The organism is Psychromonas sp. MB-3u-54 (assembly GCF_002836415.1).
Lineage (GTDB): Bacteria > Pseudomonadota > Gammaproteobacteria > Enterobacterales > Psychromonadaceae > Psychromonas.
Genome location: NZ_PJBP01000116.1, coordinates 1 through 57,671 on the forward strand (window position 1 = coordinate 1; position 57,671 = coordinate 57,671).

A 57,671-nucleotide genomic window follows, 5' to 3' on the forward strand; every position below is an offset into this window, starting at 1 on the left:
CCAATCCACATAAGTAAATGGTCTAAAATTGCGCAGGAAAAAATAATGATAGCAAGACGTTTGATTGAGCAATAGCTGGCTATTGGGATTGAAAACAACGAAGCTAGCGTTAATTTTAACAAGTAAGATAGGTCAGATATTTATGCGGATTGGTATCAGTTAGGCTTCGAAGGTTTTCTGCAGGAATGGAATGATTTTTTACTATGTGGTTTAGAGATAAATCGACAGATATAAAAAAAGGAAGCCGCAGCTTCCTTTTTTTGAGTCAATGACCGCAGCCATTACTTTATATTTTGTGAATCAGAGTATTATTCAGCGGCTGTTTTTTCAGCAGCTTCTTTGATGCTTAAGCGCACACGGCCCTGGCGATCAACTTCTAATACTTTAACTTTCACTTCTTGACCTTCTTTAAGGTGATCAGAAACTTTCTGTACACGCTCTTCACAAATTTGCGAGATATGTACTAGACCATCTTTGCCAGGAAGGATATTAACAAACGCACCGAAATCGGCTAAACGTACAACTTTGCCTGTGTAGATAGTACCTACTTCAACTTCAGCTGTGAGTGCTTTAATGCGGTTAATTGCATCATCAGCTTGTTCGCCAGAGGTCGCTGCAATTTTAACAGTACCGTCATCTTCGATTTCAATTGTAGTACCGGTTTCTTCACATAGAGAGCGGATAACCGCGCCGCCTTTACCAATAACATCACGGATTTTATCAGTGTTGATTTTGATAGTATGAATACGTGGTGCGAATTGAGAAATATCAGCGCGACCTTGTGGCAGTGCTTGGTCCATTACAGTCAAAATGTGCAAACGTGCAGCTTTTGCCTGGTTTAAAGCAATCTGCATGATTTCACGCGTGATTCCTTCAATTTTGATGTCCATCTGTAGTGCAGTAATACCTGCTGTAGTACCAGCAACTTTAAAGTCCATATCACCAAGATGATCTTCATCACCTAGAATATCAGAAAGAACAACAAACTCTTCGCCTTCTTTTACAAGACCCATCGCGATTCCCGCAACAGAAGCTTTAAGAGGAACACCCGCATCCATCAATGCCAGAGATGCACCACAAACAGAAGCCATAGAAGATGAACCATTTGATTCAGTGATTTCTGATACAACACGTACTGTATACGGAAATTCTTCAAGTGAAGGCATAACAGCCAAAACACCACGTTTAGCAAGACGACCATGGCCAATCTCACGACGTTTAGGAGAGCCAACAAAGCCAGTTTCGCCTACACAGTATGGAGGGAAGTTGTAATGTAATAAGAAGTTATCTTTCTTCTCACCCATTATGCTGTCGATGATTTGCGCATCACGCTGTGTACCAAGCGTCGCTGTTACTAATGCTTGAGTTTCACCACGAGTAAACAATGCACTGCCGTGAGTACGGGGTAATACACCGGTACGGACATCTAATGCACGAATGCTTTCAGGATCTCGACCATCGATACGAGGCTCACCTTTAATGATGCGCGTACGTACAACTGTTTTTTCTAAATCGTGTAAGTATTCACCGACTTGCTTAGCTGCTAATGTTTCGTCAGACGCTAATAATTTTTCTTTAACTTCAGAGGTGATAGCTTTAATGGCATCGTAACGTTCGCCTTTATCACCGATCTGGTAAGCTTGTTCAAAACGCGCTTGTGCTTCAGTTGCAATCGCTGCATCTAATGCTTCATTACGTGCAGGAGCAGCCCAATCCCATGCTGGACGAGCAACATCGCTGGCGAATTCTTTAATTGATTCAACAACCACTTGTTGCTGATCGTGACCAAATACAACCGCACCAAGCATAACGTCTTCGCTTAGGATAGCAGCTTCAGATTCAACCATTAAGACTGCGTTATCTGTACCAGATACAACAAGGTTAAGATCACTTGTTTCTAGTTCAGTTTTAGTTGGGTTAAGCAGGTATTGACCTTCTTTATAACCAACACGCGCACAACCGATAGGACCCTTGAAAGGCATACCTGAGATAGAAAGCGCCGCAGATGTAGCAATCATTGCCACGATATCTGGGTTAACTTCAGGATTGATCGATACAACAGTTGCAATCACTTGTACTTCGTTTTTGAAACCTGCTGGAAATAGAGGACGAACTGGACGGTCAATAAGACGTGCAATCAGTGTTTCGTCTTCGCTTGGACGGCCTTCACGTTTGAAGAAACCACCGGGGATTTTACCCGCAGCATAGGTTTTTTCCTGGTAGTTTACCGTAAGAGGGAAGAAATCACGCACTTGATCATCGGCGTTTTTACCAACAACAGAAACGAATACACAGGTATCGTCCATACTACACATTACAGCAGCAGTTGCCTGACGAGCCATTACGCCCGTTTCTAGAGTGACAGTATGTTCGCCATACTGAAAACTTTTAACAATAGGAGTCATTTTTTTTCCTTTAATAAATTTATATTCTTGTGCTTTTTATCGCGCCGACAGTATACGTCAACGATTGCATATTAAACATTTTTTAATCTGTAGAAACAAAAAAAGAGCCGTTAGGCTCTTTTTTTAAATTATGTTTAAGCCGAAATTAACGACGTAGACCTAATTCAGTGATTAATGCTGTGTAAGCAGCAACATCTTTACGCTTTAAGTAGTCAAGTAATTTACGACGTTGACTTACCATGCGCAGTAGACCACGACGGCTGTGGTGATCATGGATGTGCTCTTTAAAGTGACCTTGAAGGTGGTCAATTTGTGATGTGTATAAAGCAACTTGTACTTCTGAAGAACCAGTATCGCCTTCTGAACGACCAAATTTAGCTACAATCTCAGCTTTCTGTTCTGCACTTAGTGACATAACATACTCCGATATTTTATGGTTATGTGTATAACCGATTTAAATTATTACCGCCGATCACTAATTCAGCGACAAAGTGAACGGCGAATTTTACGGAGGATTGGAGCATTAAGCAATACTTATTCGCCGTAAATTTTATTTAAAATGATTATCCGCCTAATAATAATTTATCGTCGTCTAACTCGGCACCATCGGTGCGTGCTTGAGCAAATAGATTAAGCAGATCTTTAACTTGGTAATTAGCACGCTCTTTGCTGGCCAAATCAAAAATAATCTTACCTTCATGAAGCATAATAGTACGCGATCCATGATCTAAAGCCTGACGCATAGAATGGGTCACCATCATCACCGTTAATTGTTTTTCTTTAATAATTTGTGATGAGATATCCAAAATTAAGGCGGCCGTTTTTGGATCCAGCGCGGCGGTATGTTCATCCAGCAGCAAGATGCTGCTTGGCTGTAATGCCGACATCAGTAAGCTGACGGATTGCCGTTGTCCGCCCGACAAAAGTCCCATTTCGCTGTCCAGACGATCTTCCAGACCGAGATTTAATCGACTTAACTGCTCCTTAAACACCTTGCGTAATTTATTGTTTAGAGCAGATGCGAGTGTCCCGCGCTTTCCCCGCCCATAGGCAAGTGACATATTCTCTTCAACGGTTAAGTTACCACAGGTTCCCGCTAAGGGATCTTGAAAAACACGAGCAATATCCTTAGTACGGCGAGTTGCAGGCAACTTAGTTACATCACGATCATCAAAATAAATTTTACCTTGAGTTGATTTTATATCACCGGCAATGGTATTGAGTAAGGTAGATTTTCCTGCACCGTTAGAGCCTATCACAGTCACAAACTCACCCGACGGGATAGTAAGATCAATCCCCTGTAATGCGAGTTTTTCTGTTGGTAGTCCACGATTAAAGGTGACGTGTAAGTTTTCACAACGGATCATATTTGCTCCTTGATGGCGCGTTTCGCTTTCCATTCATTACGTAATTTAGGAAACACTAATGCAAGAGCCACCAATACAGCGGTAATCAAGTTTAAATCTGAGGCTTGAAAACCTAAAAAATCCGCATTCAAAGCCATTGATACGGCAAAACGATATAAAACAGAACCGACGATACAGCTCATTACAATGACCAGCATCGAACGACTCGCCAATAGAGATTCACCGATAATAACAGCCGCTAAACCTACCACTATAGTGCCTATACCCATAGTTGAATCGGCAAAACCATTAGTTTGGGCAAACAGCGCGCCGGCAAGTCCGACCAAACCATTAGACAGCGCTAAACCGACATAGACTTTCTCAGTCACGACTATACCGTTAGCTTGCGCCATGCGTTTATTAGAGCCGACCGAGCGCATCGCCAAACCATATTGGGTGCGTAAAAACCAGGCGACCAACAATCCGCCAACAATAGCGCAGACAGCTACAAAGATAACCTTCATATACATGTCCGGCAAACCTAAGCCCTCAAAAGGCGAAAGGACAGTTGGCTCCATAATTAGAGCAACATTAGGTTTCCCCATCACCCGCAAATTGATGGTATACAGAGCAGTCATGGTCAGTATGCTGGCCAGTAAATGCAAAATATTAAAACGCAGATTTAACCATGCGGTAACTAAACCGGCGCAAGATGCCGCAAGCGTTCCTAACAAGGTTGCTAAATACGGGTTTTGACCTGTAACAATTAAAGTCGCGGCAACAGCAGCGCCAAGCGTGAAGCTGCCGTCAACCGTAAGGTCTGGGAAATCTAAAATCCGAAAAGTAAGATAGACCCCGATAGCAACTAAGCCATAGATAAGGCCGATTTCTAATGTGCCTAAAAAAGCATAAAGTGACATATTAATAACTACTTATTATTTAATGATTTGGGTTGCTCGTCGAAGCACATCAGCAGGCACTTTTACGCCCATTTTAGCGGCCATACTAGTGTTAACAAAAAGATTAGTTCCCTCGGCCATTTTCACGTCAATATCCCCGGGGTTTTCACCTTTTAGAATACGTACCACGATATCACCGGTTTGACGGCCTAGATCGCCATAATCATAACCAACGGCAGCCACAGCACCACGTTCAACCGAACCTGTATCAGCAGCAAAAACCGGGACTTGAGCATCTATTCCAACTTTTACAACCGCTTCAAAAGCACTAATAATAGTATTATCTGTCGGGCAGTAAATAGCATCGACTTTACCTATCAGTTGCTTACTGGCAATCATTACATCGGATGATTTAGGCGCAGGAGATTCAACAATCGTAATACCCATCTCGTTAGCGGCTTCTTTTAAGGCATCCACTATTGCGACCGAGTTAGCTTCACCCGGATTATACGGCACACCGACTGTTTTTAGATTAGGAAGAAATTCTTTAATCAAAGCAAGGTGTTGTTTCACGTTGACCATATCTGATAAGCCAGTGACATTGCCACCAGGTTGAATTAAGCTCGGCACAAGCTTGGCACCGATAGGATCGGTTACAGCGGAAAATACCACGGGAACACCTCGACTCGCGCTTACTGCCGCTTGTGCTGAAGGTGTCGCAATAGCCACAATAACATCGGGTGCATCACCGACCATTTTACGTGCAATTTGAGCCGCGATAGCGGGTTGCCCTTGCGCACTCTCATAGGTAAATTTCAGTTGATCACCTGTGTAACCATTTTCATTAAGCACTTCTTTAATACCATCGCGAACAGCATCAAGTGCAGGGTGCTCGACAATCGCAGTAGTCGCAACATAAACGGGTTTAGCGTACAAACTAGTACACAAAACAACGGTTGATAATGCGATTGCTTTTAATACCGAATTTAGATTCATATTATGATCCTTTGTAATAAATTTACTATTATTTTATTTTCATAGTAAAACGATTGAGGGGCACTAAGAAAGTCTATCTCTTAGATAACAGCTAACTTTATCAGCAAAACTCAATAAAGTAAAAACACTATTTCTAAAATGTATTAGCGATAACTTTGTTCCTCGCCAGACAACTTTTCACGTGGTGGTATCGACATTTTACAGGGGAAGTGAATGCTTATAATAACCATTAACAATCGTGATTTTTTAGATCAGCACCTTACACTAAGGTTTGCAGAGTAGACTGTAGTGCCGGATAATTTAGATTAGATGGATTGATGAAGACTAGGGCAGCGACAATCGGTGCAGCGAATAAGCGACAGCTTAGTATCTGAGCAGACACCCTACGAGCTATGCGTTTATTGTCATAGTTCGTGCTAGTTGGCGTACCAATAAAACAGCCATTAAATTAATGAACAATTTTAAATAGTAAATCGGATCACTTTATTAATGCGTTTGGTATTATCGACATTTTGCAGGGGAAGTGCCGGCTAATTTAGATTAGATTGATTAGGACCAGAATAAACACTTAAGTGCTCACATTAAAAACAGCCGTAAACACTAAATCGATGGTTTTAAATCAGTATTTTCATTTTTTTATGCAGTTAACTATTTCATTTCTGTTGTTATCAGTTATCACGCAGGCTGCTGTACAATTTCAGTTGTATAGCAGGTAGTTATTGCCTATCTTCAGATTGTTATTACAGCTCTAATTCCAGGGCTATATTTGTACAACCTTTCTCGCAACTAAGGCCACTTTTTCCTAACAGCGAAACACTTAATTTAAAAGGTTGTTGGCAGGTTGGACAAAGAACAGTATCACCTCTGCCTATTTTTTTTATAATATTACGCTGCTCATTAAATGAGTCAGCTGCATTTTTGTTGATCTGAGAAAAGTCTAATTTGGTCATGATTGTTATCTCGCTCTGACAGCTACGAAGTTCGCCACTCGCGACTCGCAGCTTTCTTTTACTTACAAGTTAGCTAAACGGGTTGGGGCAATTAAACCTGCTTCGTTCATTTTACCAACACCAATAAAAGTATGCGCCTCACCAACGGTGATCCTAAGGATGGTATTATCGGGTGCACCAAAAACTTGTACCGGTTGACCATGCAGGACATATTCGCCCATCTCATTCGAAATATTAACTTCCGGGTAGTTTTTTACTGCAGTATCCATATCAAGTAACAGCGGATCTAATAAATCATAGGGGCTGATATCAGACTCTTTTGCCTGCTCAATCAATGCTTCTAGTTGTTCGATAGTGACCATTTTATCGTATGGATAATCGGCAACCTGCGTACGGCGTAACACCGAAACATGGGCACCACAGCCTAACAACTCACCAAGATCATCAACGATAGTACGAATATAAGTCCCTTTACTAACGTGAATATCTAACTCTACTTCATTACCTTCAAAGCGTAATTGGTTGATTTCATAAACAGTAATAGGTCGTGCTTCGCGATCAATAGTAATACCTTCACGCGCATATTTATAAAGGGGCTGGCCTTTATGTTTTAATGCAGAAAACATCGACGGTACCTGCATAATATCACCGCGGAAAGTGTCCAGTGCCTGATCGAGCTGCGCTTGAGTAACAACAACCGGACGCTCGCTAACGACATCACCCTGAGAATCACTGGTGGTCGTCCGTACACCTAAGGTTGCAGTGACGATATAACGTTTATCTGAATCGAGCAAAAACTGAGAAAATTTGGTCGCTTCACCTAAACAAACGGGCAGCATTCCCGTAGCAAGTGGATCTAACGCACCCGTATGCCCCGCTTTATTAGCAAAGAAAATACGCTTAACACGTTGTAATGCATGGTTTGAGCTGATGTCTGTGGGTTTATCCAATAAAATAATACCGTTTATTGAACGCCCCTTTCCCCGTCTTGCCATTAGTCCTCGTCCTCTTCCGTTCTACCTGACGCAGCTAATTTAGTCTGATCAACTTTTACCGCTCCGCTCACTAGTTCTGAAATACGCAAACCTTCGGTTAGTGTACTGTCAAATGTAAAGCGAACCTCAGGCACAATACGTAAACGCATCGCCTTGCCTAATAAGCGGCGAATATATCCCGCTGCCGCGTTCAATCCCTCAAGAGACTCATCATTAGTTTGGTCACCAACGGTTAAAAAGGTAACAAATACTTTTGCGTAAGCAAGATCTCGAGTGACATCTACGCCGGAGATGGTAACCATTCCAATGCGCGGATCCTTAACTTCCTGCTGTAATATACGCGCAAGTTCTTTTTGAATCTGCTGAGATACTCGGGAAGTTCGGCTGTATTCTTTTGCCATTTATTACTCCTTCATCAGCACGCTGATGATTATTCGTTAGAAATAAGAATGGAGGCCTTAGGCCTCCATTCTTTACGTTAAGGCCGCTTTGAGATTATAACGTTCTTTTAATCTCAATGGTTTCAAATACTTCTATTTGATCGCCGACACGTACATCATTATAGTTCTTAACACCGATACCACATTCCATGCCATTACGCACTTCGCTTAGGTCGTCTCTAAAACGGCGTAAAGACTCAAGTACACCTTCGTAAATCACTATATTTTCACGTAAAACACGGATAGGATTATTACGTTTGATAGTACCTTCGGTCACCATACAACCAGCAATTGCGCCAATTTTAGGAGATTTAAAGACTTCGCGAACGTCTGCAATACCCGTGATTTCCTGTCTATATTCAGGTGCTAATAAACCACTCATTGCTGCACGTACTTCATCAATTAGACCATAAATGATGCTGTAGTAGTGAAGATCAACGCCCTCGTTCTCGATAAGTTTACGAGCAGATGCATCCGCACGTACGTTAAAGCCGATAACAATTGCACCAGAAGCAGAGGCTAAAGAAGCATCTGTTTCAGTAATACCACCAACACCACGACCGATGATATTAACTTTAACTTCATCCGTTGATAGTTTGTGTAATGATTCGCAGATAGCTTCTAGTGAACCTTGAACATCCGCTTTAAGCACGATATTCAATTCTGAAACTTCACCCGCTTCCATATTGGCAAACATGTTATCAAGTTTCGCTTTTTGTTGACGAGCGAGTTTGATATCACGGAATTTACCCTGACGATATAAAGCAACTTCACGCGCTTTTTTCTCATCTTTAACAACAGTTGCTTCATCACCTGCCATTGGCACACCCGATAGACCTAATACTTCTACAGGGATAGATGGGCCAGCTACTTCAATAGGTTGACCATTCTCATCACGCATGGCACGAACACGACCGTATTCAAGACCACATAGAAGAATATCGCCAAGCTTCAATTCACCGTGCTGCACAAGGATAGAAGCAACCGGACCGCGACCTTTATCAAGACGAGATTCGATGACGACACCTGCTGCAGGACCTTTTGCAACTGCTGACAAATCTAACATTTCAGATTGTAGAAGAATGCTTTCTAGTAGTCCATCAACACCGGTACCCTCTTTCGCCGAAACGTAAGTGAAAATGTTCTCGCCACCCCATTCTTCAGAAATGATATTGTGCTGAGAAAGTTCGCTTTTAACTCGGTCGAAATCAGCGCCTTCTTTATCGATTTTGTTGACAGCAACAATCAGCGGAACTTTAGCAGCTTTAGCATGTTGAATTGCTTCAATCGTTTGCGGCATAACACCATCATCGGCAGCGACAACTAATACAACGATATCCGTCGCCTTAGCACCACGAGAACGCATTGACGTAAAGGCCGCGTGTCCTGGCGTGTCTAAAAAGGAGATCATTCCTTTATCAGTTTCTACATGGTAAGCACCGATATGCTGGGTGATACCACCCGCTTCTCCGTCAGCCACTTTGGCACGACGAATGTAATCAAGTAATGACGTTTTACCGTGATCAACGTGACCCATGATAGTCACAACAGGTGCGCGAGAAGTTCGGTCGCCGCCTTGTTGTTGCGCCTCAGCCATTACTGCTTCTTCTAACTCATTTTCTTTGGTTAGAATAACTTTGTGGCCCATCTCTTCAGCAACAATTGTTGCTGTTTCCTGGTCAATGACCTGGTTAATGGTGGCCATAGCCCCCATTTTCATCATCGCTTTAATCACTTCAGTCGCTTTAACTGCCATTTTATTAGCAAGTTCAGCAACCGTAATAGTTTCACCGATTCTCACATTTCGCTCTACAGGCGCAGCTGGTTTTTCAAATGCCTGTTGTAAAGCTGAAGGTGTGGATGGACGTTGTTTTTTACCGCGACGTGAACGACGACCTTGAAATTTTTCTTCTACAGGTGCTTTTTTCTTCTTCTTGCGACGAGAAGGTCCTTCGGCTTTAGAGTCTAGGACATCTTCCGCTGCTTGCGCTTCTTTTGATGAGGTTATATGGTAATCCCCACCTTCCGCTGCTTTTTTACGTGTCACTTCTTCTTCAGCCCAGCGTGCAGAGTTTTCTTCAACGAGTTTTTTCGCCTCTGCTGCTTGCTGCGCAGTTTCTTTCTCAGCTTTAACCGATGCTTCCTGATCCGCTTTTTTCAATAATGCAGCAGCTTCTTTTTCTGACGCTATTTGCTCTGCTGTTTTTTCAGATTTAACGGCCGTCTGTTTTTCTTTATTAGCAGCAGCTGCTTTTTTAGCTTTTTCGTCAGCTTCTTTTTTAGCAACTAGCTTTTCTGCTTGTGCTTTTTCAACGAGTAATTTTTTAGCTTCAATTTCTGCTTCTAATTTAGCATTTTCAGCTTGTTGATCTGCTAACTCAGCTGCTTGAGTTTCTTGATTTTCGCTGTCGCTGCGTTTCACGTAAGTGCGTTTCTTACGCACTTCAACTTGTACGGCTTTAGCCTGTCCCGTAGAACCTTTTACATTTAGCGTGCTTTTGGTCTTACGTTGCAAAGTCATTTTGGTTTTCGATTCACCACCATGTTGCTTTTGCAAAAAGGAAGTTAACGTTTGTTTTTCTGTTAGGCTGACCTTATCTGATGCTGTTTTTTTGATACCGGCATCCGCGAACTGTTTAACTAAAACTTCTTCTGATTTATTTAAATCTTTGGCTAGATCTTTAAGTGACATATCTGACATTATTATTTCTCCTATCTGATGCTTATTCAGCGTCTTCACTGAACCAACAGATGTTACGAGCAGCCATGATCAGCTCCCCTGCTTTTGCTTCGTTTAGTTCTTCAATTTCAAGTAAATCATCAACAGCCTGCTCGGCAAGATTTTCAAGGGTAATAATACCTTTACTTGCTAGCACATAGGCTAAATGACCCTCTAAACCCTCAAGCGCTAGAAGATCATCTGCTGGTTTTGTATCTTCTAGGCTCTCTTCATCTACCAGTGCTTTAGTGGCTAAAAAGTCTTTCGCACGAGCACGTAACTCTTCAATAAGCGCTTCATCTAAGCCCTCAATTTCTAACAATTCATTCAGAGGTACATAAGCGATTTCTTCTAATGAACTGAAGCCCTCTTCCACTAAAACAGCAGCGAACTCTTCGTCAATCTCAAGTGCTTCAGTAAAGACACTGATCACGCTCGCAGCCTCAGCCTGATGTTTTTCACGCAATTGCACGACGGTCATGACATTAAGTTCCCAGCCCGTAAGCTGAGATGCCAGACGTACATTTTGACCATTGCGCCCGATAGCTTGTGCTAAATTATCTTCTTCAACAGCAATATCCATACTGTTAGAGTCTTCATCAACCACAACGGAGACAACATCAGCAGGTGACATGGCGTTAATGGCATATTGCGCAGGATTTTCATCCCACAAAATAATATCAACACGCTCGCCACCTAATTCGCTTGAAACAGCTTGTACACGTGCACCACGCATACCAACACAAGCACCAACGGGGTCGATACGTTTATCATTTGATTTCACAGCAATTTTTGCACGCGAACCAGGATCTCGGGCAGCACCCATAAGATCAATCATCTCTTCTGCAATTTCAGGCACTTCCAATCGGAAAAGCTCAATCAGCATTTCAGGTTGGGTACGGGTCACGAAAAGTTGTGCGCCTCGCGCCTCAGGTCGTACTGCAAATAAAAGGCCACGCAGACGATCGCCCGGACGGAAATTTTCACGGGGTAACATTTCATCACGGAAGATAACGGCTTCAGCGTTACCGCCTAAGTCCAATAAAATATTATCGCGGTTCATACGCTTAACAATACCGGTGATTAGCTCGCCTTCTTGTTCGGCGTACTGCGCTACAACTTGAGCACGTTCTGCTTCGCGTACTTTTTGTACGATCACTTGTTTAGCAGTTTGTGTGGTGATTCGATCAAATGTTACCGACTCAATTTCATCTTCTATATAGTCGCCAACTTTAATCTCCGGCGTTTCATATTCAGCCGCCTCAAAAGTCATTTCTTTACACGGGTTTTCCATCTTAGCATCGGGCTCAAGCACTAACCAGCGACGAAAAGTATCAAATTGACCCGTTTCACGGTCTATCTCAACACGCACTTCTATATCGTTTTCGTATTTCTTTTTAGTTGCGATCGCTAGTGCGCTTTCTAAAGCTTGAAAAATAGCTTCGCGCGGAAGTCCTTTTTCATTAGAGACCGCCTCTACTACAAGTAAAATTTCTTTATTCATCTGTAATCGCCTTAATTATCAAATTTTGGAACAATATTCGCCTTTTGAATATTGCTCAATGAAAACCGCTCTTCTCTGCCTTCTACTTTGAGACAAATAATTTCATCTTCGGCAGAAACAATGACACCTTTCCACCTACGACGGTTTTGAATCGGCATTCTTAATTGTATTTTCACCTCTTCTCCGGCAAAAATTTGATAATGCTCCGCTTTAAATAGCGGACGATTCATACCTGGAGATGAAACTTCAAGCGTATATTCATTGGTAATGGGATCTTCTACATCCATAATTGCGCTAACCTGCCGACTTACCGCGGCACAGTCATCCACCAAAATACCTTCATCTTGATCAATATAAACACGCAGGGTTGAATGTTTACCTGCTCTAATATACTCAACACCCACTAATTCATAACCAAGATCTTCAACACTTGGTGCTAACATCTCAGTTAGACGTTCTTCTAAACTTGCCAAACTTATCCCCTTTCAGAAACAAAAAAAGGGCATACAGCCCTAATTAATTAACAACTTATGTTTATTAAAAACAAACATAAATTGTCACTTCACGATACAAGAAATTAAATTTCCACTTCGTAAATAACAAAAAAGCCCCAATAAATTGGAGCTTCATTCATTTTGTTCAATAAATTGAACAAGATATTGTCATTGGAAATACAATATCGAATGTAATTTTAGGGTTTACCTAAAATATTGCCTATCTTCAACGAAGCAGAATAATATTTGTTAATAATTAAATCTTATTCTGCCCGTATTAAGGTGGTTTATTATAACCAAACCGTTATTTATAAGCAATCACTTTACACTGTTCACAAACCACTTAAATAGTTTGAGTAACTAATTGGTGCGGATAGAGAGACTTGAACTCTCACGACCTAAGTCATAGCCCCCTCAAGGCTACGTGTCTACCAATTCCACCATATCCGCTTATTTTTTATTCTGGGATATCACCCGATGTATCTTTTTCAACAGGGACATCAATAACATTTTCAATTTCAAGATTTGAGAATTCTTGGTCTGCAGTCACTTTATTTGTTGAAAGGTTACCTAACACTAGGCTTAAACCAAAAAACACGACAGCCAGTATAGCCGTTGTACGAGTCATAAAATTACTCGCACCACTTGCGCCAAATACTGTATTTGAAGAGCCAGAGCCAAATGAAGCACCCATTCCCGCGCCCTTACCTTGTTGAATCAATACAAATCCAATTAAGATTATTGCAACAATTAAATAAACAACTAACAGCATCTCATACATAAAAACATACCTAATTTCACTATAAAAACATCATTGAGCTCGTTCGCAGAAGCGGTCGAATATTACCGAAAAGAGTGACTAATCACAAGAGAATAAAGAGACTATTTTCTAATTTTAAACGGGTCAACGTTTGACCGCTTAAAATTCAGACAAAGTCACTCAATTTCAGTAGTTGATTTTTGACTATTTTACTTTACTCAATCTTAACTTTATCGGCAATTGATTTCGCATAACTGCGCACTACTTTTTCACTTTCATCCGCTTCAACCATAATACGAAATACCGGTTCAGTACCGGATTTACGCAGTAAAACGCGTCCTTTATCACCGAGTAAAGTTTCAATACGTTTTGCTTCAGCAAGGACATCATTATCCTGTAATGGATCGATTTTATTATCAAAACGTAAATTGAGTAAAATCTGCGGGTATTTTTTTATGCCCTGACGTAATTCATATAATCTCATACGACTACTTTGCATCGCTCTGATGACCTGTAATCCAGACACAATACCATCACCCGTTGACAGATAATCAGAACATATTATATGGCCTGAGTTTTCAGCGCCGATGCACCAGTTATTCTTAATCATCAGTTCCATTACATGGCGGTCTCCCACATCAGAACGTTCAAAGGGAATACCTAATGTTTTCAGTGCCTGCTCCAGCCCTAAGTTAGACATTTTAGTCCCGACAGCGCCGCCCTTTAAAGTACCAGAGCGTAATTTATCACGGGCAATGATATACAGCAGCTCATCACCATCCAAAACGTATCCCGTATGGTCAACCATCATCACCCGGTCACCATCACCATCAAAGGCAATACCAAAGTCCGCGTTTTCTTTAACCACCCGCTCAGAAATGGCCTGCATGCTGGTTGCACCACAGTTTAAATTAATATTCAGGCCATCGGGTTCAACCCCCATCGCTATCACATCAGCACCCAGTTCACTAATGACCAGAGGCGCAATATGATAAGTGGCGCCATTGGCACAATCGACAACCACTTTTAACCCTTTTAGGTCATATTTTGAAGGAAATGTACTTTTACAAAACTCAATGTAGCGTCCCGCGGCATCTTCAATTCGGTATGCTTTACCTAACTCACTTGACTCAACACATTTTAATTCTTTATCAATTTCAGCTTCGATTTCCAGTTCAATCTCTTCTGACAACTTAGTACCTTGAGCGGAAAAGAATTTAATACCATTATCATAATATGGATTGTGCGAGGCACTGATAACGATGCCTGCGGTGGCACGAAAGGTCTGAGTTAAATAGGCAATGGCGGGTGTTGGCATAGGCCCCACCAATACCGGGCGTAAACCTGCTGCGGCAAGCCCGGCCTCTAAAGCGGCTTCTAACATATATCCGGAAATACGCGGATCTTTACCGATCAGCACTTTTTTTGAACCCGATTTAGCAAGAACGCGCCCTGCAGCCCAACCGAGTTTTAAAGTAAATTCAGGTGTAATTAAAGAAGCACCCACTTTGCCGCGAATACCATCGGTACCAAAATATTTTTTTTTCATCGTTATCTCATTTTATTAATAAGTTTATTTTTTAAAGGAATTTAATGTTTGTAATACTTGAATAACATCAACGGTTTCTTCAACATCATGCACACGAATAATTTGCGAACCCTGCTGCAGAGCAATTAAAGCCCCGGCAAGACTGCCCGCGAGACGGTGATTTATATCACGATTGAGCAGCTGCCCAAACATCGATTTTCGGGAAAGGCCGGTTAAAATAGGATAATTCAACTTCACAAATTGATCGGTTGCAGCAAGCAACTCATAATTATCCTGAAGTTGCTTACCAAAACCAAAGCCTAAATCTAAAATAATGTTTTCTTTTTTGATGCCGGCATTAATACAAATTTCAGCGCGTTGTAACAAAAAAGTTTTTACCTCTTCAATCACATTTTCATATTCAGGGGCGCTTTGCATGCTTCTTGGCTGACCCTGCATATGCATCAGACACACGGGCACATTAGCTTTAACCGCAACGTCCAGTGCATTATCTTCGCGCAGTGCGCGAACATCATTAATCAGATCGGCACCGGCGTTAACCGCTGCCTGCATCACCTTAGCTTTGCTTGTATCAATCGAAATCCAGCAATCAAAATGCTGATTTATTTTTTCAATCACCGGAATAACACGATCTAACTCTTGTTGTTCGCTAACCTCGAGTGCCCCCGGGCGCGTCGACTCACCACCGATGTCCAAAATACTGGCACCCTGCTCAAGCATTTTTTGAGCTTGCTTAAGGGCATTATCGATATTTGAAAAACGGCCTCCATCGGAGAAAGAATCCGGCGTTACATTTAAAATCCCCATTACCTTGGGCTCTTTTAAATCAAGAATTTTACTGCCGCTTATTAACTGCATAGTACTCCATTATACCCAAAAAAAAACCTAAGCAAGCTTAGGTTTTTTACTGATGATTTATAAGTAAATCAGCTTAGATTACTCTTTATCTTTTTCGTCCTCGGACGTTTTTTCTTCTTTAGTAAGGTCGACTTCAGACGCTGTATCTTCTTTACTGAGATCGATATCAGACGCTTTATCTTTTTTACTAAGATCAATATCAGACGGTTTATCGTTAACATCTGCTTTAACAGAATCTTCCTCTGTCCAATCCGACGGTGGACGAACTTCAACGCGCGCCATCAAATCATCAACCTGAGTCGTATCAATTGTTTCATATTTCATTAATGCATCTTTCATTGCATGTAATATGTCGATATTGTCGGTTAATATTTTTTCTGCCCGATCGTAATTTTTTTCAATAAAGAATTTCACTTCGTCATCGATTATTCTTCCTGTTTCAGGAGAAAGAAGATTAGATCGTAACGTATTGGAATCCACCGCTAATAAAATAGGGCCCAATTTCTCTGAGAAACCCCATTCTGTGACCATCGCACGAGCAATCGCAGAAGCTTGTTTTATATCCTGTGATGCGCCGGTTGACACTTTATCAAGACCATAAATAAGCTCTTCAGCGATACGTCCACCGTAAGCCACTGAAATACTGCTTTCGAGTTCAGTACGATTTTGACTGATCTGATCACCCTCGGGTAAAAACTGCGTAACCCCTAATGATCGGCCGCGGGGGATAATAGTCACTTTATGAATCGGATGATGCTGTGGCACTAATTTAGCGACAATGGCATGACCGGCTTCATGATAAGCGGTTGATTCTTTATCTCTTTCCGTCATCACTAAACTGCGACGTTCAGCGCCCATTAGAATCTTGTCACGGGCCTGTTCAAAATCTTCTGCATTGACGGTACGCTTATTGCTGCGTGCCGCAAACAGTGCCGCTTCATTCACTAAATTGGCCAGATCCGCACCGGAAAACCCTGGTGTACCACGCGCTAAAACACTGGCTTTAACATTATCAGCCAGAGGGATTTTACGCATATGAACATTTAAAATCTGTTCTCTGCCACGCACATCGGGTAAAGATACAACAACTTGACGATCGAAACGGCCAGGTCGTAATAACGCGGGATCAAGTACATCGGGTCTGTTAGTTGCCGCAACAACAATAATACCTTCATTACCTTCAAAACCATCCAGCTCAACTAACATTTGGTTTAAGGTCTGCTCACGCTCATCATTACCACCGCCCATACCTGCGCCACGTTGGCGACCTACGGCATCAATCTCATCAATAAAGATGATACAAGGCGCTGATTTCTTAGCTTGCTCAAACATGTCACGTACACGGGATGCACCAACACCAACAAACATTTCAACAAAATCGGAACCAGAAATGGAGAAGAAAGGCACTTTAGCTTCACCGGCAATGGCTTTTGCAAGCAGTGTTTTACCTGTTCCCGGAGGTCCGACAAGTAATACACCCGTTGGAATACGGCCACCTAACTTTTGAAATTTGGTTGAATCTTTTAAGTAATCAACTAATTCTTTAACATCTTCTTTGGCTTCATCACAACCGGCCACATCGGCGAAAGTTGTTTTGATTTGGTCTTCGCCCATCAACTTGGCTTTACTTTTACCAAATGACATTGCGCCGCCTTTACCGCCGCCCTGCATATTACGCATGAAGAAAACCCAGACGCCGATTAATAACAACATCGGGAACCAGGAAACAAAAATAGACGTTAAAAAGCTTGTTTCTTCCGGAGGTGTACCTTCAACCAGTACATTGTTTTTAATTAAATCATTCAACAGATCAAGATCCGGTGATGGAATATAAGTAACAAAAGGAGATTGATTATTTCTAATCCCTTTGACTACTTCCCCGTCAATTTGAACTTGCTGGATTTGTCCCCCGCTAATTTCCTTTACGAATGTGGTGTAGTCTATTTGCGACCGTTTTGCATCGTCTTTTCCAAAACCTTGGAATAAAGACATCAATACTACTGCGATGACTAACCACAATATCAGGTTTTTTGCCATATCATTCAAGATGTAAACCTCTTGTTAATAAATATAAATATAATAATAGATTACTACAGTTTAAAAAGTGTCGCTAGTAATATACTTAGCGCATTCTGTTACTGAGTCTAACCACGCAAAATAATTGTTACTAAATACTGACATGGTCTTACAAACCAAGCCGTAATCATTGTTACTCTTTATAACCCGTTGCAACAACATACACTTCTCGTGATCTTGAACGAGATGAGTCAGGTTTGCGGGTTTTCACCGATTTAAAGCATTTACGCGCTTCACTCATAAATAGATCAAATTCACTCCCCATAAACACTTTAACGACAAAACTGCCATCTTTAACTAACACTTCCCGGCACATATCCAAGGCAAGCTCAACAAGGTACATTGATTTAGGCTGATCAATACCGACTGTGCCGGTCATATTAGGCGACATATCCGAGAGAACCACATCCACTTTATGACCTGCAATTCGGCCCAGCAAAGCATTTACAACCGTTTCTTCTCGAAAATCTCCCTGCAAAAAATCAACACCTGCAATCGAATCCATTGGTAGAATATCACAGGCAATCACTTTGCCCTTTAAACCAACAGTATCTGCAGCCCACTGTGACCAGCTTCCTGGTGCAGCGCCTAAATCAACAACCGTCATGCCGGAACGAATCAATTTGTCCTTTTTATTGATCTCTTCCAGTTTGAACACAGCACGGGAGCGTAATCCCTTTTTAGTCGCCTCTTTCACATAAAAATCATTTACATGTTCATGCATCCAACGCTTGGAGCTCGCCGACGCACTTTTTTTAGGTCCGTTCGGATGGTCTTTTTGTGCCATCAATTTATTCCTTAACGTTAAGTATCTCCTGTATTTTAAAACAATAAACCGGGATAAATAACAATCAAATAGTAAAGGTTAATATTTAAGGGTAGAATGCTTTGTTTTCAACCCTTAATCAAAGAAATATGCATGAAATTATCAAATAAACAAAAGCAATACTTAAAAGGCCTTGCCCATAGCTTAAAACCAGTTGTTCTATTAGGGCAAAATGGCTTAACGGAAGGCGTATTAGCTGAAATAGAAAATGCACTTGGTCACCACGAACTCATCAAAATTAAAGTTTCAAGCGATGATCGCGAAACGAAACAACTTATTATTGATGCGATTGTGCGTGAAACTGAAGCGCTTACCATCACTAAAATCGGCCATATTGTGGTTTTATTCCGACCAAGTGAAGATAAAAAAATAGAGCTTCCACGTAAATAATTATCAAAAGCATTATTAAAAAGCCCATTTCAAATGGGCTTTTTTGTGTTTGATTATAAAATTATGCAATATACTGCACATTGATAATTTCATAATCAATAGTACCACCAGGTGTTACGATCGAAATTTCATCATTTAGCGCTTTGCCAATCAAACCACGTGCAAGCGGAGAACTAACTGAAATCAAATTTATTTTTATATTAGCTTCGTCATCACCAACAATTTTATAAGTCACTTCTGCATCGGTGTCGACATTCACAATAGTGACCGTAGCGCCAAAAATAACCTTGCCATTATTGGTTATATTAGTGATATCAATAATGCGTGCATTGGATAATTTAGCTTCAATATCCTGAATACGTCCTTCACAAAAACCTTGTTGTTCACGCGCAGCGTGATATTCCGCATTTTCTTTTAAATCGCCGTGCTCACGAGCCTCCGCAATTGCCTTGACAATCTCAGGACGAGTGACTGTTTTTAACAGTGTTAATTCGCTGCGTAATTTAGCAGCACCATTAGCTGTCATTGGATATTGAACCATTAAAAATTACCTTTTTTGACACAATGTTTGTGTTTGTACTCTCTGGATTAACATCCATTTTACGATAATTTTCAGCTTTAGTCATTGTCTAACGAAAATAATGAACGAGTATTGTTATAAAGTTGCGAGGCTAAACATTTTTTCGATTCAACCCGCAACATCGCCAGCGATTCAAAAATATGCAACAAATTAAGCGGTGTATTATCAGACTGCGCTTGTTGGTAGATAGGCATACCGGGCGCATCGGTTTCTAACACTAATGACTCAAGCGGTAATAGTGAAATTGTTTCTCTCGTGGTGATCGAATTTGGATAGGTTATCACGCCGCCAACCCCGATTTTGAAGCCTAATTTAATAAACTCTAAAGCCAGCTCGTAACTGCCGGAAAAAGCATGATAAACCCCTCCCTGAGTAAATTTTAATTGGCGTAATATTTCCAGCACTCGGCCCTGTTTTTTTACAACATGTAAAATAACCGGTAATTCAAGTTGTTGTGCAATTGCTAACTGCGCTGTAAAAATAGACTCTTGAACCTCCATCGGGGTTTTAATAAATTTGTCTAAACCAATTTCCCCCAGTGCAACACACTGCATATTTTTATGTTCAAGCAGCGTTTGTAAATACTGCAAATCACCCGGCTTAAAATCATCAAGAAAATGCGGGTGATACCCTAATGCATAATACAAATTAGAATGGTTCTCACATAACTCGATTATCTGCTCCCAATTCCCCCTATGGGTCGCCGGAATAATCACTTTGGTAATCTTATTTTGTTGTAATTGTTGCAGCAATCTTTCGCGTTGAATATCAAAACACGCAAAGTTTAGATGGCAGTGGCTATCGATAAACATAGAGTCTCGTGGTTTACCCAAAAGATTCATTATAAGCACTAAAGAGCATTAATAAAAGGCGAAGAGCGCACCCTGCGAGCTGCGAGCTATCGAGCTTTCGGGCTTCGGGCTTTCGAGCTGAATAGTTATCGGTAGGGTGCATTTCATGCACCGCAATCGGTGCTGAAGCGCACCCTACGCACTACAAAAAACCAATGCAGCTACGAAGATTCCCGACCGTTTTTCTTGTGGTGAACAATTCCTTTAGCAAATGTAATCCTGGAGCGACAAATTTTTCAGGAAAAAATTTGAACGTTGGAATTTACGACAACGACCTGAAAGGCGTAGGGCAGGACGCCCGAAGTCATTTACGTCAGTTCAGGTTTATGAGCGGGCTAAGCTCTGCGTGCCCTTGTTGTCTCCCCTAAGTTCGGCTCTGCACAGGGATGTGCTGTCCGAACTGGTGCGTTAAAAACAGGTGGGCAACGCAAGATAAAAAAACGTCTGAGCGGCTTTTCTCTTGCTTACTTCTCTTTGGCCGTTCAAAGAACATGACTCCCTCGAACTGCGAAACTGCGTTTCGGTTTCTCATCATCTAGTCGCCTTCAAGGCGAGTAAAAGCATTCAAGGATTCAAGCATTCAAGGATTCAAGCATTTTACCCGCCGAGCCTAAAGGCTCAGTTCCTAAAATATAATTGCTTAGCTTAAAAAACTAAACATGCCGGCTAGCGTCTATTCTTCCCGTACGTTTTTCTTGGGCTGAACAATTCCTTTAGCAAATGAAATCATGGACGATTTCATTAGGCTTGGCTCTGCACATGGATGTGCTGTCCAAGCCGGTGCGTTAAAAAGGAGTTGGGCAGTGCAAGATAAAAAAACGTCTAGGCGAATTAAACGACAGTTTAGGTTCATGAGCGGGACAGGCTCTGCCGTCCCTGTATCCGCTTTTCTCTTGCTTACTTCTCTTTGGCCGTTCAAAGAACATGACTCCCTCGAACTGCGAAACTGCGTTTCGGTTTCTCATCATCTAGTCGCAGTCAAGGGCGAAAGACCAACAATGAAAGCTAAACCAAAAGCTCACAAGCGAAGGCTTATAGCAAAAAAATTAAATTACGATCTTAATTAATGGGATTGGTATTACATTATCGGTAAGGTCGATTTTATACACCGCAAGCAGAAAATCGGTGCTAAAGCGCACCCGACGAGCTACGAAACTGCGTTTCAGCTTATCATCATTTATTCGCTGTCAAAGGCGGAACCACCAACAACGAAAGTTACACCAAGCCAATACGACTACGAAAATTCCCGTACGTTTTTCTTGGGCTGAACAATTCCTTTAGCAAATGAAATCATGGACGATTTCATTAGGCTTGGCTCTGCACATGGATGTGCTGTCCAAGCCGGTGCGTTAAAAAGGAGTTGGGCAGTGCAAGATAAAAAAACGTCTCGGGCGGCTTTTCTCTTGCTTACTTCTCTTTGGCCGTTCAAAGAGAAGTAAAGTCGCCGTCAAAGGCGAAAGACCAACAATGAAAGCTAAACCAAAAGCTCACAAGCGAAGGCCTACAAAAAACCAATGTGTCATCATCATCCAAATCGGTGCGCGGAGCGCACCCTACGAACTGAGTTTCTCGCCGTCAAAGGCGAAAAGCTCAACAAAAAAAGTTAAACCAGACGCCTTAAGCGAAAGCCTACAAAGAACCAATGTGATGTCACCACACAAATCGGTGCGCGCAGCGCACCCTACGAACGGCGTTTCGGTTTCTCGCTATCAAAGGTGAAACCACCAGCAATACAAGTTACACCAAAAGCACAGATTCAAATATCAACTAATCGAAGGGGATTACTTTCTGGGGCAAAAGCTAATTGAAAACCTAAACCCCAGCAAAGAGAAGTGAATTAATGCTCGCGCGTTTTTCTAAAACGAACATCCGGGTAGCGTTCGATAGCAAGATTTAGATTGACCATAGTCGGCGCAATGTAGGTGAGGTTATTACTGCCGTCTAAGGCTAAATTATCGTAAGCTTTTTTCTCAAATTCAGCCATTTTCACAGGGTTATCACTTTCAACCCAAAGGGCCGTTGCAACACTAATGCCCTCATAAATAGCATCCACTTTGTATTCCGATTTTAAACGTTGCACAACCACTTCAAATTGAAGCACACCCACAGCGCCAACGATTAAATCATTACTGCGCAGCGGTCTGAAAACTTGTACAGCTCCCTCTTCAGACAGTTGCATTAAACCTTTCAACAGCTGTTTTTGTTTGAGCGGATCAAGCAAACGAATACGGCGGAACATTTCCGGTGCGAAATTAGGAATACCAGCGAATTTAAGCGTTTCACCACTAGTAAATGTATCACCGATTTGAATAGTACCGTGGTTGTGTAAACCAATAATATCACCGGGATATGCTTCTTCAGTAGCGGTTCTGTCACCCGCCATAAAGGTAACCGCATCGGAAATACTGACCATTTTACCGGTGCGGACATGATGCATTTTCATGCCTTTTTCATATTTCCCGGCACAAACACGCATAAAGGCAATCCTATCACGATGCTTAGGATCCATATTTGCTTGAATTTTAAAAACAAAGCCGGAAAAAACATTCTCAAGAGGTTCAACAATACGTTGCTTTGCAGCGCGGGATAATGGTTTTGGCGCCCACTCAACAAGGCCGTCCAGGACATGATCAACACCAAAGTTACCCAGTGCAGTACCAAAATAAACCGGTGTTAATTCACCTTTTAAAAACAGCTCATGATCAAATTTATGCGAGGCGCCGACAACCAATTCCAACTCTTCACGCAGGTCGTGAATATGGTTAGGCAGTACGCTTTCAAGCTCCGGATTATCCAGCCCTTTAATAGTACGCACCTCTTGAATAGTGTGCCCCTGACCCGATGAATAAAGTATTACCTCATCACGTAACAGATCATAAATACCTTTAAATTCTTTACCCATTCCGATAGGCCAAGTAATAGGCGCACAGGCAATATTTAAGACAGCTTCAACTTCATCCATTAAATCAACCGGATCCCGAGTTTCACGATCGCACTTATTCATGAAGGTTATAATCGGCGTATCACGTAAACGGGTGACTTCCATTAATTTAATAGTACGTTGCTCAACACCTTTTGCGGCGTCAATGACCATTAAACAAGAATCAACCGCCGTTAAAGTACGGTAAGTATCTTCCGAGAAATCTTCGTGTCCGGGAGTATCTAATAAATTAACTAATCTGTCTTTATAGGGAAACTGCATTACCGAGGTAGTGATAGAGATACCACGATCTTTCTCCATCTCCATCCAATCAGATTTTGCATGCTGACCAGATTTTTTACCCTTAACGGTTCCTGCTTTTTGTAACGCGTTTCCAAATAATAAAACTTTTTCAGTGATAGTTGTTTTACCTGCATCGGGGTGAGAGATGATCGCAAATGTTCTTCTCTTCTCTACATTCTCTATAATGTCTTTACTTGTCATTCTTTATTATCTCGAATTTTGTGCACCAGCTGGTGCACAATAATTTTTAAAAGGATTCATGAATATATTTTTGCGATTATAGCAAATTCAGCAAAGCAATTCATTTAATATCAGTAATAGCAATTCCACTAATGAGGTGATCTATTTAGACAACCGAAAAACCCATCAAAGCACGGCATTGATTGCAGTCATATCCAAAGAGATTAAAAGTTTAATGATTTGTTTTTTTGGTATTTATGAATATAGGCGAGCGTGAAATGTTTTTATCAGGGATCTAGAGAGTACCAACACTCTGTTCAACAGATTGAATCAACATAATAGGCTAATTAATGGAATGGGTATTATCTTATTCGTAGGGTGCATCCTAGCTTTCGAGCTTTCGGGCTTCGGGCGTCGGGCTTCGAGCGTCGGGCTTCGAGCGTCGAGCTTTCGAGCGTCGAGCGTCGAGCGTCGAGCTTTCGAGCGTCGAGCGGCGGGCTTCGAGCTTCGAGCTTTCGAGCTTTCGGGCGGCGGGCTTCGAGCTTCGAGCTTTCGAGCTTTCGGGCGGCGGGCGGCGAAATTGAATCGACATGATAGGTTAATTAATGGAATGGGTATTATCTTATTCGTAGGGTGCATTTTATGCACCGCAGGCAGCAGCAATCGGTACGTGAAGCGCTACGAGCTACGAGCTACATCCTATTAAGCAGGCTAGCCGAGGATGGTAAAACGTTAGGCATCAGGTAGAGCAGGTAAAAACACTTTGCTAAAGGAAATGGGCAAATCTGATCACTTAATTATTTTTCGAGATAAAAGCGTTTTAATCTCGACATGTGTGACGCTTAGCATTCTAGTTAAATACTCCGCATCAAAGCGTCACAGGTTGTACTAAGATAAATAATACGCAGTTTTTAAGCAGTAAGCGGGAAGCAAGGAGCGGGAAGCAGTAAGCGGGAAGCAAGGAGCGGGAAGCAGTAAGCGGGAAGCAGTAAACAGTAAATAGGATGAGTAATAACCCCAATACAGACCCTAATGGAGGCGCTATGAAACAAGTCATTGCATTTTTTATTTTCCTGCTGATATCTTTAAATACCCAGGCACAGGGAAATTCCAGCTTTAATAGTGAAATGGGTCATTTTGCTGGCGGTGCTTTTTCAGCCGCTGCGACTGTGGTTATAGTAGATAAATATTTTCCTGAACAAAACAGCGCTTGGGTAGGATTTGCACTCACCAGCACAATAGATGCATTACTTGAATATCGTCAATATCAGTTAGGTGATAACTCCGCAAGTGATGCCTTGCTCGATGCCTCATCGCATGCATTAGGCGCTGCATTAGGTGCCTATCTTACGGATAAATACATTATCACCCCCACCGTCGCATTCGATGCAAATAACAATGTTTATACCGGCATTAATATTGCATTCGATTTTTAAATTAAGCCTTAGATAATCATATCGCTAAGGCGCAATAAAAAACCAGAAATGGCGCTTTTATGTCTTTTCATCATCAGTAACTTGCCTTTAAAATCTATTTTTATTCACTCGATTAATAACAGGCAGAAATAAAGACAAATACCTGTTAAAATAATTCACTCAAAATTATTTAATGTCAAATGGTGAACCATGAAAATATTAGTACGTAACCTTGCTGCGGCAACCACTGAAGAAAAATTAAACAGCTTATTTGTAGAATATGGCACCGTACAATCTTGCAGCTTAGTACTTGATAAAGTGACAGGAAAATCCAAAGGTTTTGGGTTTGTAGAAATGCCAAAGGTTGGCGAAGCAAAAGCGGCGATGAAAACATTAAACGGTTACAAATTAGCCGGTAATTTCATTCGCGTAAAAAAAGCAGAATCTAAAGCCGAAGCGGTTGAAGATTCAGCAACCACTGCAGAAAAAAAGGCCTAACAAGGGTATCAGCTATCAGCTATCAGCCGATAGCCGATAGCCTTCAGTTTTCAGCTCTCAGCCTTCTGTCCTTAACTCTCAACTCATCGCTCGTAGCTCCCAACTCGTAGCCCGCCACTCGCAGCCGATAGCCGTCAGCCGATAGCCTTCAGTTTTCAGCTCTCAGCCTTCTGTCCTTAACTCTCAACTCATCGCTCGTAGCTCCCAACTCGTAGCCCGCCACTCGCAGCCGATAGCCGTCAGCCGATAGCCATCAGCCTTCCTTAAGCTTGATAAAAACCTTCAACACTATCAATAAACGCGCTTAATTTATCCTTAGGCAGTTTATTAATCCCGGCAGCGGCGGCACGTCCGCCTCCCGTGGTAAATTGACTGCAGAGTTCACCCGCTCCCTGCTTATTGCTTAGCGGTGCGCGCAGTGAGACCAAATAACTGCCGTCGGCATTTTCGGTTAATACAGCATGGGCAGAATTCGGCCCTTGGTTTGCGAGTAAATTGCCATATACCCCGCCGATACGACGCGCCCAGGCAGCATTAGGCAGAATATAGACAGAAAGCAGCTCACTGCGATAATTTGCCGAGACCGCTAATGCTTCTTCCATATCCGATTGATAGGCCTGCTGCAATTGTTTAAAGGGGGAGGCCTTATCGGCAATAACATCCAATGGCGACAGGTACTTCAGCAATGACTGGTACAAATTGGCCGGATGAAAATGGAGATCATCGATCTTCGCACCATAACCATTGTAATTAATGAGCGTGCCAAGCTCCTTAAGCTGCTCAGCTTCGATTTTAGTCAGCCCCGCATCCGCCGCTAATTGATCGGCTTTACTTATTAAGTTATCACCATAAGCGGCGGTAATAGCCCATTCATGAAACTGTCCATCCAATAATTTATCAATAATTAATGCCGTACAGGTATTAGCGTCTAAATCAATAATTGCCTGCAGGTTTTCATGCACAGGTATTTCACCCGAACGGTGATGATCGGCATAAAAAACCTCAGCGCCGTTAGACAAAGCCCGGTTTACCCCGTCGATATTTTTTTCCATCGAGATATCAAGCACGGTTAATTTTTCACCGGCAGCGGGATCAACTTGGCCTACCAGGTTTATATCGCGCTTAACCCCCGTTACCAACTTATTTTGCTGCGGAGAGGCCAGACGCAATTGCAACAAAGCGATAATGCCATCGGCATCACCATTAAAAACATCGTAATTCATAATAATCCTTTTAGAAATAAGCTGACGGTTATCGGCTATCAGCTGACGGCCAACAGCTATCAGTATCGAGCTGCGAGTATCGAGCTTCGAGCTTCGAGCTTCGAGTGACGAGCTGCGAGTATCGAGCTTCGAGTGACGAGCTGCGAGTGACGAGCTGCGAGTGTCGAGCTTCGGGTATCGAGCTGCGAGTATCGAGCTTCGAGCTTCGAGCTTTCCAGCCTTCAAGCTTTCCAGCTTTCCAGCTTTCCAGCTTTCCAGCTTTCCAGCTTTCTGCTCGCAGCCCGCAGCCCGTAACTCCCTGCCCTCCAGCCTTCAAGCTTTCGCGCCTTCAGCCCGCTATATATTCCTTCTTCTGCAAATAGGAAATCACTTGCTGTGCACATTCTTGTACCGATTTATCTGCGGTTTGCACATGCACTTCAGGATTAACAGGTGCTTCATAGGCTGAGTCTATTCCAGTGAAATTTTTAATTTCGCCGGCACGCGCTTTTTGATAAAGCCCCTTAGGGTCGCGCTGTTCACAAACCGCCAAGGGGGTATCGATAAACACTTCAATAAATTCTCCCTCTGCAAGCAAATCACGCACCATTTGGCGATCTGCATTAAAAGGCGAAATAAAGGCACTGGAGACCAGTAAACCTGCATCAACGAATAATTTCGACACTTCTCCAATACGGCGAATATTCTCGATACGCCCTTCATCAGAGAAACCCAAATCCCCATTTAGACCATGACGAATATTATCACCGTCTAACACATAGGTTTTAGCGCCCAGTTCATGGAGCATATAATCCACTGCGTTAGCAACAGTCGATTTACCCGACCCGCTTAACCCGGTAAACCACAATACCGCCGGTTTATGACCGTTTAATTTAATACGCGACTCATGCGAAACCGCCGCCTTATGCCAAACAACATCCGATGACTTATCGCCATCAACTTCTTTATTACTGTAGGGGGTAGACATAAAATTCTCTTTCTAGTTATCGGCTGACAGCTATCGGCTGACGGTTATCAGCTGTCGGTTAAAATTTCTTTGAAAATCAGCGATCGGCTATCGGCTGACAGCTGAAAGCAGAAAGCAAACGGCTATTGGTTATCGGCTGACAGCTGAAAGCAAACCGCTGACAGCTATCAATTACAGGCTGAAAACTGAAAGCAAACCGCTGACAGCTATCAATTACAGGCTGACAGCTGAAAGCAAACCGCTGACGGCTATCGGTTATCGGCGATCGGCTGACGGTTATCGGCTGACAGCTGAAAGCAACCGGCTGATCGCCGATTCATAATCCAAAAACCAGCGTAATCGCAGTGACTGCAACAACACCATAAATAATACTGACGGGTAAGCCGACTTTCACAAAATCAATTAATTTGTATTGCCCGGCATTAAATACCATCAGGTTAGTTTGATAACCGTAGGGGCTGATAAAACTGCCACTGGCGCCAAAAGCGACCGCCATAATAAAGGCCATTGGGTTAGCATCCAGGGTAACCGCCAAACCATAGGCGATAGGAAATATCAGTGCGGCTGCGGCGTTATTGGTCACCAGTTCGGTTAACCACCAGGTCAGAATATAGATAATAATCAGAGCAAATAACGGCGATAGCCCAAGCGCATAACTGTCCACAAAAGCCGCGAAGAAATCCAGTAAGCCACTATTTTTTAATGAATAAGAAAGCGCTAAGGCCGATGAGATAATTAACCACAGCTCGGCGGGTAATCGGCGCAATAACTCACCCGAGGTAATACTGCCGGTCAAAATCAGTAATCCAAGTAAAATAATCAGACCTTTAAACAATGTAAAAAGACCTAATGCAGAACCGAGAATAGCAGCAAAAAAACCTAATGTGGCAAGTAACGCCTTGCCGCCGCTCAGCATTGAATCAAGCTCAACGCCGCTGACCAAAATAAAGTTTTTACTGATATTACGCCGTGATTTGAAATCTTCACCGACCGCTAATACCAGATAATCACCCGCGCTTAGCGTCACTTCACCGAGCTTGCCGGATAAATTTTCTCCATCGCGTTTAATGGCGACCACGGCCGCATCAAACAAAGCACGAAACCCGGCTTCTTTTAAGGATTTCCCCAGTAAGACACTTTCAGGACGAATAACCACTTCAGTGAGATTATCGAGCTGCAACCCCTGATGATGAGCAAAAATAGACAGACCGTCAAATTGATTTAATTGCTTAACTTTGGTCACATCACCACTGAAAATTAAGCGGTCATTTACCTGCAGTACTTCCGTAGGCGGTACAGGGCTAAGCAAATGCTGCCCGCGCACGATCTCCACCAGAAATAATGATTCTAACTGGCGCAAGCCATTTTCCTCAATGGTTTTACCCACTAAGGTCGATTTTTCACTCACTTTCGCATCAATAAAGTAACTTTGCAGCACTTCACCATTAACATGATGATCAGGTAAAAAGCGCGATAAAAACCATAACGTTATGCCACAAGTAATAACAAGACAGAGGCCAACCAGAGTGAAATCAAAAAAGGAAAGGGAAGGTAATCCGGCGCCCATCACCAAACTGTTCACAATTAAGTTAGTCGAGGTGCCAACGAGGGTCAGCGTGCCACCCAGAATAGCGGCATAGGACAGCGGCAACAGTAATTTACTGCCGGCATGGTAAGGGTTATTGCGGATCGGCGCCAGCATAGTGGATACGACGGCGGTATTATTTAATAAAGCGGAAGATAAAACCGTAAAACTGAACAAATGAAAAAATGTTTTGCCGTAGCTTTTATGGATAACCTTAGTCGCAATCATCCGTAAAAACCGGGTTTTTTCCAGGGCAAGCGAACAAACTAGCAACAGTATTAAAGTCAGCAATCCCTGATTAGAAAAGCTCGACAAAACTTGCTCAGTACTCACCATATTCGAGACAAACAAAATCAGCAGCGTAATACCAAAGATAAAAGCGGGACGCTGTTGAAACTTAATTAAGCCAATAATCGTTCCGACAAAAACAGATAAAACGAAATAGGAGTCAATATTCATAAAATTCCAAGGGAAAAGCTACGAGCATATAGCTGCGAGCTGCGAGAAAATAGCTACGAGTAGCGAGCCAATAGCTGCGAGCCCGTAGCTCCAAACTCCCAGCCCCTAGCCCGTGGCCCGTAGCTCCTAACTCGAAGCCCCAAACTCGTAGCCCGAAAACTCGCGGCTCGAAGCTCCTAACTCGAAGCTCGTAGCCCGTAGCTAGCCGTCGCTCTTTAGCCTTTAAGAATATCCTTGGTTTCCCAATGCGGATAATGCTTACGTACCAGGGCATTAAATTCAACTTCAAATGCACTGTATTCAGGGACTGTTTTAGCAAGTGCTTCAGCCGAGCCGCTAATCATACCAGCGCCTACCGTTGCATTAGTCAGGCGGTCAATCATAATAAAAGCGCCCGTGGCACGATTTTCAGTGTAGCTGTCAAAGTGAAGCGCTTCAGCCGTCTCAAAATTACAACTGCCGATTTCATTTAATGCCAGTTGATTCGCCTCACCTTTCTCCATGGTATTAACATCAACTTTGTTATTGATAGAAATAACCGAACCATAAGTAGAGTGTGCGCCCGCTTTAATGATGTATTCACGGTCAACATGTAGTGCTTCTTCGGTCATCCAGACCAGATCGGCAACAAAGTTTTTGCTCGAAGTTGGTTTTTCATGCGGACGAACAATCATATCTCCGCGGCTGATATCAATTTCATTTTCCATTGTCAGCGTAATAGCCATACCCGCAAAGGCACTTTCCAACTCACCATCAAAAGTAACGATAGATTTAACTTTACTCTGTTTACCCGAAGGTAATGCCTGAATAGTATCGCCGACGCGAATTTCACCGGATGCCACCGTGCCGCAGAAACCGCGGAAATCTAAATTCGGACGATTAACATACTGTACTGCCAGGCGGAATTTATCGTTGATATCAGTATCAATTTGAATAGTATTGAGCAGACGTAATAAAGGTGAACCCGGGTACCAGGCCATATTCTCACTTTCATTAACAACATTATCGCCTTTCAATGCCGAGATAGGCACAAAACGGATATCTGCAATATTTAACTGCTTAGCAAATTCACGGTAATCCGCTTTGATTTTTTTATAAACAGCTTGATCATAATCAACGGCATCCATTTTATTTACCGCAACCACTAGATGCTTAATACCTAATAATGAGCAGATATAAGAGTGACGACGCGTCTGCACTTGCACACCGTAACGCGCATCAATCAAAATAATAGCCAAATCACAGGTCGACGCACCCGTTACCATATTACGTGTATATTGCTCATGCCCCGGAGTATCAGCAATAATAAATTTACGCTGTTCCGTCGCAAAGTAACGATAAGCCACATCAATAGTGATGCCCTGCTCACGTTCAGACTGCAGACCATCAACCAGTAACGACAAATCGAAATCTTCATTGGTGGTATTAAACTTTTTAGAATCTTTTTCAATAGCCGCCATCTGATCATCAAAAATCATTTTGCTATCAAATAACAAGCGACCGATCAAAGTCGATTTACCATCATCCACGCTACCGCAGGTGATAAAACGCATAAGATCTTTATTTTCATGTACGCGCAGATATTCTTCGATATCAGTCGCAAGTAAGTTTGAATCGTTTGACATAACAAATCCTTTATTGTTTTGAACTTTGAGTTACTAGCTTCGAGCTACGAGCTTCGAGATTCGAGCTTCGAGTTACGAGCTTCGAGTTACGAGCTTCGAGTTACGAGCTTCGAGTTACGAGATTCGAGCTACGAGATTCGAGTTACGAGTTACGAGCTTCGAGTTACGAACTTCGAGTTACGAGCTTCGAGTTACGAGCTACGAGCTTCGAGTTACGAGCTACGAGCTTCGAGTTACGAGTTTCGAGCTTCGAGTTACGAGCTTCGAGCTTCGAGTTTCGAGCTTCGAGTTTCGAGTTACGAGCTGCGAGCTGCGAGTAACGCCTTATATATTTGATCGAAGTGTTTTAATGAAACTGCCGAGCATACGGCCAATTTCTTCACATTCGTCACTAAGTGACTGACCGAGATGAAGTTCAATGTAATCAATCTCAACTGCAATCATTATTTGAGTTTTAAGCTCGCCGACTGAACCTTTAGCAATAACCATAAATCTAGCTTTATCTTTTTCAGTATCACGCTCTAACCCTTCAGCTATATTGCTTGGAACAGATAAACTCGAACGACAAATTTGATCTTTAAAGCCAAAATTTCGATTATCCGAAAATAGTTTATGAATAGTGACACTTAGACGAAAGCTTCTTTTCCAAACATCTAGATTTTCGTATCGCATAAATAATTCCTATGAGCTTCGAGTATCGAGCTACGAGCTATGAGCTATGAGCTTCGGGCTACGAGCTATGAGCTATGAGCTTCGAGCTATGAGCTTCGAGCTTCGAGCTATGAGCTATGAGCTATGAGCTATGAGCTTCGAGCTATGAGCTTCGAGCTATGAGCTTCGGGCTACGGGCTACGAGCTTCGAGCTACAAGCTTCGAGCTATGAGTTTTGAAATTCGAAGCTAGCATATTCGAAGCTCCTGACTCGAAGCTCGCAGCTATCATGTTCGAAGTTCGAAGTTCGCATATTCGAAGCTCCTGACTCGAAGCTCGCAGCTATCATGTTCGAAGTTCGAAGCTAGCATATTCGAAGCTCCCGACTCGAAGCTCGAAGCTATCATGTTCGAAGCTCGCAGCGACTTTTAAACCGCTACGCGATTTAAAAGTACCCCTCCATCTTTTTCTTTTCCATCGATCCCGCAGAGTCATTATCTATCACTCGGCCCTGGCGTTCGGAGGTGGTTGTTAGCAGCATTTCCTGGATAATTTCAGGCAGGGTTGTCGCTTGAGATTCAATCGCACCGGTTAACGGGTAACAACCTAGCGTACGGAAACGGACCATCTTCATTTCCGGTACTTCACCTTCTTTTAACGGCATACGTTCATCGTCTACCATAATAAGTGTGCCATCGCGTTCAACGACCGGGCGTTTTTTGGCAAAGTATAAAGGCACCATGTCGATATCTTCCTGGTAGATATACTGCCAGATATCAAGCTCTGTCCAGTTCGATAACGGGAACACACGAATACTTTCGCCACGATCCACTTTAGCGTTATAAATATTCCATAATTCAGGACGTTGGTTTTTTGGATCCCAGCGATGATTTTTATCACGGAAAGAATAAACACGCTCTTTTGCACGAGATTTCTCTTCGTCACGACGTGCGCCGCCAAAGGCCGCATCAAAACCGTATTTATCTAAAGCCTGCTTTAAGCCTTCGGTTTTCATGATATCCGTATGTTTGGCACTACCGTGCTCAAAAGGACTGATCCCCATCTCTATGCCGCGCGGATTTTTATGAATCAACAAATCAAAATCATATTTTTTTGCTATGTTATCGCGAAATTCAATCATCTCTTTGAATTTCCAGTTGGTATCAACATGCATTAGCGGAAACGGAATTTTCCCCGGATAAAATGCTTTACGCGCTAAGTGCAGTAATACTGAAGAATCTTTACCAACAGAATACAGCATCACCGGGTTATCAAATTCAGCCGCGACCTCACGCATAATTTGAATTGATTCAGCCTCAAGCGCCTTGAGGTGAGTTAATCTATTTTTTTTCATGATATTCCTTGGCTTTAACATTATTTGATTTTTATGCATGACACATTATGCATCAATGCAATCTGATAATTAAGGGATAAAAAGTTATAAGTAATAAGCGAATACTGTTAACAGCTGACGGCTATCGGCTATCAGTAGACGGTGAACAGCTGACGGCTATCGGCTACCAGTAAACAGTAAACAGCTGACGGCTGACGGCTAAAAACTGACGACTGACGGCTGACGGCTGAAAACTGAAAGCTGACGGCCGAAAGCTGAAAGTATCAACCCGCTCGTAATTTTCTACGTATTTTATTGAGTTTTCCCAAACGTTTCAACGCGAGCATTTTTTTGAATGTTCTTAGTAAAATCCAGATATGTGACAGCGAACATTGGAAAGCACAAAACAGCGTAAGAAAAGCCACTAACTGCACCCAATCGGGTATTGAAAAAAGGGTAGCGAACACTCCAATCATACTTAACATCAGGGCTATACAGGTAATAAAAATCAAGGTTTGTCTGGAAGTAAAACCCGCGCGCATAAAAATATGGTGCAGGTGGTCCCTGTCTGCTGCAAAAGGTGAATTACCCTTTTTAATGCGACGCATTATAATCGCAGCCATATCCATTAAAGGTAAAGCAATAAACCAAACCGCCACGACGGGAGAAAAATAAGGCGCGCTGCCCGATGAGTCCCCCTGACTGCCAATTGCCAGTAACCAGATCACGGTAAAGCCGATAAACATACTACCTGCATCACCCATAAATATTTTTTTACTGCTAAAGCGCGTCAATTGCAGGTTATAAAGCAGATACGGTGCTAACACTACAACGCATAACAGACAGAAAAAGGCCACCTCAAGATCCCCGGCTATATAGAAGATAATCGTTAGCGGCACAAAAGTAGCGAAACTAACACCGCCGATTAAGCCATCAATACCATCAATCATGTTATAAGCGTTGATTGCCCCTAACACGGCAAAAATAGTAAAAGGATAGGCAAAATAGCCGAGAGAGACTTCACCAAAAGAAAATAAATCGCCCAAATCAAATATCACACGATCGGCAGTAAACATCATAATCGAAGCGATGAGCACTTGGGCTAAAATGCGTATTCTAACACTCAAATCAAAACGGTCATCTAAAGCGCCGATGATCACCATTAACAATGATGCAAAGAGGTAAATCAACAGTTCAACATTTAACGGTTCGGTAAAAAGGAGCAAAATTCCAGTACAGAACAAGCCAATATAAACTGAAATGCCGCCCACTAAAGGAATTTCTCCCTGATGATTCTTTCGTGCATTGGGTTTATCCGTTAACCCAATCTTTATTGCCAATGGTTTTAACCCCTTAATTGCAGAAAATGAAGCAACAAAGGCAAAAACAAGAACAGCTAAATAAAATAACATGAAATAATTTCCTAAAAATTAAACGATTAACAAACACCATCAATTGATATGCAAAATAGTGCAGATTATGCTCGGTCGAGCAAAAAACATAAATATATCTAACCAATATGCCTTTGAAATATGACGATTATATTAATTCCCCATCGTTTTTTCAAGCATCCCTCAGTTCTCGTTATTTCCGAGATCACTTAATCGGGAAGGAACAAATTTTTCACTCCTCAACAAAACACTTTGAGGATGACAGGGAGTAGAGTCACTCCCTGTCATCCTGTCTTTAGGCGGGGCAATGTTTTATAAAGACATCTTGTTAATAATTATCATTGGCTGAGTTAAAAAAATAACAACTACCGAGCCTGAAGGCTCAGTTCCGAAAATATAATTGCTTAGCTTAAAAAACCTAAAAATTTCGGCTAACGTCTATTCTTCCCGACCGTTTTTCTTGGGATGAACAAATCCTTTAGCAAATGAAATCCTGGAGCGACAAATTTTTCAGGAACAAATTTGAACGTTGGAGTTTACGACAACGACCTGAAAGGCGTAAGGCAGGACGCCCGAAGTAATTTACGCCAGTTCAGGTTATGAGCGGGCTAAGCTCTGCGTGCCGTTTCCAGTGCATAGAATACCAAACCAATGCGGCTACAGAGATTCCCGTACGTTTTTCTTGCTCAATCAATCTCTTTAGCAAGGGGAAACATGGAGGTTTCCACTAAGTTCGGCTCTGCACATGGATGTGCTGTCCGGACTGGTGCGTTAAAAAGAGATTAATTTAGTAAGATAAAAAAACGTCTCTGGCGGCTTTTCTCTTGCTTACTTTTCTTTGGCCGTTCAAAGAACATGACTCCCTCGAACTGCGAAACTGCGTTTCGGTTTCTCATCGTCTAGTCGCCGTCAAGGGCGAAAGACCAACGATGAAAACCACACCAAACGCTCACAAGCGAAGGCCTACAAAGAACCGATGCAGCATCTACCAGCAGTCAAGGGCGAAAGGCCTACAAAAAACGATGGGGCTACGGAAATATTAGCTAATCAGCGCCAAACAGATCACGGGTGTAAACCTTATCTGCAACATCCGCTAATTCATCGCTCATACGGTTGGATACAATTACATCGGAGGTTGCTTTAAACTCAGCCAGATCCGTTAACACTTTAGAATGGAAAAATTCCGCTTGTTTAAGAACCGGTTCAAAAATAACTACTTCAATCCCTTTCGCTTTCAAACGTTTCATAATCCCCTGAATGCTTGAAGCACGAAAGTTATCGGAGCCGGATTTCATAATCAGACGGTAGATACCGACACGTTTAGGATTGCGTTTAATAATAGAATCAGCAATAAAATCTTTTCGTGTGGTATTTGAATCAACTATTGCACCGATAATACTGTTCGGCACATCCGCATAGTTGGCACGTAACTGCTTAGTATCTTTGGGCAGACAATAACCTCCATAACCAAATGATGGATTATTATAGTGATTGCCAATACGCGGATCTAACCCTACCCCTTCAATAATTTGGCGGGCATTCAGATCATGGGATTCAGCATAAGTATCTAATTCATTAAAAAAAGCAACACGCATCGCAAGAAAGGTATTGGAAAATAACTTAACCGCTTCCGCTTCGGTTGAATCCGCAAACAGCACGTCAATATTTTCTTTAACTGCGCCCTGCACTAATAAATCGGCAAATACCTTGGCGCGTTCACTCTGCTCACCCACAATAATACGGGAGGGATGCAAGTTATCGTATAACGCACTGCCCTCACGTAAAAACTCAGGTGAAAAAATAATATTGTCACAACCAAACTTTTCTTTCACCTGTTTGGTATAACCCACCGGCACAGTGGATTTAATCACCATTACCGCTTGCGGATTAATAGCCATTACATCGACAATAACAGCTTCAACGGATGCTGTATTAAAGTAGTTAGTTTCAACATCGTAATCGGTTGGCGTGGCAATAATCACAAACTCAGCATCTTTATAAGCAAGCTGTTTATCGAGCGTTGCCGTAAAATCAAGATCTTTATTGCTTAAGAAATTCTCAATTTCAACATCGGCAATTGGGGATTTTTTGTTATTTAGAAGGGTGATTTTTTCTGCAATAATATCAACAGCAATCACTTCATTGTGTTGCGCCAACAACATAGCGTTTGAAAGGCCTACATAGCCTGTTCCTGCGATAGCAATTTTCATAATTTAATAAATCCTACAAAAAAAGACATTCATAAAAATGAATGCCTTTAAAAAATATAAATGTCTATTGGCGAAATTAATAGATTCACTAATAAACAAACTAAAATAGTGGGGAGTAAGGAAACCTCGTTACTCCGGAAATATCGCCACGGTCATTCACGAAATACAGTATCTATCATTCCCGAGGTCTTGTAATCGGGAACCTCAGAACAAGCAGCACCATAAAAAGAAACTACACTTACAAATAAAATCATTAAAAAGCCAATATCATGTCAGAAAACAACCTGCAATTTATATACTATCTAACAAAAAAGATGGTGTACTTTACATAGGTGTAACCAGTAACCTACCTAAACGAGTGTATCAACACCAAACACACCAAGTCGATGGATTCAGTGAAAATATAATTTTAATGATCTAGTTTATTTTGAAATGCATGACGCCATGCTCGATGCAATTTCACGAGAAAAACAGTTAAAACACTGGAATAAAGAATGGAAAATTAGACTCATTGAAAAAGCAAAGCCCGAATGGTTAGATTTGTCTGAAAGCATATTATGAAACTCGACGAGTAAGGGCTCGCAGCACCATGCTCCTTTAATTTACGCATAAGTAATCGTTTCTTACTTATTATAAAACTCTTTATACCAACGAACTAAATTTGCAACACCTTCAGCGACACCCATTTGTGGTTTATAACCTGTGGCTGCAAACAAATCCTGGGTATCAGCATAGGTTTGATAAACATCACCGGCCTGCATACCGCGAAAGTTCTTTTTCGCTTCAATACCTAGCTCGGTTTCAATCGCCTTAATAAAGTCCATTAAATTAATGGGACTACCATGGCCGATATTATAAATACTGTAAGGGGCTGAGCTTGACGCTGGTATGCCCTCTTCAACGGACCACTTATCATCACGAGCTGGCACAACATCAACAATGCGAATCACACCTTCAACAATATCATCGATGTGGGTGAAATCTCGCCACATGTCACCATTGTTATTTATATCGATGGTTTCACCATTTAAGATTTTTTTAGTAAAGATAAAAGGCGCCATATCCGGACGTCCCCAGGGGCCATAAACCGTAAAGAAACGCAGCCCTGTGGTTGGAATATCATACAAATGCGAATAAGAATGGGCCATTAACTCATTCGATTTTTTAGTGGCTGCATAAAGTGATATCGGGTGATCAACTGAATCTGATGTTGAAAATGGTACTTTGCTGTTAAGGCCATAAACAGAGCTTGAAGAGGCATATACTAAGTGTTTCACCTTAGTATTTCGGCAACCTTCAAGGATATTTAAATGCCCCACTAAATTAGAATCAGCATAAGCCATCGGGTTTTCGATAGAATAACGAACCCCAGCCTGAGCGCCTAGATGCACAACACGATCAAACTGATGATCAACGAATAAAGCGGCCATCATCTCTCTATCTGCTAAATCCATTTTTATAAATTGGAAACGCGCATGTTCAGCACGCTTTAAACGCGCCTGCTTTAAATTAACATCATAATAGTCATTAATATTATCAATACCAACAACATCATGGCCAACAGCCGTTAAACGCTCCACAACAGTACTTCCTATAAAACCTGCGGCACCCGTTACTAAATACTTCATTTTTATTCCTATTAATCCGCACCAAACAGATCTCGCGTGTAAACCTTATCGGCAACATCCGCTAATTCATAGCTCGTAGAGTTCGACAAAATCATATCAAAGCTTACTTTAAACTCTTAAAGATCAGTTAATACTTTAGAATTAAAAAACTCAGCTTGTTTAAGAACCGGCTCAAAAATAACCACGTAAATACATTTAACTTTTTTAAAAATGTATTCTTGATAGACTGCCCTTTGATAACTGTTTTTTATTATTTATCTGTTTATGTTGATTTTTTTGACAAGTAATTCAGCCGCTTTTAATGAAGGATGATTATCATCAAAATAAAGTGGAACGCCATTTTTTGTTGCAAAGCAGTTTTCTTTGTCACAAAAAACATTTTCTGTCTCAATAATTATTACATTTTCAGGATAATTTGCATTATCAAAATAATTTAAGACGTAATTATTTAAATCGGAGTAATCCGAATATTTTCTTCCCTTTATATTATTTAAATCTTCATTTTTTAAATAATTATCTCTTAGATAATTATTTATTTTTCCGTCAAGTCTGGGGATTGGTTTAAATATATAAACGTGTTCTTTATTATTAGCCAGCGTAGTAACTAACTCATCAATTGAAGATAAGTATGCTTCCCTATTTACACTATTACCAGATAGCCATAAAGAATAACGATAATTAATTAAAACGTTTTTAATCTGCTTATCTTTTACTATTGAATTAACCGCCTCATTAGTCCAATTTGCGCACCGTGCAAAGTTATCAGATTTTTTATATGAAGGAGCACAATCCGAGAAACTAAAGTGCATTAATCCTTCATTTTTATTTCTTAATTTTTTTGCTAACGCATAGGCAATCTCAACAGAATGGCTATCTCCAATCGTTGCCCAAGTAACATTATCATTAAAATAGGTACATGCATCACTAGGCTTCATAGCAAAAACACCGCCAGTATGACAGCGATCACGATAAGGACTTTCTTCTATCAATGATGATATTTTTATTAAGTCAGGATTGAAAAAGGCTTTACTGTATATACCCTGTGTACTATATGTAAAAGTGCCAATCCCTCCGAGTAAAACGGCCATATAAATGGGCTTACATCTCATGTATCCGGCTAGATTTGAAAAACCGTTTTTAAACTTTAACTTTTCAACGTACTTATGGCTTAAAAATCCTAATAATATAGAAACAACAATTCCAATGTAAATCCACCGCTCTGATAACGAAAAATAATACATAGCAACAACAAAGGGCCAGTGCCAGAGATAAATAGAGTAAGACCACCCACCTAATTTTTGGAAAATAAAATTACTCGTTATGAAGCTATCATTTCGTTGTGCTTGAATTAATAAAAAAGCACCTAATACTGGGAATATGGCCAAATATCCGGGCCATAAGTTATCTTTTGAAATGAAAATATAAGAACAAAAAATCAATGAAATTCCAACGATTTCTAGTTTTATTTTATGCTTTTGTTGCAATACTATTGGAAATAAACAAGCTGCACCACCAACCATCATTTCCCAAGCTCGTGTAGGCAGTAAATAATAAGCAGAGTTAGGTAATTTGTAAGTTGCAATAACACAAAAAATGAAACCGAACACCGCACCAATTAACACCATATATTTCATTACGTTAATAGACGTAAAGCGTTTCATAGCTACAAGTGCTATCGGATAAATAACATAAAACTGCCATTCAACTGAAAGGGACCAAGTATGTAATAACCATTTCCCATGTGATGAAGCATCAAAGTAACCGGACTCTTGCCAATAAATAATATTAGATATGAATCCCATACTGCTTGCGACATGTTTACCTAATATTTTATAGTCCAATGGCGTTAAATAAAACCACCCGAAAACGAGCAATACAAGGCAGAGTAAAGCCAGTGCAGGAATAATCCTGTTTGCACGGGCTACATAAAACTTCAGAATAGAAAAGTTTTCTTGCTCTATTCCTCTGAATATTATTCCTGTCATCAAAAAACCAGAGATAACAAAAAAAACGTCTACCCCAGCAAAACCACCAGGTATCCATGACGGATTAAAGTGAAATAATACAACTGCGATCACCGCAATCGCACGTAAGCCATTTATATCTTTTCTAAAATGCAAAATTAATATCTTTTAATAGGGGATGAAGGCGATAGTAGCATGCTTTCTTATTCTACTTATTTTAAAATAAGTAGATCATCTCGGTACAGGTTCTGGGTAATATATTCTTTAACATTTTCATTTATTGCTAAGAACAATAGATTCTACTTTGGGTTTTTTACTAAAAATAATGGTTAAAAAAGAAGTGGCATAAACCTTACATTTTCTAGATAGATTTTTTTCAAAAAAAACGTGGGAAAAGTAAGAAAAAATAACCATCAAAAGAATTAGAAAAGAAACGTTAAACCAACTATAACCAAATTTGGGCAGCACTATTCCACCAATTTCCTGATGAATAAGATATAGCGGGTATGACATTGCACCAAATAAAGATAAACACTTATATTTTAGATTGATAAGCCTGAGAGATATTAATGTGAATATAATGAAAAATGATAATATAACGAATACAATAACTTCGAATGACTTTAAAAAATCTATTCCATTAAAAGATCCTCTGTACATAACATAGCTATCAAAAAGAGAGAGAATAGAACAAAAAACAAGTAATGATATGATATTTTCTCCACATTCCAACCATCTCTATAACAGCTAAAAAATATAGCTCCAGAGGCAAAATAGGGAATATATTTCAACAGAAACAGAGTGCCAATAACAGGAGGCTGTGTCCCCGTTTTTGTCACATACAGCCAAAAAAATAGAGAAAAAAACAATAAAACAGCCAAAATACGATTTATATGTTGAAATAGATTTAGTGAAATTAAAAGAAAAATAAACCCATAAAAAATTATTTCATTTGTTAAAGTCCAGTATGACCCATCTATATGTGGGACACCAAAAAATTGTTGAAGCATAGTCAAATTTATAAAAAACTGAGTTAATGAAATTTGACCAAAATAAAATATAAAAACAGACGTAATTAACAAACACCCCAATATGTCGGATATAATCGAGCAAATCTTGAAGATATAAATTCGATACGCGTTTTCCCAACAGCTGACCAACAAATAACAAAACCGCTAATCATAAAGAAAAGTTGCACACCCAAATTACCATATTGGAAGATTTGGCTCATTGGAGAAAAATATATAACTAATTCAGGCTCAACACTCCAATAAATATAATGATAAAAAACAACACAAAGGGCTGCGAAAAAACGTAAAAAATCTAATATATATAAGCGTTTTTGTTTTTTTTCATGCATTTCCGTTTACTCTAATATGGTAATTTAAGGTAAATGATGACTGATATAAGGATAATACCTCTAGAGGTCAAAATCCCCGTCATTCCTGAAGTCACTTATTCAGGTATTTCAATAAAGATCCCTAAAAAAGTAAGAGAACGCAAATTTTTTGCGTTAATGCTACTGAACTGCTCTTCAATCCTCCCCCCCAATTAAAACGCCTCAGGGAGGCCTATTTAGGAAGCACCTCGAGTATGACAATGAGCGGAAAGACTACAGAATGACATCATATCTAAAATACAAAAATAAATACTGAGTCAACAGATCCGTTAATCTTAGTCTTTCTACCAGCATCAATTAGCACTTGAAATATTAGTATGAGCTGTCCGCACAATTTTATTATTTTCAATCGAGCCGGTAACCACTGCATTTGCACCAATAACACACCCGCTTCCGATGGTTGAACCTGCACTCACTACTGTATGTGCACATAACCATGTGCCACGACCAATATGGATAAGTTGTTGCTTGCCCCTTGCAAAACGATAAGAACCTGTTTCATCTCTACCATGTAGCGTACTAACAACAATACAATAAGGACCAAACAACACTTCGTCTTCTAAAGTAATCCCAGCAGTTCCATCTGCCCAACACCCCTCGGCTAAATAAACATTATTACCAATAGTAATTTGCGAAGGGCGAATAAAGCGAACTCTTGATCCGAATTGGAAGTTTTTACCACACTTAGTAAAAAATGGTTTCGCTAACCATCCCCTAATCTTACAAAAAAAAGGGTGATCAGGTAAAAAACTAGTAATTGTACAAATAAACCATAAAGGCAGTTCTTTAAACAAGTAATCGGTATATGTTTTTTTTATCATTTTGAATCCTTTCCTTGAACATTCGAATTAACAAACTTAAGGTATTTATTGTGTTGGGATGTAATCTAGAAGCCGAAGCAGATCAGGATTTCCGTCTTAACTCAAGCTTTTCATTAACCTCACCCATGCTGATGTTATTGTTAGCTAAATATAGAGCAGCCATATTTTCAATTCTTTTATCAATACAATACTTGTCCAAAACCTTATTCCGGGCGTTTGCAGAAAATTCGCTACACATCAATTTATCATCGATCAATAGCTTAATTTTGTCTGACAATTGTTGTGGTTTATCTAATTCAAACAATAAACCATCTTTACCGGCCGTCACCAAATGATTATTACCTTGGATATTCGAAACCACACAGGGAAGACCTGTTGATTGCGCTTCTAAAATTGCTAAGGGCATACCCTCCCACAAAGAGGGCAGAACAAAAACATCTAATGCCTTAAGAATTTGCGGTGTATCATTACGCCAGCCAAGGAAGTGAATATTATCAGTAAACCCAGCCTGTTTAACGGCTTCTTCTAATGACATTTTAAGCTCACCATCGCCGACTAAAAAAAAATGTGTATTAACACCCTGTGATAACAAATTAATCGCTGCATTTACAAAAGCCTGTGGATTTTTTTGCCGCCATAAACGTCCCACCATACCCACAATAACCGCATCGCTTGGTATGCCAAGTGCCTGACGCATAGCCAATTTTCTATCAATAGACGCTGGCGCATATTTTGTCGTATCAACCCCATTGGCCAACACTTCTAATTGCGCATCACTAGCTCCTAATTTATTTTTAGCTATTTCTCTGTCAGCTTCGTGCAGACAAATGATCTTATCCGAGCACTTAGTACCTAACCATTCCATTGCCAGAAAAACCCATTTTTCTAAAGTACTATTGGCTGCAGGAAAGGCAAAACCATGCACGGTATGAGTAATCATTGGCACACCGGCAAGTTTAGCGGCAACACGCCCTAATACACCAGTTTTAGAAGAGTGGCTGTGTACGACATGAAAACGGTGCTTACGAAATAAACGGTATAATTGCCAAAATGCTAACAAGTCATTTTTAGGCGAAACCTCTCTTCGCAAACTTTCACTGTATAAACAGATTATACCTTTACCTTCAGCCTCTTCGGTCATCGGTCCCGGCTCTTTGCAGATAATGTAAGGTGTAAAGTGTTCCGGAACCAAGCGCTCTAATTCATCCAGCGTGACACGTTGCACACCCGTAACTAATGGCAGTAGTTGTAAATGCGCCACTTTTAAAGTGTTACTCATTCGTTATTGCTCCCTGTTGTAACAAATTAATGACTCATCCATTTGTTTATATAGACAAGATCTCGAGAATTTACGATATATTTAAGTTCATTTACATCGTCTTTAACCTTTTCCCAAACAATTTGGTGTGTTTTGGAGTTAACCCTAGGGAATTCGATTGCATTATATTTGCGTAACTTGTTCCGTATAAACGATAAAGATCGCCCCCCTAGGGACTTAATAATCGTAGGTCTTAAAATTTTTATATATATACGGGTATCAGTAAATTTTTGAATGACTGGCGGAATAATTCTCATTGAAGACGTAACATTTTTTCGTTCTGCAGCATTTTTGCTGATTTTATAATCAAGCCCGAGGAATTGACATATTTCACTCAAGCATTCATTTTTATTTTCAGAATATCTTTCTAATGTTATTATTTTAATATTTTCTGAACCAAACTCTTTTATCCACGGAGATATTTGATAAAAATACTTTGAATAATCAACAAGTTCATTCCGATATAAAACATCTTCATTAAAATCTACACTTCCGGTTTTATAGCGAGTATACATATATTGATGGTGAGAAATTGCCCTGCTAACAGGCTCTCTAATAATATATATTATTTTTATTTTAGAGCCTAATACCTGTTTTGCTATTTTAGCGGTCCCTTTACTAGCCGGCATTTTTGTATAACCAGTGGATCCTTCTCCACGCCATATTTCAGAAGAACTATTTTTAAACAGAGAACTATATTCGTCTAACCCTCTCTCAGATAATATACTTTTATCCTGAAGAGAGTGAGGCTCTTTTTCTACAGACATGAAAATTTCTGCTATATTAGACAAATCATCGTATAAAGAAGTAGACCCGCCCTTCATAGCCCCTACTAGTAATAAATTTGGTAACTTCATGCTAATCCTTGCTATAAGAAAGTTAACGGTTTATTATCAATCATGAAAAATAGTCATTTACATGATAAAAACGGAACAATTCCATAATCAAAAGCGATGTTATAACTTGCCTTTCTGCTCTTTACAGATGATGTAAGCTGTTATGCTTTCGTTCTTGATCCCTGTTGTAACAAATTAATGACTTTTTCATGTTGAATAGTGCGATTAAAATATTTTTTCGCTCGCTTTAAACCAGCCAAACCCATCTCTTGCCGTAAATCAGCTGAGCCACATAAACGTAATAATTTATCTTCAAAATCATCACTATTATTACCATCAAAGATAAACCCAGTGACGCCATGCTCAATTACCTCTGGTATGCCGCCACTTTTAGCACCAACCACAGGCTTAGCGAAAGCCATCGCCTCGATACCGACCATGCCCATACCCTCATAACGGGACGGCATAATTAAAATATCAATAGAGTTCATAATGGCAGGAATATCTTGGCGGTATCCGGCCCATACCACAGCCTTATTATTGGCATTTTCTAAACTGTTTTTATATTTTATTTCACTATCACTACCTGATGTATCGCCTACTACTAGCAATTTAGTATGATGATTTTTTGTCAGCAGAGAGGGAAAAATTGAGAAAATACGGTCATGCCCTTTACGTGAACTAATGGATCCTACAATTGCAATAACAATATCTTGCGCGGTAAAGCCAAATTCAGTTCTAATATTTTCCAATGAATGCATTTCATCAAAATGAACACCTTCGTAAATTTTGACAATTTTATTAGACAATAATTTTTGTTGATAAACGGGATATTTTACTCGGACTGCATCCGAGATGATAATATTTTTACTTACCAAAGGAAGTTGTATTTTATCTAACCAGCCATGAGGTTTATCCAACTTATCCCAAATAACAACCGGGATACCAGCTGCTTTCGCTGCAACACCAACAGTCAATAAACCTCGCATATCGTTACAATAGACAACATTAACATTAAGCTGCAGTATCTGTTTTTTAAGCTGGAGAATATAAGGGATGATTTGTGCGTAAGTACGGCACTTTTTTAGTAAGCCATAACGATAAATTTCACCTCCATAAGCTTGCAGCGATGTAGGGTAAGGAAATACTTCAACTTGATACCCCTCTTCTCGGAGCTTAGTAGTATAAATCCCTTCGGCGGTACATGCGACAACGGATTCAATTTCTTGTGCTTTTGCTGCCTTTAATAAAGCCAACAAGGTAAGTTGCTGCCCCATAATGACGTGCGGATAGCTTTCAACAAATAATACTTTCATTTTAATGATCTTCTCTTTTTCTGATACAAATACTATAAAGGCTAATTAAAAGCCCTAAATATTACGCTGCCTTAAACTACGCATGTTACAAGGGCAATATTACGAACCGTTTTAGATCACACTATTAAGAAAATCACTTTGATATACAAATACTAAACAAAGCCACTTCATCCTAAAAAATTAATATTTATCTTTTTTACTGGATATTAAAAATTTACAATGTAAATCTTAACTTATTTGAAGTTTGATTCCATGATTACTGGCAAAACAGCAACAAAGTAAACATAAACAAGGAGGCATTAAAACATCAAAATAAATACTGAGATTACAGGGATGTTTTAATAACACATTGTAATTTAATAGATTAAAATGTGTTAACGATAAATGGAATGGAGTCATTCATTATCAGCTAGATTTATTAGCTAACAATTTTTCATACAGTTTTAGGTATGAATCAACCATAACATCAATTGTAAACCTATCCAGTACACGTTGTTTTCCTTGCTTGCATCTACTTTCTGCAGCAGAAGGATTTTCAAAAACATCAATAATTGCATCAGTAAGCGATTGGCTGTCACCTGTTTTAAACATTAAGGCCGTATCACCCGCAACTTCTTTAAACACGGGAATATCGGAACAGACAATGGGTATATCAAGGGCCAATGCTTCTGCGACTACTAAGCCAAAACCTTCCTGAGAGCTTGGTATTACCATAACCGATGAGCTTGCAATAGTCTTCATGGTTTCTTCTCGTGAAAGCCAGCCCATGAATTTAACATGTTGTTCTATAAATAGTTTTTTCGTTAGATCTTTTAGTTTCTGTTCATCGGAACCTGAGCCAACAAAAAGCAGTTCAATCTCTGGTTGCCTTTTTATTAATTTCGGCATCGCTTCAAGTAAAAGAGATTGCCTCTTTAAACCTATCATTCTACCAACACAGATTATACGGTGACGACGACGCTCGGAAACTGGTCTAATATGAGCAGCGATACTATCTACATCTATTCCATTTAAGATGATGGATTCATTATTTGCATTTAGGTTGTCCGCAGTAAAACTTTTCGCTACGGTTTGTGAAATATAGACAATATGACTGCATATTTTTTCTGTCCACCTTAAACCAAGCTGTAAGTGCCTCCCCATAGAGCCATATAACTCATGTTGTGTAGAAACAACTGGCACTCGGCATTTTTGCGCAGTTAAACGCGCTGAAATAGCAGGAATGGCAAAGTTGGTATGGACAAGATCTACATTATGCTGTTTGATAATAACGGTTAACTCTTTTGAGAAAGCCCTATGCTGGCGATATAAATCCCATAACTGTGTTTTAGTGGGGACTTTTATATCATAAACAATAACAGCGTTAGGAGTAGTCCTTGCCTCTCCTTGCTTGTTATCGTCAAAACGGCAATAGATAACCTTATTGCCATTCTTTATTAATTTTTTGGCAATCGGATCTATCAAGCACCAAATAGAGTGCGCTGCCAGTCGATCGGTAAATAAATATGTTTTCATAATAAACGTCTTATTTTTAAATAAAGAGCCAGGCTGCTCTGCAATTTTTGAAAAAAAGTGTTTCTAACACAAAGGGCTATCCGAATAAGCTTTTGAAAGATAATACTTTCATTTTAATTATCTTCACTTTTTCTTATACAAACACTATGAAGGCTAATTAAAAGCCCTGCTAGAAGCCAAATATTACGCTGCCTTAAGCCATACATAGTACCGCCATAAAGCAGTAATAAAAAAAATCCAGCAGCTAACGCACTGAACAGTAATTTTTGAAAATCATTTGTCACTAATTTCCACGAATAAAGTGCTGTATATAATGTGGAGACTAAAAATAATAAAAAACAAATTAATCCCAAAAAACCAACCTCAAAAAAGACCCCCGCATAGGTATTATGGATTTCTTCCATCTGGAATTTTGCCCCGTATAGCTTGGGTCCATTACCAATAATCATGGCTTGATCCATATTATTAACCACCACTTTTAACTGTTCTTCTCGTGTAGAATCAAAGGCTTTATTCTCACCCATACCACTAATTAAAGCCACAACTGGTCTTTGCCAACTAGGGGTTTTACCCAAAGAATAATGCCCATCAAATGCAGCCAATACAGCAATCACATAACCGCTTAAAGCTAAACAGCAGATAATAAGAAAGAGCCCCAGCCGACCTTTGTATAGATCGGTATTTTTTCTCTCTATGAAACCGATAATAAAAAATGTTAAAAAGGCCATAATCAAAAGTAAAAAAGCGGTACGACTGCCGGTGCTAATCATAGTGATAGTCATTAATACAATAAGAGCAGACAAAAAAACTCTTAATAATGATGAAATACTACGGGAAAGAACCAAAGCAATTGTCGGCAATAAAATCGGAATAATAAAAGAGGGAATTTGATTTTCAAATTTCATTGTGGATGAAATACGCCCGGTAAATTCATCCAGCGTCCATGCTGGCGCAGATCCAGTCATCGCCCATAGGGCAACAAAACCAACAACTACTGCACCTAATATCCAGCCATACAAGCAACCTTTGAGTTTATCAAAATCATTAACTAGCAAAATCACAGTGACCACCATCATTGCGCCATAGGTATAATTTAATACCTCAACCAAACTGCCCGTTATATAACCATAAAAAATAGCGTTGTTAATAAAGAAAGAGATCCATTCAACCGCTATAAAAGCACTTAAAAAAAATAAAGATAATTTTTGTAAGTGCGTTAAAGCTTGCCATTTATTTCGCCAGCTATGCCCAAAAAACATAGCAAACCAAGTTAGTAAAATCGCCAACTCAGTTAAACCTAGTTTATCGCGCAGCGGCCCTAAACTAATTGTTTCTAATATGCCGGTTGCAAAAAAAGCAATATAAAGCCCTCTAACAGGTGCTTTCTTTATCCAATTAAAAACAGCACCTAATAGTATTAGCCCAGGGATAGCAAATAGATAGATCATTAATTTCTATTTTCTTGTAAGCCATTTGCTTTGCGTACTCGTTTTTTAAGGCTGATAGGAATTAAAGGATAGATTAAGCGCGCTAATGGGTAGACTAAATACCAAGGCGGTAGACGAAACCAAAATACCGATTGCAGTCCAAAACGTGCTAAACGTCTATTCTGTTTTGATGTTTTAAACTTGCTTTGAAAAAAACTCTCATCACGTACATAACGACAAGCTAACACTTCGGGCAAATTAGCTACTTTATATTTTCGAGCAACACGCAAAAAAAACTCAAAATCGATAAGATATGGCTGGCTAGGGTCATAATTTATCCCTTCATCAATCAATGACTTGCGAAACATAATACCGCTATGAGTATAAGGAATGCACTTGGCGCATTGACGGCGTATCTCTTTATCTGAAAGAGGATATATACGATCGATATGTTCATCTCTTTGTGTATCTATCCGCTCTTCTCCACAACCAACCCAAGCATGATCAAGGTTATTATCAAGAAATTGAGTTTGTTTTTGTAGACGTTCCGGGTAAGCAATATCATCCGCATCTAAGTTAGCAATATATTGACCTTGCGCTTTTTCACAAGCCAACTTTAATGCAGCCGCACGTCCCATACGATTACCACGAATCAATCTAATTCTCGAATCAGAGATAGCCTCAATGACCTCTGGCGTACCATCGCTTGATCCATCATCAATAATGAGCACCTCAAGGGAGGACAAAGTTTGGGTCAACAAGCTTTCGATTGAACGTTTAACTAATTCTTTTTCATTATATACCGTGATAATCGCGGTTACTTTTATATTTGACATTGATATTCTCAAAGGAATGCGTTAATTATTAGAAATGAATTTCATCGGACAATAAATAAGTGCAATAAAATTGTAAATACTACTTTTTATCAGTTTTATATTTATATTTATATTTATTAGCGAGCAATTTTTCATATAGATTTAGGTAAGAATCAACCATTACATCAACCGTAAACCTATCCAGTACACGTTGTTTCCCTTGCTTGCATCTACTTTCTGCAGCAGAAGAGTTTTCAAAAATGTCAACAATCGCATCAGTAAGCGATTGGCTATCACCTTTTTTAAACATTAAGGAGGTATCACCCGCAACTTCTTTAAACACGGGAATGTCGGAACAAACAATGGGAATCTCAAGGGCTAAGGATTCTGCAACCACTAAGCCAAAACCCTCCTGAGAACCATCACTTGGTATCACCATAACCGATGAGTTTGCAATAGTCTTCATGGTTTCATCTCGTGACAGCCAGCCCATGAATTGAACATGTTGTTCTATACATAATTTTTTCGTTATATTTTTTAGTTTTTGTTCATCGGGACCTGAGCCAATAAAAATCAGTTCAATCTCTGGTTGCCTTTTTATTAATTTCGGCACCGCGTTAATTAAAATATGTTGCCCTTTTACTTCCATCATTCGACCAACACAAATTATTCGGTGACGACGACGCTCGGGAACTGGTTTAATATGAGCACTGATACTATCTACATCTATCCCATTTAAGATGATGGATTCATTATTTAGATTTAGGTTGTCCGCCGCGAAACTTTTCGCTACGGTTTGTGAAATATAAACAACATGACTGCATATTTTTTCTGTCCATCTTAAACCAAGCTGTAAGTGCCTCCCCATAGAGCCATATAGCTCATGTTGTGTAGAAACAACTGGCACACGGCATTTTTGCGCAGTCAAACGCGCTGAAATAGCAGGAATGGCAAAGTTGGTATGGACAAGATCTACATTATGTTGTTTGATAATAACAGTTAACTCTTTTGAGAAAACCCTATGCTGGAGATATAAATCCCATACCTGTTTTTTAATGGGTACTTTTATATCATAAACAAGAACAGCGTTTGGAGTAGCCCTAGCCTCTCCTTGCTTGTTATCGTCAAAACGGCAATAGATAACCTTATTACCATTCTCTATTAATTTTTCAGCAATAGAGTCGAGTAAACTCCAAATGGAGTGCGCACCCAATCGATCTGTAAATAAATATGTTTTCATTACCAACCAGAGTTTTTCAATCTATTGAGAAAAAAATTCTAACGTAAAGAGTGAGCCGAATAAGCTTTGATAGCTGCAATTGACGGCGATACAACCCTTTTAATACTTACGGATAATTTACCATTTTTGATAAAATATCAAAGCTATCCTTTAATACTCTCATTAGCATCAAGTATTATTTTGTCAGGATTATTCCCCAACAGAGAATGATAAATTTCAATGTGTTTCTCAGCGATTATTTTTGTAGAATAACGCTCTAAAACAGACGTACGTCCTCGCTTCCCAATTTTTTGGGAAAAATCAACATCATCGATATGCTGCAGAATCAATTTTGCAAGTGCTTCTGCATTGCCTCGAGGAAAAGACTGTCCAGTTTCCCCTTCTTTTATGTATTCCGTTGCTGCTGGAAAATCAGCTGTAATTGTAGGCACACCTAACGTCATAGCTTCCACTGCGGCCATACCAAAACCTTCAAAAAGGGAAGGTAAAACAAATAGGTCTGAGCTAGCCACACAAGTTAACGCATCAGCGTGTTCCAAACGACCTTTCAGCACGACTTTTTCCTGTAAGTTATGCTTATCAATCAAGGTTTCCAATCTTTCACGGTAAAAACCTTCACCAATAATCTCACATCTAATTTCTTCTTCAGCATTCTCAGTAATCCATGCCATTGCCTCTATCAATGTGCTCCAATCTTTCTCTCTAGACAAACGACCACAGCCGGAAATTACAAAAATATTTTTTTCTTTTCCCAAAAAATGAGGTATTGCAGGAATATTAATAGGAGGGGGACAGGTTTGCACATCTTTTCGCCAATCTCGTAATTCATGTGCAGTCAGTTCTGATCCTGCTATTACTTTATCTAGTAAACGAGTACTCAAAAAAAAGGCCGCACGGTAAATCCGATTCCAAATACTAATAGGTGAATGGAAGGTTGCTACCGTTTTAAGACGTTTAATCCCCACTAAAGCTATTGTTACCAATAAGAGACTAGTATAAAGATGAAAGTGACAGATGTCTGGTTTGATTGATTTAACCAATCGCCGTAACGCAAAACAGCGTGCCAACCGATTACCTTTAACGACAGAAACTGATTCGGCCCACTCTAGCTGAGGTACGTCATCTTCTAAGTCTTTAAACAAAACTATGTGAATAGAAATATCCGGACGTTTGTTAAGGTCATGCCCCAGAGTCTCTGCATATTTCTCAGTTCCCCCGTCACCCCAATGTTCAAAAACAAATAATAGTTTGGTTTTTTTTGACATTTCACTTATTTCCATTTGGAAAATACTCGGGATGTATTTCTTTCAATTTTTTGCGCTTGGTTATCAGTTCAGAGGTTTTTCCGACTATTTGAGATGGGTTTCCTATTACGATCGAGTTATCAGGAATATTTCTAGCAACAACAGAACCCGCCCCTATTATACAATCATTTCCAATAGTGACGCCCATAAGAATAATTACACCTTTTCCTATAAAACACCGATCACCAATAACAGTTGGAATTGTCACGGAATACTTCAAATTTAGCGCTCGATTTGTTGAGGCGTCATGTCCCAATATAGTACAACCCGTTAAAACGCAATCACGCCCTATTGTTATAGGATCTGCGCCACCACATCCAAGTTCAACATCTGGATAAATATATGTATTTTCTCCAATAGAGCGTTTTTTTTTATTACGATAAAATTCCGCAACATCTATTGGATCCATTAATAAAAAAGAGGCTCGATTATAAGCCCATTTTATCACCTTCAATATTTCAATTATTTTCATAATATTTTTTCGCATATCAATTTAGTTAAAGAGCAAGCACACTCGTTAGAATCAAAGTTTTCTCTTACATTATCACCAGCGGCACGTCCTATATCTTTACGTAAACGTGATGAGCCATAAAGTTTCTTGATTATTTCATCAACTTCGCCCAGTTCTTCCGGATTTACCAAAAACCCATTGATGTTATGTGTAATTATCTCAGGTGATGCTCCCAAATGACTTGCAATTACCGGTTTATTAAAAATGCCAGCCTCAATGACAATACGACCAAAAGATTCTCCCGGCTTTGACAAATTCAACACCATATCAGCCATCGCATACCACCGCCCAATATCTTTAGTAAATCCAAGCAATTTTATACGATCTTTAACCTTGCTCGAAAGCTGTGCTATCTGAAGTTTAAAAGCAACCTCTGTTTCATGTTCACTTTTGTCAAAACCTCCCACAAATGCGAATACCATATGATCATTCTTGAATAATAAGTCGCTAGCTAACGATAAGGCTCTTAACTGGCCTTTTTGTTTGGAAATCGCACCTGGAACTAAAATAATAAAATCTTCATTCTGTAATCCATAGTCGCTTCTTGTCACATCTTGAAAGTCAAACTCAATTCGTTTAGCCCCTATATATCGCGTATGAATTTTATCTGAGGGAAGAGTCTTCATTAGTTCACCTTTAACCGCATCAGATACCGTAATAATTAAATCGGCTAATGACAAAATTACTGCATTTAAATGATTCTGCCATTCAAGAGCATGAACAATCAAAACTACTTTATATCCTGCTTGCTTAACTTCCCTTAATAATTCTTCATTAAAGTTATAAATACAGTTAAAAACAATAATGCGGGGCGATAACTCTGTTAATTTTTTTTTAAGTTGATTTTTATAAATAGTTTGAGATAACCGAGAAAGTCCTCGTACCAATGACGTCCAGAACTCAGGCATCCAAAACTTAATTTTTGAATTTAGGGCTATAGTATACACAGATTCAGACTTAAGATTTTCGAACCAAGGTTTGGGGTACCATGAACAGATACCGAGAATCAGATCGGTATCTGTTTCTTGATAAGCAATTAAATCTGCCAAAGCAAACTCAGCACCACCATGACGAGTAGATTGTTCGATATATAGAATGTCTATTTTAGTTGCCATAATTAGATATGCTTAAAGTTTAAAAAGACCAAAATGACCTTTAAGGTGTAGAAGTTACAAGCTGTTATAACATTTTCCAAATCAGAATATTATCAGTTAATTTCCCATATTCTGAAGCGGGCTGTTAGTTGAAGTTTAGATTTTAACTAGATTATATTCTGCTCAGATTAATTTTCCGTGAAGTAACATTTCAATAAGCGCAAGATTACGCACCGTTTGAGGTCCTATTTTCAAACTCGACTAACTCATTTACAAAGGAATCAAAAAAAGTTCCGGCAAAACTTTTCCCTATAACAGTCATTGTGGTTCACTTTTTCTGTTTTTTAATTATGCCTGTAAAGAATCCATCTGTTTTTAATAAATTTAAAGCTGCATGATGTACTGTTGATGATTTTAAAGCTGACAAAAATAACGAGTCACCTATCATTAATCGATTCAAATTGTCTGGTACATATAAACTTTAATAAAGCATAAAAAAAGTATATAGCCGCAACTAAAGCAGATCCATAAATTGATTTTTTCAAATTATGATCTATATATTCAGCAATTATTGAGGGGCACTGAGATAATAAAAAAATGAAAATCTTACTTCGCAACCTTTCCTTTTCTCTCATGCGATATGAACGATATTTAAATGGTCTCTTTAACTGTCTATATTTTTGAATATTTGAACAAAAAGAAATCTTTGCTATACAAGTTTTCAATTTTTTGTTTGACTAATTGATTGGAATAATAGTTTTCATAAGGGTTACGCTTGACTCTATTTTTTGATGGTAAGTCAAAAGATACACCGAGCTTTTTACAAATTATCTTAAAGTCTGATTTTATATTTTCATATTTACCAACATAATCAACTTGACATTCATTTTTATAATTATATATAAATAAATATTGTGGTCGAAATAAAGTATGTTCATAAATTTTGTCTTTGTCTAAATATTCTAAAATAAACTTTTCAAAGGTTGGATATTTACTTTCAAATAATTGTTGAAAGTATAAATCACCCTGTTTATCTCCTCCCTTTTTTAAATACTCATATGATGAAACCGCTCGATCATAGGGATTCCTAACAAAGCAAAATTTAAAATATTCATCAAAACGATGGGTATCAATCCGTTGAAAATCAAAATAGCTGGCATGCTCTCGATATATTTTATCGCCCATCAAACAAGTTAATATACTTGTTCCCGCTGTTTTAGGAATGTGTATAAAAATACATTTATATTGCTTAGTGTATTCCCTGTATGGAAATCCATTTCGCATGTGCCTAAACTGCTGTTTAGAGCTCCTTAAATATTCGAGTACCTTATTTGGTAATATAGCTTTAACAAGTTTCTTCATACTTAACTTACAATCTCTATTTTTATTTGCAAAAAGGGAGATACCCCACGAAAATCAAACGGTGTGCTTTATGTATAACCAAATAAAATCCCATAAGCTTTCTTTTAGAGGATAAGCAGTCATCTCATCCCTACAGCTATTGAAAAATATTCACTTTGGATTTTCACATAATCCAAGTTCTTAATCCTGTTAACTTATAAACATCAATCGCCATTAAGACATTCCAAAGAATTAAACCGATACTGACGACAAGTGCCGCTCCTATCGCTGAATAGTTTGGAATTAAAAAGACTAATAATACAACTGAAATAAACAATGTTATTAATAAAGATCGTAATGAGTATTTTTCATTATTGGTCATATTTAACACCAAACCAACCGACCCCATCAGCACATTAACGGCTTGCCCTATACATAAAATAACCAGTAATGGGTATGCCGATAAATATTCTTTACCGAATAAAATTTCTATTGCAAACTGACCAAAAAAAATAAGCACCAATATAATTGGCAATGACACTAAACTACTTATACGGACACTTTTCGTCAGTAATTGCTGAGTTTGCTTTAAATCACCTTGCCTGAAAAATCGAGCTACTTGTGGCATAATAACAGAGTTAATTGAATTTAATCCCAATGAAATCAATATCATACCTTGCATTGCAACTTTAAAAAATGCCACCGATTCAGTGCTATCAAGCCAGCCTAAAAAAACACTGGCTAATTCAGCATTTAATGTTCCTATAATTGTCATTAATGTAAAAGGGGTTAAACTTAGATGCCATTGCTTGATTAAATATTTTGGTTTTTCAATTTTAGACTCTTGCTTGATTATTTTATTCAAATACCAGGCACTCAAAGCAAAGGCTAATAAAGACGCTACAATAGATATCCTTATTAATATCTCACCAGTTAATTCGCTGTTATTAAAAACTAAAAAAAACAATAAGGCTAGAGTGATGACTGGCGCTAAAACTTGACTTGGAACTTGAGCTAATACCGGTCTTCTGAAGCCATTTAATATAGCACCTTGCTGGGTTAATAAACCGCGAAAAGGAATCGTAACTAATGCAATAAGCAATAATGGTGCGACAGATGGTTTGAAAAAGTCATAATAAATGGCCAGAATAGAAACGACGACAATTACAAAAGAGGTAATCAGCACGTACCAGCGTGACCAGCTAATTATACCCTGCAAATACTGCCACTTTTCTTCTAATTGGAAGTTAGCTATTTCACGGATGATAAGGTTGGGTATTCCAGCTGTCACCGGCAGTGTTAATAGCGCAATAATTGACATTACATAACCGTATAATCCATATTGCTCAGGGCCTAAAAAACGAGCATAAATAATACCGGTAATAACTGAAAGGCAACTAGCAAACAAACGAATGCTTGCTGTGCCCATAAACGATTTGAACAATGATTTTTCTTTACTCATTTAATTATTAAACCCTTACACGCTCTAGATAATCGCAGCATTAGTCCACTCATCAGATTGCTTTTTCAATTGTAAAGTAAGTGCATAATCAGAATCTGCTATGTTAGATTAAACATATACACTTTCAAATATTGAACTACGCGGGCAGTAAATATGTTTAAATTTAAACAGCATCACCATCCCTTTAAATTATTACATCTACGTGTATTTTATCGTAATCCAGTACTTCAAAATCTAACGCATATATTTCATTTATTTTTTTTATTACTAATGGGTTCCAAT

The 57,671-nt window shown here is 39.7% G+C and carries 48 protein-coding genes and 1 tRNA gene (1 of these 49 running past the window's edge); 4 read left to right on the forward strand and 45 right to left on the reverse strand.

All coding sequences use genetic code 11. The features are described 5' to 3' along the window. Positions 1-308: 308 nt before the first annotated feature. The 17 genes from pnp to rlmE all read right to left on the reverse strand — a co-directional run bounded on the left by pnp (position 309) and on the right by rlmE (position 18,778). On the reverse strand, positions 309-2,405 hold the full coding sequence (gene pnp, locus CXF72_RS06095; protein WP_101037742.1) for a polyribonucleotide nucleotidyltransferase: 2,097 nt from the start codon (positions 2,403-2,405) through the stop codon (positions 309-311). Between the two features lie 145 nt (positions 2,406-2,550). Then, positions 2,551-2,820, reverse strand: coding sequence for a 30S ribosomal protein S15 (gene rpsO, locus CXF72_RS06100; RefSeq protein WP_101037745.1), 270 nt, complete (start codon positions 2,818-2,820; stop codon positions 2,551-2,553). A 148-nt stretch (positions 2,821-2,968) separates the two neighbouring features. Continuing rightward, on the reverse strand, positions 2,969-3,772 hold the full coding sequence (locus tag CXF72_RS06105) for an ABC transporter ATP-binding protein (protein ID WP_101037747.1): 804 nt from the start codon (positions 3,770-3,772) through the stop codon (positions 2,969-2,971). After that, on the reverse strand, positions 3,769-4,671 hold the full coding sequence (locus CXF72_RS06110; RefSeq protein WP_101037749.1) for an ABC transporter permease: 903 nt from the start codon (positions 4,669-4,671) through the stop codon (positions 3,769-3,771). The genes CXF72_RS06105 and CXF72_RS06110 overlap by 4 nt, the downstream gene beginning before the upstream one ends. Before the next feature lie 15 nt (positions 4,672-4,686). Continuing rightward, a complete protein-coding gene (locus CXF72_RS06115) occupies positions 4,687-5,646 on the reverse strand; it encodes an ABC transporter substrate-binding protein (protein ID WP_101037751.1) in 960 nt (319 codons plus the stop codon). A gap of 740 nt (positions 5,647-6,386) precedes the next feature. Further along, entirely contained in the window at positions 6,387-6,596 is a 210-nt protein-coding gene (locus CXF72_RS06120) for a hypothetical protein (RefSeq protein WP_101037753.1), read from the reverse strand. Between the two features lie 62 nt (positions 6,597-6,658). After that, positions 6,659-7,591 (reverse strand): tRNA pseudouridine(55) synthase TruB, encoded by a 933-nt coding sequence (truB, locus tag CXF72_RS06125; RefSeq protein ID WP_101037755.1) that lies wholly within the window; start codon positions 7,589-7,591, stop codon positions 6,659-6,661. Continuing rightward, positions 7,591-7,992: a 30S ribosome-binding factor RbfA gene (gene rbfA, locus CXF72_RS06130; protein ID WP_101037757.1), complete on the reverse strand. Its 402-nt coding sequence runs from the start codon at positions 7,990-7,992 to the stop codon at positions 7,591-7,593. Before rbfA ends, truB begins: the two co-directional genes overlap by 1 nt. 94 nt (positions 7,993-8,086) lie before the next feature. Then, a complete protein-coding gene (infB, locus tag CXF72_RS06135; RefSeq protein ID WP_101037758.1) occupies positions 8,087-10,732 on the reverse strand; it encodes a translation initiation factor IF-2 in 2,646 nt (881 codons plus the stop codon). A 22-nt stretch (positions 10,733-10,754) separates the two neighbouring features. Next, positions 10,755-12,254, reverse strand: a complete 1,500-nt coding sequence (gene nusA, locus CXF72_RS06140; RefSeq protein WP_101037760.1) for a transcription termination factor NusA — start codon at positions 12,252-12,254, stop codon at positions 10,755-10,757. A gap of 11 nt (positions 12,255-12,265) precedes the next feature. Then, positions 12,266-12,727 (reverse strand): ribosome maturation factor RimP, encoded by a 462-nt coding sequence (gene rimP, locus CXF72_RS06145; protein ID WP_101037762.1) that lies wholly within the window; start codon positions 12,725-12,727, stop codon positions 12,266-12,268. 386 nt (positions 12,728-13,113) lie between these two features. Then, positions 13,114-13,198: transfer RNA gene (locus CXF72_RS06150), tRNA-Leu, on the reverse strand. A gap of 7 nt (positions 13,199-13,205) precedes the next feature. Next, positions 13,206-13,529: a preprotein translocase subunit SecG gene (secG, locus tag CXF72_RS06155; RefSeq protein ID WP_101037764.1), complete on the reverse strand. Its 324-nt coding sequence runs from the start codon at positions 13,527-13,529 to the stop codon at positions 13,206-13,208. Positions 13,530-13,722: 193 nt separating this feature from the next. Beyond that, positions 13,723-15,057, reverse strand: a complete 1,335-nt coding sequence (gene glmM / locus CXF72_RS06160) for a phosphoglucosamine mutase (RefSeq protein WP_101037766.1) — start codon at positions 15,055-15,057, stop codon at positions 13,723-13,725. A gap of 24 nt (positions 15,058-15,081) precedes the next feature. Next, positions 15,082-15,915: a dihydropteroate synthase gene (folP, locus tag CXF72_RS06165; RefSeq protein ID WP_101037768.1), complete on the reverse strand. Its 834-nt coding sequence runs from the start codon at positions 15,913-15,915 to the stop codon at positions 15,082-15,084. Between the two features lie 78 nt (positions 15,916-15,993). Then, positions 15,994-17,961, reverse strand: a complete 1,968-nt coding sequence (gene ftsH, locus CXF72_RS06170) for an ATP-dependent zinc metalloprotease FtsH (RefSeq protein WP_101037770.1) — start codon at positions 17,959-17,961, stop codon at positions 15,994-15,996. A gap of 163 nt (positions 17,962-18,124) precedes the next feature. Next, on the reverse strand, positions 18,125-18,778 hold the full coding sequence (rlmE, locus tag CXF72_RS06175) for a 23S rRNA (uridine(2552)-2'-O)-methyltransferase RlmE (RefSeq protein ID WP_101037772.1): 654 nt from the start codon (positions 18,776-18,778) through the stop codon (positions 18,125-18,127). A 132-nt stretch (positions 18,779-18,910) separates the two neighbouring features. Here rlmE and yhbY point away from each other — a divergent pair, with 132 nt between their 5' ends. Further along, positions 18,911-19,207 (forward strand): ribosome assembly RNA-binding protein YhbY, encoded by a 297-nt coding sequence (yhbY, locus tag CXF72_RS06180; RefSeq protein ID WP_101037774.1) that lies wholly within the window; start codon positions 18,911-18,913, stop codon positions 19,205-19,207. 61 nt (positions 19,208-19,268) lie between these two features. Here yhbY and greA read toward each other — a convergent pair whose 3' ends face one another. The 3 genes from greA to prfC all read right to left on the reverse strand — a co-directional run bounded on the left by greA (position 19,269) and on the right by prfC (position 24,062). After that, positions 19,269-19,748, reverse strand: a complete 480-nt coding sequence (gene greA / locus CXF72_RS06185) for a transcription elongation factor GreA (protein ID WP_101037776.1) — start codon at positions 19,746-19,748, stop codon at positions 19,269-19,271. A gap of 77 nt (positions 19,749-19,825) precedes the next feature. Further along, positions 19,826-20,629 carry a TatD family hydrolase gene (locus CXF72_RS06190; RefSeq protein ID WP_101037778.1) on the reverse strand — a complete coding sequence of 268 codons (804 nt, stop codon included), beginning with the start codon at positions 20,627-20,629 and terminating at the stop codon, positions 19,826-19,828. Positions 20,630-22,475: 1,846 nt separating this feature from the next. Continuing rightward, a complete protein-coding gene (prfC, locus tag CXF72_RS06200) occupies positions 22,476-24,062 on the reverse strand; it encodes a peptide chain release factor 3 (protein ID WP_101037782.1) in 1,587 nt (528 codons plus the stop codon). 1,022 nt (positions 24,063-25,084) lie between these two features. Between prfC and CXF72_RS06205 the strand changes: the two genes are divergently transcribed. Both CXF72_RS06205 and CXF72_RS06210 read left to right on the forward strand, forming a co-directional pair. Then, positions 25,085-25,477: a hypothetical protein gene (locus tag CXF72_RS06205; protein ID WP_101037784.1), complete on the forward strand. Its 393-nt coding sequence runs from the start codon at positions 25,085-25,087 to the stop codon at positions 25,475-25,477. Positions 25,478-25,666: 189 nt separating this feature from the next. Continuing rightward, positions 25,667-25,954, forward strand: coding sequence for an RNA recognition motif domain-containing protein (locus tag CXF72_RS06210; RefSeq protein ID WP_101037786.1), 288 nt, complete (start codon positions 25,667-25,669; stop codon positions 25,952-25,954). Positions 25,955-26,217: 263 nt separating this feature from the next. Here the strand turns inward: CXF72_RS06210 and CXF72_RS06215 are convergent, their stop codons facing one another. The 8 genes from CXF72_RS06215 to CXF72_RS06260 form a co-directional block, all read right to left on the reverse strand. Continuing rightward, positions 26,218-27,177 (reverse strand): acetyltransferase, encoded by a 960-nt coding sequence (locus tag CXF72_RS06215; RefSeq protein ID WP_101037928.1) that lies wholly within the window; start codon positions 27,175-27,177, stop codon positions 26,218-26,220. Positions 27,178-27,505: 328 nt separating this feature from the next. Continuing rightward, positions 27,506-28,144: an adenylyl-sulfate kinase gene (gene cysC / locus CXF72_RS06225; protein WP_101037788.1), complete on the reverse strand. Its 639-nt coding sequence runs from the start codon at positions 28,142-28,144 to the stop codon at positions 27,506-27,508. 316 nt (positions 28,145-28,460) lie between these two features. Beyond that, positions 28,461-30,188, reverse strand: coding sequence for an SLC13 family permease (locus tag CXF72_RS06230; RefSeq protein WP_101037790.1), 1,728 nt, complete (start codon positions 30,186-30,188; stop codon positions 28,461-28,463). Positions 30,189-30,403: 215 nt separating this feature from the next. Continuing rightward, positions 30,404-31,813, reverse strand: coding sequence for a sulfate adenylyltransferase subunit CysN (gene cysN, locus CXF72_RS06235; protein WP_101037792.1), 1,410 nt, complete (start codon positions 31,811-31,813; stop codon positions 30,404-30,406). A gap of 324 nt (positions 31,814-32,137) precedes the next feature. Next, on the reverse strand, positions 32,138-32,485 hold the full coding sequence (locus CXF72_RS06245) for a four helix bundle protein (protein WP_101037794.1): 348 nt from the start codon (positions 32,483-32,485) through the stop codon (positions 32,138-32,140). 424 nt (positions 32,486-32,909) lie between these two features. Then, positions 32,910-33,818: a sulfate adenylyltransferase subunit CysD gene (gene cysD, locus CXF72_RS06250; protein ID WP_101037796.1), complete on the reverse strand. Its 909-nt coding sequence runs from the start codon at positions 33,816-33,818 to the stop codon at positions 32,910-32,912. A 263-nt stretch (positions 33,819-34,081) separates the two neighbouring features. Continuing rightward, complete coding sequence (gene wecA, locus CXF72_RS06255; protein WP_101037798.1) at positions 34,082-35,209, reverse strand: UDP-N-acetylglucosamine--undecaprenyl-phosphate N-acetylglucosaminephosphotransferase; 1,128 nt, start codon at positions 35,207-35,209, stop codon at positions 34,082-34,084. Positions 35,210-36,231: 1,022 nt separating this feature from the next. Then, entirely contained in the window at positions 36,232-37,398 is a 1,167-nt protein-coding gene (locus tag CXF72_RS06260) for a nucleotide sugar dehydrogenase (RefSeq protein WP_101037800.1), read from the reverse strand. 328 nt (positions 37,399-37,726) lie between these two features. On the opposite strand from CXF72_RS06260, the gene CXF72_RS20120 reads away from it, so the two are divergent. Next, complete coding sequence (locus CXF72_RS20120) at positions 37,727-37,819, forward strand: hypothetical protein (protein ID WP_332870223.1); 93 nt, start codon at positions 37,727-37,729, stop codon at positions 37,817-37,819. A 202-nt stretch (positions 37,820-38,021) separates the two neighbouring features. On the opposite strand, the gene CXF72_RS06270 is transcribed toward CXF72_RS20120, so the two are convergent. The 17 genes from CXF72_RS06270 to CXF72_RS06360 all read right to left on the reverse strand — a co-directional run. Further along, complete coding sequence (locus CXF72_RS06270; protein ID WP_101037802.1) at positions 38,022-39,026, reverse strand: NAD-dependent epimerase; 1,005 nt, start codon at positions 39,024-39,026, stop codon at positions 38,022-38,024. A 254-nt stretch (positions 39,027-39,280) separates the two neighbouring features. Beyond that, the gene (locus tag CXF72_RS06275) at positions 39,281-41,146 is read right to left on the reverse strand and encodes an acyltransferase family protein (protein ID WP_101037804.1); all 1,866 of its coding nucleotides are present in this window, start codon (positions 41,144-41,146) and stop codon (positions 39,281-39,283) included. Positions 41,147-42,065: 919 nt separating this feature from the next. Then, positions 42,066-42,350: an acyltransferase family protein gene (locus tag CXF72_RS06290; RefSeq protein WP_101037809.1), complete on the reverse strand. Its 285-nt coding sequence runs from the start codon at positions 42,348-42,350 to the stop codon at positions 42,066-42,068. Positions 42,351-42,682: 332 nt separating this feature from the next. Further along, positions 42,683-43,210 carry an acyltransferase gene (locus CXF72_RS06295; protein ID WP_101037811.1) on the reverse strand — a complete coding sequence of 176 codons (528 nt, stop codon included), beginning with the start codon at positions 43,208-43,210 and terminating at the stop codon, positions 42,683-42,685. 82 nt (positions 43,211-43,292) lie between these two features. Next, positions 43,293-44,489, reverse strand: coding sequence for a glycosyltransferase family 4 protein (locus CXF72_RS06300; protein WP_101037813.1), 1,197 nt, complete (start codon positions 44,487-44,489; stop codon positions 43,293-43,295). A gap of 26 nt (positions 44,490-44,515) precedes the next feature. Then, complete coding sequence (locus tag CXF72_RS06305; RefSeq protein ID WP_101037815.1) at positions 44,516-45,385, reverse strand: sulfotransferase domain-containing protein; 870 nt, start codon at positions 45,383-45,385, stop codon at positions 44,516-44,518. Between the two features lie 140 nt (positions 45,386-45,525). Continuing rightward, positions 45,526-46,680, reverse strand: coding sequence for a glycosyltransferase family 4 protein (locus tag CXF72_RS06310; protein WP_101037817.1), 1,155 nt, complete (start codon positions 46,678-46,680; stop codon positions 45,526-45,528). A 405-nt stretch (positions 46,681-47,085) separates the two neighbouring features. Further along, the gene (locus CXF72_RS06315) at positions 47,086-48,195 is read right to left on the reverse strand and encodes a glycosyltransferase family 4 protein (protein WP_101037819.1); all 1,110 of its coding nucleotides are present in this window, start codon (positions 48,193-48,195) and stop codon (positions 47,086-47,088) included. 113 nt (positions 48,196-48,308) lie between these two features. Next, complete coding sequence (locus tag CXF72_RS06320) at positions 48,309-49,256, reverse strand: O-antigen ligase family protein (RefSeq protein ID WP_198552525.1); 948 nt, start codon at positions 49,254-49,256, stop codon at positions 48,309-48,311. Between the two features lie 386 nt (positions 49,257-49,642). Continuing rightward, complete coding sequence (locus CXF72_RS06325) at positions 49,643-50,458, reverse strand: glycosyltransferase family 2 protein (RefSeq protein ID WP_101037823.1); 816 nt, start codon at positions 50,456-50,458, stop codon at positions 49,643-49,645. Positions 50,459-50,537: 79 nt separating this feature from the next. Then, positions 50,538-51,677, reverse strand: coding sequence for a glycosyltransferase family 4 protein (locus CXF72_RS06330; RefSeq protein WP_101037825.1), 1,140 nt, complete (start codon positions 51,675-51,677; stop codon positions 50,538-50,540). 143 nt (positions 51,678-51,820) lie between these two features. Then, positions 51,821-52,942 (reverse strand): glycosyltransferase family 4 protein, encoded by a 1,122-nt coding sequence (locus CXF72_RS06335; RefSeq protein ID WP_198552526.1) that lies wholly within the window; start codon positions 52,940-52,942, stop codon positions 51,821-51,823. A 1-nt stretch (position 52,943) separates the two neighbouring features. Continuing rightward, on the reverse strand, positions 52,944-53,453 hold the full coding sequence (locus tag CXF72_RS06340; RefSeq protein WP_157823201.1) for an acyltransferase: 510 nt from the start codon (positions 53,451-53,453) through the stop codon (positions 52,944-52,946). Next, positions 53,450-54,607 carry a glycosyltransferase family 4 protein gene (locus CXF72_RS06345; RefSeq protein ID WP_101037831.1) on the reverse strand — a complete coding sequence of 386 codons (1,158 nt, stop codon included), beginning with the start codon at positions 54,605-54,607 and terminating at the stop codon, positions 53,450-53,452. Before CXF72_RS06345 ends, CXF72_RS06340 begins: the two co-directional genes overlap by 4 nt. 651 nt (positions 54,608-55,258) lie before the next feature. Further along, a complete protein-coding gene (locus tag CXF72_RS06350; protein ID WP_101037833.1) occupies positions 55,259-55,948 on the reverse strand; it encodes a sulfotransferase family 2 domain-containing protein in 690 nt (229 codons plus the stop codon). Between the two features lie 163 nt (positions 55,949-56,111). After that, positions 56,112-57,389, reverse strand: coding sequence for a flippase (locus CXF72_RS06355; RefSeq protein ID WP_101037835.1), 1,278 nt, complete (start codon positions 57,387-57,389; stop codon positions 56,112-56,114). Positions 57,390-57,573: 184 nt separating this feature from the next. Beyond that, positions 57,574-57,671, reverse strand: the end of a protein-coding gene (locus CXF72_RS06360; RefSeq protein WP_101037837.1) for a sulfotransferase family 2 domain-containing protein. Its footprint extends 613 nt past the window's final position; only the last 98 of its 711 coding nucleotides appear in the window; its start codon lies off the right edge, out of view; it ends in the stop codon at positions 57,574-57,576.

Excerpts from the sequence above, each read along its gene's own strand:
- pnp (WP_101037742.1), bottom strand. The coding sequence starts at position 2,405 with ATGACTCCTATTGTTAAAAGTTTTCAGTATGGCGAACATACTGTCACT.
- rpsO (WP_101037745.1), bottom strand. The coding sequence starts at position 2,820 with ATGTCACTAAGTGCAGAACAGAAAGCTGAGATTGTAGCTAAATTTGGT.
- CXF72_RS06105 (WP_101037747.1), bottom strand. The coding sequence starts at position 3,772 with ATGATCCGTTGTGAAAACTTACACGTCACCTTTAATCGTGGACTACCA.
- CXF72_RS06110 (WP_101037749.1), bottom strand. The coding sequence starts at position 4,671 with ATGTCACTTTATGCTTTTTTAGGCACATTAGAAATCGGCCTTATCTAT.
- CXF72_RS06115 (WP_101037751.1), bottom strand. The coding sequence starts at position 5,646 with ATGAATCTAAATTCGGTATTAAAAGCAATCGCATTATCAACCGTTGTT.
- CXF72_RS06120 (WP_101037753.1), bottom strand. The coding sequence starts at position 6,596 with ATGACCAAATTAGACTTTTCTCAGATCAACAAAAATGCAGCTGACTCA.
- truB (WP_101037755.1), bottom strand. The coding sequence starts at position 7,591 with ATGGCAAGACGGGGAAAGGGGCGTTCAATAAACGGTATTATTTTATTG.
- rbfA (WP_101037757.1), bottom strand. The coding sequence starts at position 7,992 with ATGGCAAAAGAATACAGCCGAACTTCCCGAGTATCTCAGCAGATTCAA.
- infB (WP_101037758.1), bottom strand. The coding sequence starts at position 10,732 with ATGTCAGATATGTCACTTAAAGATCTAGCCAAAGATTTAAATAAATCA.
- nusA (WP_101037760.1), bottom strand. The coding sequence starts at position 12,254 with ATGAATAAAGAAATTTTACTTGTAGTAGAGGCGGTCTCTAATGAAAAA.
- secG (WP_101037764.1), bottom strand. The coding sequence starts at position 13,529 with ATGTATGAGATGCTGTTAGTTGTTTATTTAATTGTTGCAATAATCTTA.
- glmM (WP_101037766.1), bottom strand. The coding sequence starts at position 15,057 with ATGAAAAAAAAATATTTTGGTACCGATGGTATTCGCGGCAAAGTGGGT.
- folP (WP_101037768.1), bottom strand. The coding sequence starts at position 15,915 with ATGCAGTTAATAAGCGGCAGTAAAATTCTTGATTTAAAAGAGCCCAAG.
- rlmE (WP_101037772.1), bottom strand. The coding sequence starts at position 18,778 with ATGGCACAAAAAGACCATCCGAACGGACCTAAAAAAAGTGCGTCGGCG.
- yhbY (WP_101037774.1), top strand. The coding sequence starts at position 18,911 with ATGAAATTATCAAATAAACAAAAGCAATACTTAAAAGGCCTTGCCCAT.
- greA (WP_101037776.1), bottom strand. The coding sequence starts at position 19,748 with ATGGTTCAATATCCAATGACAGCTAATGGTGCTGCTAAATTACGCAGC.
- CXF72_RS06190 (WP_101037778.1), bottom strand. The coding sequence starts at position 20,629 with ATGAATCTTTTGGGTAAACCACGAGACTCTATGTTTATCGATAGCCAC.
- prfC (WP_101037782.1), bottom strand. The coding sequence starts at position 24,062 with ATGACAAGTAAAGACATTATAGAGAATGTAGAGAAGAGAAGAACATTT.
- CXF72_RS06205 (WP_101037784.1), top strand. The coding sequence starts at position 25,085 with ATGAAACAAGTCATTGCATTTTTTATTTTCCTGCTGATATCTTTAAAT.
- CXF72_RS06210 (WP_101037786.1), top strand. The coding sequence starts at position 25,667 with ATGAAAATATTAGTACGTAACCTTGCTGCGGCAACCACTGAAGAAAAA.
- CXF72_RS06215 (WP_101037928.1), bottom strand. The coding sequence starts at position 27,177 with ATGAATTACGATGTTTTTAATGGTGATGCCGATGGCATTATCGCTTTG.
- cysC (WP_101037788.1), bottom strand. The coding sequence starts at position 28,144 with ATGTCTACCCCCTACAGTAATAAAGAAGTTGATGGCGATAAGTCATCG.
- CXF72_RS06230 (WP_101037790.1), bottom strand. The coding sequence starts at position 30,188 with ATGAATATTGACTCCTATTTCGTTTTATCTGTTTTTGTCGGAACGATT.
- cysN (WP_101037792.1), bottom strand. The coding sequence starts at position 31,813 with ATGTCAAACGATTCAAACTTACTTGCGACTGATATCGAAGAATATCTG.
- CXF72_RS06245 (WP_101037794.1), bottom strand. The coding sequence starts at position 32,485 with ATGCGATACGAAAATCTAGATGTTTGGAAAAGAAGCTTTCGTCTAAGT.
- cysD (WP_101037796.1), bottom strand. The coding sequence starts at position 33,818 with ATGAAAAAAAATAGATTAACTCACCTCAAGGCGCTTGAGGCTGAATCA.
- wecA (WP_101037798.1), bottom strand. The coding sequence starts at position 35,209 with ATGTTATTTTATTTAGCTGTTCTTGTTTTTGCCTTTGTTGCTTCATTT.
- CXF72_RS06260 (WP_101037800.1), bottom strand. The coding sequence starts at position 37,398 with ATGAAAATTGCTATCGCAGGAACAGGCTATGTAGGCCTTTCAAACGCT.
- CXF72_RS06270 (WP_101037802.1), bottom strand. The coding sequence starts at position 39,026 with ATGAAGTATTTAGTAACGGGTGCCGCAGGTTTTATAGGAAGTACTGTT.
- CXF72_RS06290 (WP_101037809.1), bottom strand. The coding sequence starts at position 42,350 with ATGCATGAAAAAAAACAAAAACGCTTATATATATTAGATTTTTTACGT.
- CXF72_RS06295 (WP_101037811.1), bottom strand. The coding sequence starts at position 43,210 with ATGATAAAAAAAACATATACCGATTACTTGTTTAAAGAACTGCCTTTA.
- CXF72_RS06300 (WP_101037813.1), bottom strand. The coding sequence starts at position 44,489 with ATGAGTAACACTTTAAAAGTGGCGCATTTACAACTACTGCCATTAGTT.
- CXF72_RS06305 (WP_101037815.1), bottom strand. The coding sequence starts at position 45,385 with ATGAAGTTACCAAATTTATTACTAGTAGGGGCTATGAAGGGCGGGTCT.
- CXF72_RS06310 (WP_101037817.1), bottom strand. The coding sequence starts at position 46,680 with ATGAAAGTATTATTTGTTGAAAGCTATCCGCACGTCATTATGGGGCAG.
- CXF72_RS06315 (WP_101037819.1), bottom strand. The coding sequence starts at position 48,195 with ATGAAAACATATTTATTTACCGATCGACTGGCAGCGCACTCTATTTGG.
- CXF72_RS06325 (WP_101037823.1), bottom strand. The coding sequence starts at position 50,458 with ATGTCAAATATAAAAGTAACCGCGATTATCACGGTATATAATGAAAAA.
- CXF72_RS06330 (WP_101037825.1), bottom strand. The coding sequence starts at position 51,677 with ATGAAAACATATTTATTTACAGATCGATTGGGTGCGCACTCCATTTGG.
- CXF72_RS06335 (WP_198552526.1), bottom strand. The coding sequence starts at position 52,942 with ATGTCAAAAAAAACCAAACTATTATTTGTTTTTGAACATTGGGGTGAC.
- CXF72_RS06340 (WP_157823201.1), bottom strand. The coding sequence starts at position 53,453 with ATGAAAATAATTGAAATATTGAAGGTGATAAAATGGGCTTATAATCGA.
- CXF72_RS06345 (WP_101037831.1), bottom strand. The coding sequence starts at position 54,607 with ATGGCAACTAAAATAGACATTCTATATATCGAACAATCTACTCGTCAT.
- CXF72_RS06350 (WP_101037833.1), bottom strand. The coding sequence starts at position 55,948 with ATGAAGAAACTTGTTAAAGCTATATTACCAAATAAGGTACTCGAATAT.
- CXF72_RS06355 (WP_101037835.1), bottom strand. The coding sequence starts at position 57,389 with ATGAGTAAAGAAAAATCATTGTTCAAATCGTTTATGGGCACAGCAAGC.